The 56,596-nt window shown below is 64.5% G+C and carries 51 protein-coding genes (1 of these 51 cut by a window edge); 30 read left to right on the forward strand and 21 right to left on the reverse strand.

Features of this window, described 5'->3' with window-relative positions:
• The 5 genes from ACN5AZ_RS16220 to ACN5AZ_RS16240 all read right to left on the reverse strand — a co-directional run.
• Positions 1-811 (reverse strand): branched-chain amino acid ABC transporter permease (locus tag ACN5AZ_RS16220; RefSeq protein WP_419429950.1); only part of this gene is annotated, 811 nt, incomplete at its 3' end.
• On the reverse strand, positions 808-1,545 hold the full coding sequence (locus tag ACN5AZ_RS16225) for an ABC transporter ATP-binding protein (RefSeq protein ID WP_419429951.1): 738 nt from the start codon (positions 1,543-1,545) through the stop codon (positions 808-810). The genes ACN5AZ_RS16220 and ACN5AZ_RS16225, both read right to left, overlap by 4 nt.
• Complete coding sequence (locus tag ACN5AZ_RS16230; protein WP_419429952.1) at positions 1,542-2,309, reverse strand: ABC transporter ATP-binding protein; 768 nt, start codon at positions 2,307-2,309, stop codon at positions 1,542-1,544. The genes ACN5AZ_RS16225 and ACN5AZ_RS16230 overlap by 4 nt, the downstream gene beginning before the upstream one ends.
• Entirely contained in the window at positions 2,302-3,387 is a 1,086-nt protein-coding gene (locus ACN5AZ_RS16235) for an aldo/keto reductase (RefSeq protein ID WP_419429953.1), read from the reverse strand. Before ACN5AZ_RS16235 ends, ACN5AZ_RS16230 begins: the two co-directional genes overlap by 8 nt.
• A complete protein-coding gene (locus ACN5AZ_RS16240) occupies positions 3,384-3,755 on the reverse strand; it encodes a TIGR04076 family protein (protein ID WP_419429954.1) in 372 nt (123 codons plus the stop codon). The genes ACN5AZ_RS16235 and ACN5AZ_RS16240 overlap by 4 nt, the downstream gene beginning before the upstream one ends.
• 132 nt (positions 3,756-3,887) lie before the next feature.
• On the opposite strand from ACN5AZ_RS16240, the gene ACN5AZ_RS16245 reads away from it, so the two are divergent.
• Both ACN5AZ_RS16245 and ACN5AZ_RS16250 read left to right on the forward strand, forming a co-directional pair.
• On the forward strand, positions 3,888-4,550 hold the full coding sequence (locus ACN5AZ_RS16245) for a GntR family transcriptional regulator (RefSeq protein WP_419429955.1): 663 nt from the start codon (positions 3,888-3,890) through the stop codon (positions 4,548-4,550).
• Positions 4,547-6,022, forward strand: coding sequence for an aldo/keto reductase (locus ACN5AZ_RS16250; RefSeq protein ID WP_419429956.1), 1,476 nt, complete (start codon positions 4,547-4,549; stop codon positions 6,020-6,022). Before ACN5AZ_RS16245 ends, ACN5AZ_RS16250 begins: the two co-directional genes overlap by 4 nt.
• An 18-nt stretch (positions 6,023-6,040) precedes the next feature.
• On the opposite strand, the gene ACN5AZ_RS16255 is transcribed toward ACN5AZ_RS16250, so the two are convergent.
• Positions 6,041-6,718, reverse strand: coding sequence for an SDR family oxidoreductase (locus ACN5AZ_RS16255; protein ID WP_419429957.1), 678 nt, complete (start codon positions 6,716-6,718; stop codon positions 6,041-6,043).
• Positions 6,719-6,864: 146 nt separating this feature from the next.
• Here ACN5AZ_RS16255 and ACN5AZ_RS16260 point away from each other — a divergent pair, with 146 nt between their 5' ends.
• Genes ACN5AZ_RS16260 through ACN5AZ_RS16280 form a run of 5 tightly spaced genes read left to right on the forward strand, consistent with a single transcriptional unit; the run spans position 6,865 to position 10,679 of the window.
• Positions 6,865-7,734: an STAS domain-containing protein gene (locus tag ACN5AZ_RS16260; protein WP_419429958.1), complete on the forward strand. Its 870-nt coding sequence runs from the start codon at positions 6,865-6,867 to the stop codon at positions 7,732-7,734.
• Positions 7,735-7,750: 16 nt separating this feature from the next.
• On the forward strand, positions 7,751-8,107 hold the full coding sequence (locus ACN5AZ_RS16265) for an STAS domain-containing protein (RefSeq protein ID WP_419429959.1): 357 nt from the start codon (positions 7,751-7,753) through the stop codon (positions 8,105-8,107).
• Positions 8,104-8,511: an ATP-binding protein gene (locus ACN5AZ_RS16270; RefSeq protein ID WP_419429960.1), complete on the forward strand. Its 408-nt coding sequence runs from the start codon at positions 8,104-8,106 to the stop codon at positions 8,509-8,511. The genes ACN5AZ_RS16265 and ACN5AZ_RS16270 overlap by 4 nt, the downstream gene beginning before the upstream one ends.
• A 23-nt stretch (positions 8,512-8,534) precedes the next feature.
• Positions 8,535-9,527: an ATP-binding protein gene (locus ACN5AZ_RS16275; RefSeq protein WP_419429961.1), complete on the forward strand. Its 993-nt coding sequence runs from the start codon at positions 8,535-8,537 to the stop codon at positions 9,525-9,527.
• A gap of 24 nt (positions 9,528-9,551) precedes the next feature.
• Complete coding sequence (locus tag ACN5AZ_RS16280; protein WP_419429962.1) at positions 9,552-10,679, forward strand: sensor histidine kinase; 1,128 nt, start codon at positions 9,552-9,554, stop codon at positions 10,677-10,679.
• Between the two features lie 12 nt (positions 10,680-10,691).
• Here ACN5AZ_RS16280 and ACN5AZ_RS16285 read toward each other — a convergent pair whose 3' ends face one another.
• Positions 10,692-11,894 carry a replication initiation protein gene (locus ACN5AZ_RS16285; protein WP_419429963.1) on the reverse strand — a complete coding sequence of 401 codons (1,203 nt, stop codon included), beginning with the start codon at positions 11,892-11,894 and terminating at the stop codon, positions 10,692-10,694.
• Between the two features lie 585 nt (positions 11,895-12,479).
• On the opposite strand from ACN5AZ_RS16285, the gene ACN5AZ_RS16290 reads away from it, so the two are divergent.
• Both ACN5AZ_RS16290 and ACN5AZ_RS16295 read left to right on the forward strand, forming a co-directional pair.
• A complete protein-coding gene (locus tag ACN5AZ_RS16290) occupies positions 12,480-13,874 on the forward strand; it encodes an AAA family ATPase (protein WP_419429964.1) in 1,395 nt (464 codons plus the stop codon).
• Positions 13,874-14,950, forward strand: coding sequence for a ParB/RepB/Spo0J family partition protein (locus tag ACN5AZ_RS16295; protein ID WP_419429965.1), 1,077 nt, complete (start codon positions 13,874-13,876; stop codon positions 14,948-14,950). Before ACN5AZ_RS16290 ends, ACN5AZ_RS16295 begins: the two co-directional genes overlap by 1 nt.
• A 9-nt stretch (positions 14,951-14,959) precedes the next feature.
• Here the strand turns inward: ACN5AZ_RS16295 and ACN5AZ_RS16300 are convergent, their stop codons facing one another.
• Positions 14,960-16,201 (reverse strand): cysteine desulfurase-like protein, encoded by a 1,242-nt coding sequence (locus ACN5AZ_RS16300; protein ID WP_419429966.1) that lies wholly within the window; start codon positions 16,199-16,201, stop codon positions 14,960-14,962.
• A gap of 82 nt (positions 16,202-16,283) precedes the next feature.
• Positions 16,284-17,255, reverse strand: coding sequence for a sodium-dependent bicarbonate transport family permease (locus ACN5AZ_RS16305; RefSeq protein WP_419429967.1), 972 nt, complete (start codon positions 17,253-17,255; stop codon positions 16,284-16,286).
• Positions 17,256-17,380: 125 nt separating this feature from the next.
• Here ACN5AZ_RS16305 and ACN5AZ_RS16310 point away from each other — a divergent pair, with 125 nt between their 5' ends.
• Positions 17,381-18,277 carry a LysR substrate-binding domain-containing protein gene (locus ACN5AZ_RS16310; protein WP_419429968.1) on the forward strand — a complete coding sequence of 299 codons (897 nt, stop codon included), beginning with the start codon at positions 17,381-17,383 and terminating at the stop codon, positions 18,275-18,277.
• A gap of 4 nt (positions 18,278-18,281) precedes the next feature.
• On the opposite strand, the gene ACN5AZ_RS16315 is transcribed toward ACN5AZ_RS16310, so the two are convergent.
• The 7 genes from ACN5AZ_RS16315 to ACN5AZ_RS16345 form a co-directional block, all read right to left on the reverse strand.
• Entirely contained in the window at positions 18,282-19,079 is a 798-nt protein-coding gene (locus ACN5AZ_RS16315; RefSeq protein ID WP_419429969.1) for an inositol monophosphatase family protein, read from the reverse strand.
• A gap of 10 nt (positions 19,080-19,089) precedes the next feature.
• Positions 19,090-20,088 carry a LacI family DNA-binding transcriptional regulator gene (locus tag ACN5AZ_RS16320; protein WP_419429970.1) on the reverse strand — a complete coding sequence of 333 codons (999 nt, stop codon included), beginning with the start codon at positions 20,086-20,088 and terminating at the stop codon, positions 19,090-19,092.
• Complete coding sequence (locus tag ACN5AZ_RS16325) at positions 20,081-21,502, reverse strand: glycerophosphodiester phosphodiesterase (RefSeq protein WP_419429971.1); 1,422 nt, start codon at positions 21,500-21,502, stop codon at positions 20,081-20,083. Before ACN5AZ_RS16325 ends, ACN5AZ_RS16320 begins: the two co-directional genes overlap by 8 nt.
• Positions 21,499-22,536 (reverse strand): ABC transporter ATP-binding protein, encoded by a 1,038-nt coding sequence (locus tag ACN5AZ_RS16330; protein ID WP_419429972.1) that lies wholly within the window; start codon positions 22,534-22,536, stop codon positions 21,499-21,501. Before ACN5AZ_RS16330 ends, ACN5AZ_RS16325 begins: the two co-directional genes overlap by 4 nt.
• Positions 22,536-23,360 (reverse strand): carbohydrate ABC transporter permease, encoded by an 825-nt coding sequence (locus tag ACN5AZ_RS16335; protein WP_419429973.1) that lies wholly within the window; start codon positions 23,358-23,360, stop codon positions 22,536-22,538. The genes ACN5AZ_RS16330 and ACN5AZ_RS16335 overlap by 1 nt, the downstream gene beginning before the upstream one ends.
• A complete protein-coding gene (locus tag ACN5AZ_RS16340; protein WP_419429974.1) occupies positions 23,357-24,658 on the reverse strand; it encodes a carbohydrate ABC transporter permease in 1,302 nt (433 codons plus the stop codon). The genes ACN5AZ_RS16335 and ACN5AZ_RS16340 overlap by 4 nt, the downstream gene beginning before the upstream one ends.
• 69 nt (positions 24,659-24,727) lie before the next feature.
• Positions 24,728-26,071 (reverse strand): ABC transporter substrate-binding protein, encoded by a 1,344-nt coding sequence (locus ACN5AZ_RS16345; RefSeq protein WP_419429975.1) that lies wholly within the window; start codon positions 26,069-26,071, stop codon positions 24,728-24,730.
• 339 nt (positions 26,072-26,410) lie between these two features.
• On the opposite strand from ACN5AZ_RS16345, the gene ACN5AZ_RS16350 reads away from it, so the two are divergent.
• The 10 genes from ACN5AZ_RS16350 (at position 26,411) to ACN5AZ_RS16395 (ending at position 35,842) form a co-directional block, all read left to right on the forward strand.
• On the forward strand, positions 26,411-27,427 hold the full coding sequence (locus tag ACN5AZ_RS16350) for an ABC transporter substrate-binding protein (RefSeq protein ID WP_419429976.1): 1,017 nt from the start codon (positions 26,411-26,413) through the stop codon (positions 27,425-27,427).
• 57 nt (positions 27,428-27,484) lie between these two features.
• Complete coding sequence (locus ACN5AZ_RS16355) at positions 27,485-28,252, forward strand: ABC transporter ATP-binding protein (RefSeq protein WP_419429977.1); 768 nt, start codon at positions 27,485-27,487, stop codon at positions 28,250-28,252.
• Positions 28,245-29,063: an ABC transporter permease gene (locus tag ACN5AZ_RS16360; RefSeq protein ID WP_419429978.1), complete on the forward strand. Its 819-nt coding sequence runs from the start codon at positions 28,245-28,247 to the stop codon at positions 29,061-29,063. The genes ACN5AZ_RS16355 and ACN5AZ_RS16360 overlap by 8 nt, the downstream gene beginning before the upstream one ends.
• Positions 29,064-29,136: 73 nt before the next feature.
• A complete protein-coding gene (locus ACN5AZ_RS16365; protein WP_419429979.1) occupies positions 29,137-30,015 on the forward strand; it encodes a LysR family transcriptional regulator in 879 nt (292 codons plus the stop codon).
• A gap of 183 nt (positions 30,016-30,198) precedes the next feature.
• A complete protein-coding gene (locus ACN5AZ_RS16370) occupies positions 30,199-30,867 on the forward strand; it encodes a hypothetical protein (RefSeq protein ID WP_419429980.1) in 669 nt (222 codons plus the stop codon).
• Positions 30,868-30,938: 71 nt separating this feature from the next.
• A complete protein-coding gene (locus tag ACN5AZ_RS16375) occupies positions 30,939-31,898 on the forward strand; it encodes a TRAP transporter substrate-binding protein (protein ID WP_419429981.1) in 960 nt (319 codons plus the stop codon).
• A 98-nt stretch (positions 31,899-31,996) separates the two neighbouring features.
• Complete coding sequence (locus ACN5AZ_RS16380; protein ID WP_419429982.1) at positions 31,997-32,506, forward strand: TRAP transporter small permease; 510 nt, start codon at positions 31,997-31,999, stop codon at positions 32,504-32,506.
• Positions 32,507-32,508: 2 nt separating this feature from the next.
• Positions 32,509-33,807: a TRAP transporter large permease gene (locus ACN5AZ_RS16385; RefSeq protein WP_419429983.1), complete on the forward strand. Its 1,299-nt coding sequence runs from the start codon at positions 32,509-32,511 to the stop codon at positions 33,805-33,807.
• An 11-nt stretch (positions 33,808-33,818) separates the two neighbouring features.
• Positions 33,819-35,024, forward strand: a complete 1,206-nt coding sequence (locus ACN5AZ_RS16390; protein ID WP_419429984.1) for an amidase family protein — start codon at positions 33,819-33,821, stop codon at positions 35,022-35,024.
• A complete protein-coding gene (locus ACN5AZ_RS16395; RefSeq protein ID WP_419429985.1) occupies positions 35,021-35,842 on the forward strand; it encodes a hypothetical protein in 822 nt (273 codons plus the stop codon). Before ACN5AZ_RS16390 ends, ACN5AZ_RS16395 begins: the two co-directional genes overlap by 4 nt.
• A 30-nt stretch (positions 35,843-35,872) precedes the next feature.
• Here ACN5AZ_RS16395 and ACN5AZ_RS16400 read toward each other — a convergent pair whose 3' ends face one another.
• From ACN5AZ_RS16400 to ACN5AZ_RS16410, 3 genes are all read right to left on the reverse strand, one after another.
• Entirely contained in the window at positions 35,873-38,965 is a 3,093-nt protein-coding gene (locus tag ACN5AZ_RS16400; protein ID WP_419429986.1) for an efflux RND transporter permease subunit, read from the reverse strand.
• On the reverse strand, positions 38,955-40,094 hold the full coding sequence (locus tag ACN5AZ_RS16405; protein WP_419429987.1) for an efflux RND transporter periplasmic adaptor subunit: 1,140 nt from the start codon (positions 40,092-40,094) through the stop codon (positions 38,955-38,957). The genes ACN5AZ_RS16400 and ACN5AZ_RS16405 overlap by 11 nt, the downstream gene beginning before the upstream one ends.
• A 122-nt stretch (positions 40,095-40,216) precedes the next feature.
• Positions 40,217-41,116, reverse strand: coding sequence for a DMT family transporter (locus ACN5AZ_RS16410; protein WP_419429988.1), 900 nt, complete (start codon positions 41,114-41,116; stop codon positions 40,217-40,219).
• A 112-nt stretch (positions 41,117-41,228) separates the two neighbouring features.
• On the opposite strand from ACN5AZ_RS16410, the gene ACN5AZ_RS16415 reads away from it, so the two are divergent.
• The 10 genes from ACN5AZ_RS16415 (at position 41,229) to ACN5AZ_RS16460 (ending at position 55,048) form a co-directional block, all read left to right on the forward strand.
• A complete protein-coding gene (locus ACN5AZ_RS16415) occupies positions 41,229-41,687 on the forward strand; it encodes an Lrp/AsnC family transcriptional regulator (RefSeq protein ID WP_419429989.1) in 459 nt (152 codons plus the stop codon).
• A gap of 248 nt (positions 41,688-41,935) precedes the next feature.
• Positions 41,936-44,113 carry a FepA family TonB-dependent siderophore receptor gene (locus ACN5AZ_RS16420; protein WP_419429990.1) on the forward strand — a complete coding sequence of 726 codons (2,178 nt, stop codon included), beginning with the start codon at positions 41,936-41,938 and terminating at the stop codon, positions 44,111-44,113.
• A 68-nt stretch (positions 44,114-44,181) separates the two neighbouring features.
• Positions 44,182-45,093: an alpha/beta hydrolase gene (locus tag ACN5AZ_RS16425; RefSeq protein ID WP_419429991.1), complete on the forward strand. Its 912-nt coding sequence runs from the start codon at positions 44,182-44,184 to the stop codon at positions 45,091-45,093.
• A 138-nt stretch (positions 45,094-45,231) separates the two neighbouring features.
• The gene (locus ACN5AZ_RS16430) at positions 45,232-46,611 is read left to right on the forward strand and encodes a YncE family protein (RefSeq protein ID WP_419429992.1); all 1,380 of its coding nucleotides are present in this window, start codon (positions 45,232-45,234) and stop codon (positions 46,609-46,611) included.
• 59 nt (positions 46,612-46,670) lie between these two features.
• Positions 46,671-48,296, forward strand: a complete 1,626-nt coding sequence (locus ACN5AZ_RS16435) for a (2,3-dihydroxybenzoyl)adenylate synthase (protein WP_419429993.1) — start codon at positions 46,671-46,673, stop codon at positions 48,294-48,296.
• The gene (locus tag ACN5AZ_RS16440) at positions 48,293-48,520 is read left to right on the forward strand and encodes a phosphopantetheine-binding protein (RefSeq protein ID WP_419429994.1); all 228 of its coding nucleotides are present in this window, start codon (positions 48,293-48,295) and stop codon (positions 48,518-48,520) included. The genes ACN5AZ_RS16435 and ACN5AZ_RS16440 overlap by 4 nt, the downstream gene beginning before the upstream one ends.
• Positions 48,517-52,338 (forward strand): amino acid adenylation domain-containing protein, encoded by a 3,822-nt coding sequence (locus ACN5AZ_RS16445; RefSeq protein WP_419429995.1) that lies wholly within the window; start codon positions 48,517-48,519, stop codon positions 52,336-52,338. The genes ACN5AZ_RS16440 and ACN5AZ_RS16445 overlap by 4 nt, the downstream gene beginning before the upstream one ends.
• A gap of 167 nt (positions 52,339-52,505) precedes the next feature.
• Positions 52,506-53,618 carry an isochorismate synthase gene (locus ACN5AZ_RS16450; RefSeq protein WP_419429996.1) on the forward strand — a complete coding sequence of 371 codons (1,113 nt, stop codon included), beginning with the start codon at positions 52,506-52,508 and terminating at the stop codon, positions 53,616-53,618.
• A gap of 12 nt (positions 53,619-53,630) precedes the next feature.
• Positions 53,631-54,284 (forward strand): isochorismatase family protein, encoded by a 654-nt coding sequence (locus tag ACN5AZ_RS16455; protein ID WP_419429997.1) that lies wholly within the window; start codon positions 53,631-53,633, stop codon positions 54,282-54,284.
• On the forward strand, positions 54,281-55,048 hold the full coding sequence (locus ACN5AZ_RS16460; protein WP_419429998.1) for an SDR family oxidoreductase: 768 nt from the start codon (positions 54,281-54,283) through the stop codon (positions 55,046-55,048). The genes ACN5AZ_RS16455 and ACN5AZ_RS16460 overlap by 4 nt, the downstream gene beginning before the upstream one ends.
• 1 nt (position 55,049) lies before the next feature.
• Here ACN5AZ_RS16460 and ACN5AZ_RS16465 read toward each other — a convergent pair whose 3' ends face one another.
• Together ACN5AZ_RS16465 and ACN5AZ_RS16470 are read right to left on the reverse strand one after the other, a co-directional pair.
• The gene (locus ACN5AZ_RS16465; protein WP_419429999.1) at positions 55,050-55,850 is read right to left on the reverse strand and encodes a carbohydrate ABC transporter permease; all 801 of its coding nucleotides are present in this window, start codon (positions 55,848-55,850) and stop codon (positions 55,050-55,052) included.
• On the reverse strand, positions 55,847-56,596 hold the 3' portion of the coding sequence (locus tag ACN5AZ_RS16470) for a carbohydrate ABC transporter permease (RefSeq protein WP_419430000.1). It continues 144 nt past the right edge of the window; 750 of the gene's 894 nt are visible here — the last part of the coding sequence; its start codon lies off the right edge, out of view; its stop codon occupies positions 55,847-55,849. The genes ACN5AZ_RS16465 and ACN5AZ_RS16470 overlap by 4 nt, the downstream gene beginning before the upstream one ends.

Raw genomic sequence — 56,596 nt, forward strand, 5'->3', positions numbered from 1 at the left:
GCGCCATATTCGCCGCGATGCCCACAATGAACCCGCCCAGAAGCGCGCCGTAGATCGACCCGATGCCGCCTACAATCGTCGCCGCAAAGATCGGCAGAACCAGATCGCGCCCCACCACGGGGCTGATCTGGTTGGTCAGCCCGTAAAACACGCCGGCCAGCGCTGCCAGACCACCGCCCAACAGCCAGACCACGGTGATCATCCGCTTCAGGTTGATCCCGTTGACCTGCGCGAGCTCGGGGTTCTCTGCCACCGCGCGCAGGGCATAGCCAAAGGTCGTGCGCGACAGCATCAGATGCAGCAGCCCCATGATGCACAGGGTCACGCCCAGAACGGCCACCTGATCGGGCTTGACCAAAATCAGCGGATCACGGCTGAGCACCGTGGCAAAAACGATGTCCTGACTGAACAGCTGCGTGTTCAGACCAAACACCAGCCCGATCACGTTGCGGATCACCAGCGCCAGACCAAAGGAGGCAAAGACCATCGACAGCTCCTCGCCCTTCTCGCGCACCCGCCGAAAGATCAGCCTGTCGAACAGCACCGCGCTGACACCTGTCACCACCATCGCCGCCAGCATCGCCAGCACCAGCGATCCGGTCGCGGACAGCGGCCCGATCTTGGCCGCGCTCACCGGCAGCAACGCCTTGAAGATCTGGTCGAACACCAGCGCCACATAGGCCCCGATGGACAACAGCTCTGCATGGCTGAAGTTGGCAAACCGCAGCATGTGCATCACCATGGTCAGCCCCGTCGCCCCCAGCGACAGGATCGCCCCCACCAGAATGCCATCCAGCAAATGTTGGATCATGCCCCGGCCCTCAGTCGTTTGCCGCCCAGATAGATGTCGGCCACCACGCGGTCGCCCAGCAGATCGGCGGCCTTGCCATCCACCTGATTGCGCCCCTCGGCCAGAATGTAGCAGTGATCGGCAATCCGCAGCGCCTGCGTCACGTTCTGTTCCACCAGCACAATGGTCACCCCCTGCCGCGTCAGATCCCGCGCAAGGTCCAGCGCCTCTTGCGCGGCCTTGGGCGACAGCCCCGCCGATGGCTCGTCCATCAGGATCAGGCGCGGCGCTGTGGCAAGGGCCATGGCCACCGCCAGAAACTGACGCTGCCCGCCCGACAATGCACCCGCCTTGTCCGATTGCTTGGCCGCCAAGGCGGGGAATTGCGCCATCAGACTGTCCAGCCGCTCTGCCGCGACCGTGCGCCCCGCCCCCCGCAGCGCCAGATCAAGGTTCTGGCGCACGGTCAGGCTGCGAAAGATATTGTCGGTCTGCGGCACATAGGCGATGCCATGCTGCGCCATCTGGTCGGGGCGGATGTTGGTCAGATCGCGCCCCTCCAGCAACACCTGCCCCGCACTGATGCGCACGATGCCCGCGATGGATTTGATCAGCGTCGATTTGCCCGCGCCATTGGGGCCGATGATCACGCTCAGCCCGCCTTGGGGCACTGTCATGGACACGTCGCGCAAAATCGGCAGATCAGGCACAAAGCCCGCCGTGATCCCCCGCACCTCCAGCATCGGCTTGGTCATACCGGCGCCCCCAAGTAGGCTTCGAGAAGCTGGGGGTCGTTTTGCGCCTGCTGGGCTGTGCCTTCAAAGATCACCTGACCCTGCGCCAGCGCGATGATCGGATCGCAATGGCGCATCACAAAATCCATGTCGTGTTCGATGATGAAAAACGTCTTGCCGCGGCGGTTCAGCTCTTCAATCTTTTCGATCAGCGTGCCGGTCAGCGAAGGGTTCACCCCCGCAGCCGGTTCATCCAACAAGATCACCTCGGGATCGCCCATCAACACCCGCGCCAGTTCCACCAGCTTCATCTGGCCGCCGGAAATCTTGCCCGCCGGATGGTCCGCCAGATGGGCCAGCGTCATGAAATCCAGCACCTCCAGCGCGCGGTCGCGGATGGCGCGTTCCTGCGCCCGCACCGCGCCGCGCCGCAAGAACGACCCGAACAGCCGTTCCCCTGTCTGGGCCAGCGGGGCCAGCATCAGGTTTTCCAGAACCGTCATCCGCGCAAAGGGTTTGGGGATCTGAAAGGTATGCGCCAGCCCGCGCGCAAACAGCCGGTCCGGCGACAGCCCCGTGATCGTCTGGTCGCCCAGCGTCACCTGCCCCGCGTCGGGCCGCAACCCGCCGGTGATCGCGTGAAACAGCGTCGATTTACCCGCCCCGTTGGGACCGATCAACCCTGTGATCGTCCCGCGCTGCACGGTGATCGACACGTCATCCAGCGCGCGAAACGCGCCAAAGTCATGGGTCAGCCCATTGGTCGCCAGCGCCGCCTCAGCCATTGCTCTGGCCCAGCACTGTATCATCGGGCCGCGTGTTCAGGTTGTACTTCATGATCCGCCCGTGGCGCGAGCTGCGGTCCCCTTCCAGCCCGTAGACCGGCCCCGACGGACCGCCGGACCGCGCCTGAATGGCGGCAATCGCCGCGTGATCCTCGGCGTCGAGCGTGACGTCAAACACCTGCAACGTCTGCGGCAGATGCCGCGCATAGCGCGCGCCCACGATGCCCGCCGCCACCTGCGGCTGGTCCAGCACCCATGCCGTGGCCACCGAACTCAGCGACACGCCGTGCTTGTCCCCGATCCGTTGCAGGCAGTGCAGCAGCTCCTGAAACAGGCTCCACGGCCCGAATTCGTCGATGATCAGCCGGTATTTCACCAGACTACGGTTCTCGAAAACAAAACCGGGATCCGGCGCGCCCAGCCAGCGGTCGGTCAAAAAGCCCCCCGCCAGCGTGCCATAGCACAAAAACCGGATGTCGTGTTCGCGTGCCCATTTGCCCAACCCATGCGACGGCCGCCGGTCCAGCACCGAATACTGCACCTGCGCCGACGCAATGTCATAGCCCGCCTCGACAAAGCCCGCGATCTGCGCGCTGTCCCAGTTCGTCACCCCCAGATTGCCGATCTTGCCCTTGGCCTGACAGGTTTTGAGCACCTCCAGCGCCTCGACCGCGCGGCCCAGTTTCAGATCCCACCAGAAGAACTGCACCAGATGCAGCCGGTCGATCTGCAACCGCTTCAGCGACCGGTCAATAATGGCCTCGACCTCGTCGGGGCGCAGATCGGGCAGCCGCGCCAGATCGGGCACCAGTTTCGTGTGTACCACCACTCGGTCCGCCACCGCCGCCCCGCGCCGCGCCCGCAGATCCGCGATAAAGCTGCCGATCATCTCCTCGACGCCGGTGTAGATATCGGCGCAGTCAAAGGTGGTGATGCCCGCGTCGACAAAGGCCTCCATATCCGCAATGGCCACCTGCCGGTCCACGGCCCCGTGATCGCCCGCCAGCTGCCAGCCCCCGCGCACCACGCGCGAGATCTCGTGGCCCGCGCGCAAATCTGTCGTCTCGACCTTGGTCATGTTTCGTCCTCCGTCTGCCAGTACGGCGTGTCGCGGCTGTCGGGCAATCCGGTGGTGGCGGCATGGCTGAACCAGCGCTTGCCCGTGCGGTGAACGCGGAACCGCCCGCCACAATGGGGGTCAGGACAGGCGATCTCTGCATCGGTGGACATCCAGTCCTGCGGATCGGTCATGCGCTGTTTGGCGGGCAACAGCGGCAACAGCGCCGCCAGCGCATACATCGACACGCGCTGACCGGCCGCGAACACCAGTGTCTCCCCCTCCACAACAAAGCTTTCGCCTTCGATGTGGCGGCAGACCGGCGTGCGCCCGTCCAGCACCGTCTCCACCCGCAGATCATACAGCCAAAACCCCGGCCCTTGCGTCATCCAGCAATCCCCAATTGCAATGCCAACTGTTATCTGTGATATTTTATACAATATGAGACGCTGCAATCCGTGCTGTCAATCATGCACCTCCGCAGCGGCGCAGACTTTTGGACATCACGGAACCATCTGCCCATGACCTCGGCAAAGCTTGACCCGATCGCCCAGACCAACCTGCGTGAAAGCGCCTATCAGGCCCTGCACGCGGCCTTTACCCGTGGCGCCTTTGCCCCCGGTGATACGCTGTCGCTGCGCACGCTGGCCGCCGAGCTGGGGATTTCCATGACCCCCGTGCGCGAGGCCGTGCGCCGTCTGGTGGCCGAGGGCGCGCTGATCGACACCCGCAGCCGCAAGCTGCTGGTCCCGCCCTTTGATGCCCGCCGCATGGCCGACCTGAAATCCGCCCGTCTGGCGCTGGAGACGCTGGTGCTCGATCAGGTCATGGAACAGATCGACGCCGACGGGATCGCCGCCCTGCGCGCGGTCCTTGCCCGCCCCGCAGATCAGGGCGCGCCCGACCTAACCCGCAACTACGACTTCCACTTTACCCTCTACCGGCTGTCCGGCTCAGAGGTGCTGCTGCCCATGATCGAAGGTCTGTGGCTGCAATACGGCGCCTATCTGAACCTTGTCATCCGCGAGGACGCCGCCCGCGAGGTGGCAGAGGACGAACATCACCTTGCCATCATCGACGGGCTGGAACGGCGCGACCGTCAGGCCACGCTGGATGCGCTGACCGCCGACATCGAACGATCCTTTGCCCTGCTACAGGCCCGCCAAACGGAGCATCCCGCATGACCGACCCCGCCCTGCGCCCTGACCGCTACGATCTGGCCCCCGGTCTCAACATCAGCCGCGCGGTCACCGGCCTGTGGCAGATTGCCGACATCGAACGCACATCCGGCCCGCTGGACCCTGAAAAGGGGGCGGATGATCTGGCAGCCTATGCGCAGGCGGGCTTTGACAGCTTTGACATGGCCGACCATTATGGCACGTCCGAGCTGATCACCGGCGCGCTGCTGCGCCGCCATGCCGATCCCGCAACACGCCCGCGCGCCTTTACCAAATGGTGCCCCGCGCCCGGCCCGATGACCGCCGATGTCGTCCGCGCCGGTGTGCAGGAACGGCTGGACCGGCTGGGCGTCGACCGCGTCGATCTGCTGCAATTCCATTGGTGGAGCTTCGAGCATCCCGCCTGGCTCGACGCCCTGCACGAGATGACCCGCCTGCGCGACGAAGGGCTGATTGGCGAAATCGGCGTGACCAATTTTGACGCGGCCCACTTGGCGCTAGCACTGGCCGACGGCATCCCGCTGCGCAGCAATCAGGTGTCCTTTTCGCTGATCGACCGCCGCGCCGCAGGCCCCTTGGCGCAGCTGTGCGCCCGCACCCCTGCCCGCCTGCTGGCCTATGGCACGCTATGCGGCGGCTTCCTCAGCGACCGTTGGCTGGATCAACCAGAGCCTGTCGAGATCGCCGACTGGTCCAAGATGAAATACAAACGTTTCATCGACACGGCGGGCGGTTGGGGTCCCTTTCAGGCGATTTTGCGCGCCGCGCGCCAGATCGGTGACAAACACGGGGTCTCCATCGCCAATGTGGCGACCCGCTGGGTGCTGGAACAGACCGGCGTGGCCGCCGTCATCATCGGCGCACGACTGGGCGAGGCGATGCACGCCGCCGACAACGCGCGGCTGTTCAGCTATGCGCTCGATGACGAGGACCGCGCCCTGCTGCAAAGCGCCTTTGACCTGACCACCCCCATCCCCGGCGATTGCGGTGACGAATACCGCAAGCCGCCGTTTTTGACCGCCTCCGGCGATCTCAGCCACCACCTCGACCAGATGCCGCTGGCCCATAGCGCCCAGCCGATCCCGGGCCGCCGCGACAGCGACCGTGTGCTTAGCGGGTCGAAATGGGAAGACATTGCGGGCTATTGCCGCGCGCAGCGCGTGGGCCAGATGATCGAGGTCTCCGGCACCACCGCCACCGCAGGCCATGACCGCGTGGTGGCCGAAGGCGACGCAGGCGCACAAACGACCTTTATCCTTGATAAAATCCTCGCCGCGCTGTCCGCCCTCGGGGCCAAGCCCGAGGACGTCATCCGCACCCGTATTTATGCGACGCGCGAAGAAGACGCGCTGGCTATATCACAGGCGCACGGGCGTGTGTTTGGCACGATCAAACCTGCCAACACACTGGTCGTGGTCGACAGGCTGATCGGCGATTACTGCGTGGAGATAGAGGCCTCCGCCCTGCTGCAAAGCTGACGTCGCAGGCCCCTGCCCTCAGCTGTCTTTGGGGTAGACCTGCATATGCGGCACGCGCACATGGTCGGGCTGTTCGATGGCAAAGATAAACGCCCGCGCGATGTCCTCGGCGCGCAGGGCGTCGGGCTTTGCCTCGTCAAAGAACGCGGTGTCCACCATGCCCGGATGCAGACAGGTGACGCGGCCCCCGGCCTCGCCCAATTCCTTGCCCAGATTGTCCGCATAGCCACGGATAAACCATTTGGTCGCGGAATAGACGGAGCCCCACATGGTCTCATACCCCGCCATCGACCCGATCAGCACCATATGGCCTTTGGTCTCGCGCAGATGCGGCATGGCGAATTTCGCGGTATAGGTCACAGCCAGACAGTTGACCTCGATCATCTTCTGGAAGCTCTCGACAGACCCCGCCTCTGTCCCGCGCGCGGAGGCACCGACGCCCGCGTTGGGCACCACCACATCCAGCCGCCCGAAATGCGCCACGGCCTGTTCGAACATTCGCTCTTGCGCCTGCGGGTCGGTGACATCGGTGACCAGCGCCAGCGCCTTGTCAGCGCCCAGATCGGACACCAGCGCGTCCAGCTTGTCCTTGGACCGCGCGGCCAGTGCCACCTTGTGACCGGCCTCGACCGCTGCGCGCGCGCAGGCCTCGCCAATCCCCGACGACGCCCCTGTGATCAAAACAACTTTCGACATGGTCTTTCCTTTCGCTTTCTCGCGTTCCGCCCCCAACGCGCCGCCCCGCCAAACCGTTCAGACATAACAAATTAACCCCGTTTCATTGAAAGCACAGACCACCGGCGCTACGTCCCTCCCAACCGATCCATTTTGCGAAAGCCGTTATGCCCGTACGCCACATTCACACCATTCTCGACAACGAGCGTGATTTCCTGCTCAAAGCCTGGGGATCGACCCAGGCCGAAGAAGGCCTGATCCGCAAGGACCTGTTCTCCGAACGCGAGGCCCGCGCCCATATCGAGCTGGTCTTTGATGCCCTGTCCCAAGGCGTGGCCGTCAGCGTCAAACACGATATGCTCGACCCCGAGGCCGACTGCTGGGACGATCTGCGCGCCGTGCTGGCCAAGATCACCCGCGAGCGCACCAAACGCGGCGTCTCCACCGGCGAGATGGCAGCCTTTGTGCTGGCGCTGAAATACCCGCTGTTCGAACGCCTGCGCGCCACGGTCAACGACACCAACGGCGAGGTGCTGATCGAAGCCATCAACCAGTTCACCCGCCTGATCGACGCCGCCGCGCTGTATACCACCGAACTGTGCATCTCGGACCGCGACAAAACCATCCAGCGCCAGCAGGACGAGATGATGGAACTCGCCTCGCCCGTGGTGGAACTCTGGGACCGCATCGTCGCCGTGCCGCTGGTCGGCACGCTCGATTCCATGCGCGCCCAAGAGGTGATGGAAAACACCCTCTCGGCCATCGTCGAGAAAAAAGCCGATATCGTCATCATCGACATCACCGGCGTGGTCACCGTGGACACACAAGTCGCCCAACATCTGATCCGCACCGCCGCCGCCGTCCGCCTGATGGGGGCCGAGGCGATCATCTCCGGCATCAGCCCGCGCATCGCGCAAACCATGGTGCAGCTTGGCGTCGACACCGGAGAGGTCCGCACCCGCAGCTCCCTGCGCATGGCCCTGGCCGATGCCTTCCGCCAGCTCGACACCGACGTCGTCGCGCGCAAACCCGTCTGACAAAAGGGGCAGTCCCATGGCGCAGGCCGCAGGCCTCTTTCTCGTCGACGACATCATGCTGGTGGCCGTCGACGAAAACATCAACGACAGCGACATCGTCGCCTTGCAGGACCGGCTCTCGCAAGAGGTTTATGACAACGACGCCAAAGGCATCGTCATAGACATCAGCGCGCTGGAAATCGTCGACACCTTCGTGGGCCGCATCATCGCCCAGCTTGCCAGCATCGGCGTGCTGATGGATGCGCCCACCTATCTGGTGGGCATGCGGCCCGCCGTGGCGATGACACTGGTGGAACTGGGCATGACCCTGCCCACCGTGAAAACCGCGCGCAATCTGCAACACGCCGTAACACGGTTGCGGGCCGCGCGGTGAGCCCCCTGCCCGGCGCATTCTTTGAACGTCACGAAATCCGCACCGAATCTTGCGTGTTTCGGGCGCGTCAGGCCGTGGGCCGCGCGATGGACGGCCTGCAGGCCCGCGCCATCCGCAAAACCCGCATTGTCACCGCCGCCAGCGAGATCTTCCGCAACGGATTGATCTACGGCGGCGGCGCCATAGCTGTGATCCACACCGACCCCCGTGACGCGATGGTCTGGATCGAATGCCGCGACGAGGGTCCGGGCATTGCCGATGTGGATCAGGCTTTGGAAGACGGCTTTACCTCGGGGACAGGCCTTGGTCGGGGGCTGGGCGGGGCAAAACGCCTCTCCGACCGGTTCGAGATCACCTCGACCGCAGGTCAGGGTACGCGCATCCGCTTTGCCGCCCGCGCCTGAGATACGAAACGTGAAGGAGCATCATGCTCGAATGGCTTGAGATCACACAGCGCGCCGATGTGGCCGCCGCCCGCCAGCAATCCCGCGCCGAGGCGCTGGGGGCTGGCCTGCCAGAGGCGCGCGCCGAAGACATCGCCATCGTGGCCACCGAACTGTGCACCAACATGATCAAATACGCCGATGGCGGCCGGTTTCTGGCGCAGGTCATGCCGCAACCGGCGGGGGTGTCCGTGGCGCTGATTGCGACAGATCAGGGGCCGGGCATCCCCGACCCCACCGCCGCGCGCAAGGATCACGTCAGCGGCGGACAGGGCGCGGGCATCGGCATCGGCGCGATTGAACGGCTCTCCTCCAGCGCGGAGATGGCCACCGGACCGGCGGGCACGATCTGGGCCTGTCGCTTTGACAAGGACACCACCTGCCCGCACGGTCTGGATATTGCCGGTCTGCGGCTGGCCTACCCCAATGAATCCGTCTGCGGCGACGCCTGGGGCACGGTGGCCCATCGCAGCGGACTGCGGCTGGCGCTGGTCGATGGCATGGGCCATGGCGCAAAGGCCGCCGATGCCGGTCAGACCATGATCGACATGGCCTTGGCCCGCCCCGCAGGCACGCCAAAGGCCCGCATCCGGCAAATGGTCCACGACCTGCAACGCAGCCGTGGCGGCGTGGTCTCGATCCTTGACCTTGCGCCGGATGCACAGCGCGTGACCTACGGAAATCTTGGCAATATCAGTGGCTTACGGCTTTGTGCGGGAGAGGCAAAGCGCCTTGTCACCCGCGACGGTTTTATCGGCAGCGCCAACGGCCGCCCGATGGAAGAAGAGCATGAATTTCAGGCGGGGGATCTGTTGATCTTGCACAGCGACGGGCTGCGCAGCATCGACAGCGACCAGTTGGACCAGCTTTGCAATTACAGCGCCCTGATGGTGGCCGCACAACTGCTTGCGAGGCAGGACTTGCGCCGGAAAGACGACATTGGCATTGCCGTGGCCCGCTGGCCTGCGGCACACTAGGCGAAATATGCGGAACCCTGTCTGATGCCTTACACGATCACATCCCTGTCGCTGACGGTGTCCGATGACATCAAGATCCTGCAGCAGATCGCCAAGTCGGTGACAGAGATCATCGGCTACAAACCCTTTCACGCCACGCGGTTGACCACTTGCGCGATGGAGCTGGCGCGCAATGTCATCGAACACGGGCGCGGCGGTTACGCGCGGCTCAGCCTGCATGAACCGCGCGGCGGCAATGTGGTGCTGCGGATGAACTTTGCCGATCAGGGCGATGGCATCGACGATCCGCAGGCGGTGCTGTCGGGCCATGATGATGCCCGTTCCAGCGGCCCCGGCATGGGTCTGGGGCTGGCGGGTGTGCAACGTATGGCCGATGATTTCGAGATCGACACCGGCAGCAGCGGCACCCATGTGCGCGCCGATTTCACCGCGCCGATCGAAACCTCTGACATGGCGGATTGTGCCGAAATCGCGGGCAACCGCTGTGACGAAATCCTCATGCGCGAAAGCAATTCCGACCGCCGTATCCGGCAATTGGAAACAGAGCTTTCGGCCCGCGAACTCGCCATTAACGAAGTCCACCACCGCACCGCCAACAATCTGACGATGATCTCCTCGCTGATCCGGCTGGAACAGCGCCGCGCCACCGAGGGCGAGACATCCGATGTGCTGGCCTCCCTTGGTATCCGGGTCGAGGCGATGGCCCGCACCCACAAGCTTTTGCAAACTGGCGAGGCAGAGACCGTCGGGGCCCGCGCCTATCTGCAACAGATTTCGGCGCTGGCGGTGACGTTCAACCGGACCGATCTGACCGTGGCGGTGGATGTCGAAGGTGACGACACCCCGATCCCCGCGCGTCTCGCGCTGGATCTTGGCCTGATCACCGGCGAGCTGATAACCAACGCCTTTAAACACGCCTTCGAGGGGCGCAGCACCGGCCAGATCACCATCGGCCTGACCACCGACGGCGAGATGATCCACTACCGTTTCTGCGACGATGGCAAAGGGTTAGAGGACGGTCAACAGCCCGAACGCTCCGGCTCGCTGGGCTGGCGCATGATCCGCGCCACCGTGTCCGGCAATCTGGGCAAGCTGCATGTGGACGGCAGCAATGGCATGTGCGTCGAGATGAGCTTTCCCATCGCCTCCTGACCCCCTGCCCCGCTATTCGATATCGTCGAAAGCGCCCGGCGAAAGTTCCTCCCAAAAGGTCTGGATCGCCTCGGCATTCAGGCCCGACATCCAGCCGTGCCGGTCAAAATCATCGCGCAGATCTCCCGACAGGCGGGCCGAAAACAGGCGTTTGTCCGCGTCCCGCTGGGTTGGTTTGCGCGCCGCGGCCAATTCCTGAACACGGGCCAAACGCTTCGCGCGCAGCGTTAGCGGTTTGGCAAGCTCTCCGGGTTTCGCAGGTTTCGCGGCGAAACCTCCCTGCCCCGCCACATAGTCGTCGCGCAAGGCCGCGGTCAGATATCCTACCGGGTTCTTAACACCGCCCTGCCCCGCCACGTAATCCAGCTTGGCCCGCACGGTGTCTTCGCCATGCTCGGACACCCATTGCCGCGCCAAACGGTCCGACACCCCCAAGGCCCGCAGACGTGCGTAGACCTCGGATTTGCGCAGCCCCTCGCCATCGTCGATATCCAGAATCGCAAGCTGCGGGTTCTCGGCGATCTTAAAGCGAATGTCGGTCACAGCGCGGCCCATTTTGCGGACCTCCGGCGTGACCACGATGTTTGACGTCTTGTTTACCTCTGCGACGGCGGGTTTGATGATCTTGGCATTCAGGTTCTTGTAGACGTCGTAATACGGGCTGTCGGCCACCCCCATCAGACGGCGAAACAAATCCAGTGACCACCATCCCGTCGATCCCGTGCGCACGAAACGGTAGCAGTTCTCATACAGGGCCAGCGCATGGCCGGAGGTGAACCGGCGCTGGATATTCAGGTTGATCAGGGCAAAGACCTTGGGGTCGTGCAGCTTTTCGGCCAGCGCCGGAGAGTAGGCATATTCACAGACCCCGCCTGACAGTTTGGCATAGCTCAACAGCGCCGAGACGCCCCATTCCTGCTGCCCTTTCTCGTCCAGCATATCCCATTCGGCGACCGTCTCGGCGAGGCCGCGCAGGGATGCCTTGAGCGTGTCCATATCGTTGGAATTGTAACCAATCATCAAACACAGCGTACGCGCATCGATCTGGTGTCGGGTCTGGCTGGTGATCGTGTCATAGGCATTCAGCAGCAGCACGTTGGACAGCTTGCGCTGCAACAGCGTCAGCTTGCCCGAGACATGGATCGCCGCCACGTGTTTCTTGACCGCGCCACGGCGCAGCGAACCGCTCAGCTGGTCTCTGGGAATGTCATCCATGCTCTGCCCTATCCGCAATGCTGCGTCTGTGATGCCTCGTCCATGATCACGACAGAGTCGGCCACGGTTGCGCCTATCATCGGGGAAAAGGTATCTGCAGACAAGAGCGTGTTGGGCACCTTTGAGACGATCCCGTAGACGGGCACCTTTGGCGGGGTCGGTTCGGCCAAAGGGACCCAAATACAGGATCAGGGTCGGCAGGCCGCGAATCGGCGCCAGTCCGATTCGCGGCATATAGGGTCGAATACAGCTTAAACGCTGCGTTCTGTCGGGGTTGGGAATGAGAGGACCGAGAATCGGTGCGCTTTATCCTGCAAATGGGCACCTTTGACCCTGCGGAGAGGCACCCTTGGCCCTGCAAACGGGCACCTTATGTGGATTAAGTAATTGATATTAGATACGTAATTCTAACATAAAGATTCTTAAAAATTCAAAAGATTCTCAAACAAACATCTGCTTGTCGTTCTTTTTATGAATTTCCGAAGAGAAGAGCCACAATCCTGATTCACTCAGGCGAGCGGATGTGCCATAGTTTCCGCGATATCGCGGAAAACAGCGAACATGACGAGGCGACGCAGCACAATCATGGCACAAAAACCTGGCCCCACATCGAAACCCGATCTTCCCCCGTATTTCAACATCGATCCCGCCCGCGCGGCGGATAAGCTGGCCGATCCCATCGACACAGCCCGCTTTGCCAAGGCTGCGGCCTTTGCCATGCGCGGGCGCGATGATCTGGCAAAACGCGGCTATGCCCCCGACGGCGCGAAACGGCTACGCCGCTTTTCCACGTGGGAGATCTGCCGCTATCTGATCCCGGTCAACCCCGCCCATCTGCGGCGGGTTTTGCGGCAAAACCCTGATCTGCCGCAAGGCGAGGGCGAAGGTGGATCGAAGTGGTTTACGCTGGAAGATATCCTTGCCCTGCGGACCTTCTTTGCCGAGGAAGGCGCCAAGGACAAGGAATACCGTGCTTGGCGGCCCGAGGGCCTTCCGGCCAAGGTGGTGGCGGTTGCGAACTTCAAGGGCGGCGTCGGCAAGACATCGACCTGCGCGCATCTGGCCATGTCGGCGGCGTTGGACGGCTACAAGGTTCTGGTTGTTGATTTGGACAGTCAGGGGTCGATGACGTCGATCATGGGCGGCAAGGTCGAGGACGAATGGCAGACGGTGTTCCCCATGCTGGCGCGGGACTACGCGCAGCACCTGCAGGAAGAAAACCGGATTCGCACCGCCGAGGGGCAAAATCCTTTCCCCTTTGATGAGACACTGACCGCTGCGTTAGAGGTTTCGCCACGAAACCTCGTGCAGAAAACCCATTGGCCCAACATCGATCTGATCGGCGCGCAGCTGAACCTGTATTGGGCAGAGTTCCAAGTGCCGGTCTGGCGGATGCAGGCGCGTGGCTGGCCGCTGTGGGATGCGCTGCTGAACGCGATGCAAGAAGGGGGGATGATGGACGATTACGATATCATCCTGCTCGATACGCCGCCCGCGCTGGGGTATCTGACGATCAACGCGCTGTCAGCGGCGGATATTCTGCTGGTGCCTTTGGGCGCATCGTTTCTGGAGTTCGATTCCACGGGACGGTTTTTCGACATGATCTATTCCACCTTTGCCTCGATCGAAGAGGGGGAGAACCGCGCCCGCCGGGCCGGTGGGCTGCCGGAGATGAAGTTTGAATGGGACGCCGTGCGCGCGCTTGTCACGCGGTTCGATGCCAACCAGCAGACGGATCTGGCCAATGTCATTCAGGCCTATTTCGGGGATTTCATGACCACCTACCGGCAAGAGATGACGGCGATGGTCGGGCAGGCCGGTGAACAGGTCAGCGGAATTTACGAGACAGATTACCGCGATTTTAACCGTGACACCTATGTGCGCGGGCGCGAGACGTTTGACCGGACATGGGCCGAGGTGAAGGAAGTGATCCTTGGGACATGGTGGCGGGATGCGCAACTGGGGCAGGGGGCTGAGTAATGGCAAAGCGACGCAAGCTGGAAGCACCATCGGCAGAGGATCTCAGCAAGCTCGAAGAGGAGTTTCGCCGCGAAACCTCTAAGGGAATTATGAACGCACCGAGCGCCCCTATCGCGCAGGTCGCCGCCGAGACCGCCGCGGCGCATGACCCGCGCAGTGCCGCAGAACGCGAGGCCGCGGCCAAGGACAAATCCGACGCGGTCAAGCTGCGCGAGGCTCTGGCGCAGGGTCTGGTCATGGTGGAAATCCCGCTGTCCCAGATCAAGCGGGATGCCATTCAGCGTGACCGCGCGGTGATCGACCGCGAGGCGCTGGACGAGCTGAAGCATTCCATTTTGCACAACGGGCTGCGTCTGCCGGTGGAGGTCTTTGCCACGCCGGACGACCCCGATTTCGCCTATGGTCTGCTGTCGGGTTATCGCCGGATGATGGCGGTGCAGGAGCTGTACGAATACCTCGAGGCGGAGAAATACGCGACGATCAAGGCGGTGGTGCGCCAGCCCGATACGATGGGCGCGACCTTTGCCGCGATGATCGAGGAGAACGAGATCCGCGCCGGCTTGAGCCATTTTGAACGCGGGCGGATCGCCGTTCTGGCGGCGCAACAGGGGGTGTTTGTGAACACCGAGGAGGCGGTGAACGCGCTGTTCCCGCAGGCGTCCAAGGCGAAGCGGTCCAAGATCAGGTCCTTTGCGCTGATCTTTGAGGAGCTGGGCGATATGCTGGAGTTCCCCGATCTGCTGCGCGAAAAGGACGGGCTGCGGATGGCGGCTGCCTTGCGCGACGGGGGGGAGGCGCGGCTGCGCGCGGCCTTGGCCGAAGAGCAGGTCGAGACCGCGCAGGAAGAGGCCGCAGCCATTGCCCGCGTGCTGGACGGGTTCGAGCGCAAGTCCGACCCCAAGCGCGGCGGACGTCCCAAGAAAACGCCGCCGCCACGGCAGACCTCGGCCGGGGTGCGGTTGCAGGCGGGCGAGGACGGGCAGGGCTGGTTCATCCGCCTGAACGGGCGGCAGGTGGACCGCGAGCTGGTCGAGGCCGCGATGGTGGAGCTGGAACGGCTGCTGGGCGCGCCCTAAGCGGCGCTGTCAGCCGCGCAGGCGGTCCAGAACATCCCCGAGGGCGGCGGTCAGGCGGTCGACCTCGGCCAGCGTGTTGTAATGCACCATGGACACGCGCAGCACGCCGCCGTCATGGGTCTGGCCCATCAGCTCGGCCAACCGGCGAGAGTGGAAATCCCCGTGGCGGATGGCAATGCGGTGCTGGTCCATCTCGGCGCAGATGGCGGCTGAATTCAGGCCAGCACAGCGAAAGGCGATGGTGGGCACGCGGCGGTTGTCGGTGTTGACGGGCTGGCCGATAACCTCGCAATCGTCGCGGGTGGCCAGCCAAGCCAGCAGCCGGTCGGTCAGCCGCTGTTCTTGCGCGGCGATGGCGGCAAAGCCCTGTTCGACACCGGCGCGCCCCTTGGCACCGCCGATCTGGCAGAGGTGATCCACAACGGCGGTGGTGGAATAGGCGAGCTCGTAATTGGGGTTTCCCGGCTCCAGCTTGCCGGGCAGGGAGTCTGCGCCGTAGAAGTAGTGGTACTGTCCTTCCAGCGCATGAAGAAGGTCGTATTTCCCATATAAAACAGCTAGATGCGGGCCGTAGCACTTGTAAAGGCTGAAGACGTAGTAATCCACGTCCCATGCCTGCACATCAATGGCGCGGTGCGGGGCGTAGGCCACGCCGTCGACGCAAATCTGTGCGCCGCGCGCGTGTACAAACCGAGCGATGGCGGCGATGTCATTGATCTCTCCCAGCAGGTTAGAGACATGGTGCACACAGACCAGTCGCGTGCGGTCGGTCATGACCTGATCCAGATCGGACAGGGCCAGCCGCCCTGTGGCGGGATCGCAGGGCCAGACCTTGATCACCACGCCCATGTCCTGCAGCCGCAGCCACGGGCCAATGTTGGATTCATGATCCGCGTGGGTGACGACGATCTCGTCCCCGGCCTGCAGGGGGCCGCGCAGACCGGCGGCGAGCGTCTGCATCAGCGCGGTGGAGGAGGGGCCAAAGACAATCTCCTCGGGCCTGTTTGCATTGACCAGCGTTTGCGCCGCTTGGCGTCCGTCGCGCAGGGCCTGCGCGGCGGCTTGCGAGATCTCGTAGCTGCCGCCGATCTGCACGTCGCGGTGGGTCAGGAACTCGACGATCCGGTCCATCGCCCCTTGCAGGGTTTGCGACCCTTCGGCGTTGTCGGCAAACAGCCAGCCGTTGACCAGCGCGGGGAAGCGCCCGCGCACCGTGGCCATGTCCAGAAAGTCCTGCGTCGTGTCGGTCATGGCCGGTCCTTTGTCTTGCGGGGCTTGGGGCGCAGGGTGGACCGAAAGCGGGGGCAGGGTCCAGCCCTGCCGCATCCGGTTCTTAGGCCGCGCCCAAGCCCGCCAGCCACAGATACAGCGGCAGACCAAGGGTGATGTTGAACGGAAAGGTCACGCCCAGCGACAGGGTCAGGTAGATGCCGCTTTCCGCTTGGGGCAGGGCGATCTTCATCGCGGCGGGCACCGCAATATAGGAGGCCGAGGCCGCCAGAACCATCAGCAAAAACAGGCTGCCCGTTTGCAGGCCGATCAGCGTACCACAGCCCCATGCCAGAAGCGCGCCGACCACCGGCATCAGCAGGCCAAAGCCGAACAGACCCGCGCTGAGCATATGGCGGTTGCGCAGCAGGCTGCGTCCGGCGGACAGGCCCATATCCAGCAGGAACAGACACAGAATGCCGGTAAAGGGCGTGACCACGAAGGGGGCGATCATCTGCATCCCCTTGTCCTGTGTCAGCGCGCCGATGACAAAGGCGCCGGTCAGCAGCACGATCGAGCCGTTGGCAAAGAGTTCGCGCAGCGGCACGCCGCCGGTTTTGCCGGGTTGGCCGAACCTGTGGGCGATCCACAGGGCGGACAGGATGGCGGGGACCTCCATCGTGGCGGCGACGGCCACCATATAGCCATCCGCCGCGATGCCCGTCAGATCCAGCAGGCTGGAGGCGGCAACAAAGGTCACGATGGAGATCGAGCCATAGTGACCGGCCACGGCGGCGGCGTTCAGCGCGTCCAGCCGTGTGAGGCTGCGCAGCAGGGCGTAGGCGATAAAGGGGATGGCCAAGGACAGCACCAGCCCCGCTGCAAGGGCCGCAAACAGCGCCGCGTCGAGGCCGTGCTCTGCCAGACTGTGGCCGCCTTTGAACCCGATGGCCAGCAGCAGATACAGCGACATGAACTTGGCCGCCCCTTCGGGGATGGACAGATCGCTGCGCACCACAGCGGCCACAAGCCCGAGGACAAAGAACATGATGGTGGGCACCATGAGGTTGCCCAGAAGGCTGTCGATGATCTGCATTGATGTGTCTCCGGCGGCTGGCGTTTGGCTGCGCGCCTGTTGCCTGCTTTCGCCGGATAGTTAAAATACTATTAAATTGTTTCTTGAATAGTCTGAGGCTATGGATGCGCCCGAGTTTGCGTCAAATGGAATATATCGTTGCGGTGCACGAGCTGGGGGGCTTTGGCCTTGCAGCGCAGGCGTTGCACGTCAGCCAGCCCAGCCTGTCGAACCAGATTGCCACGGTCGAGGCGGATCTGGGCGTGCGGTTGTTTGAACGCGGGCGCGGCGGGGTGCGGACCACGGCCAAGGGGCTGGAGTTCGTCATGCGCGCCCGGCGCATCCTGTCCGATGTGGAAAACCTGCGCGCGGTGATGACCTCGGACGTGCCGTTTGGCGGGCGTCTGCGGCTGGGGGTGTTGCCCTCGATCGGGCCGTATCTGTTGCCGCAAGCGGTGCGGGCGCTGCATGCGGCGGAACCGGACCTGCGGGTGATCGTGCGCGAGGAGAACACCCAGAACCTTGACGAAGGAATCCGGCACGGGCGGTTCGATGCCATAATCTCGACGCCGGAGGATCATCCCAACACGGTGCAGCATCCGCTGTTTGTGGAACCGCTGTGGGTGGCGGTGGCGCGCGATCACCGGCTTGCGGGGGCTGCGCGGGTGAGCGGCGCGGATCTGGCGGGGCAGCGGTTGTTGACGCTGGACACCGGCCACCGGCTGGCGCGGATCGTCTACGGCATCGCCGGGGGCAGCGGGGCAATTGTGTCCGATGATTACGAAGGGACCAGTCTGGATTCCGTGGTGCTGATGGCGGCGACGGGGGCGGGGATTGGCATTCTGCCGGATCTGTTCGCGCGACGCCAAGGGGTGCACCGCAGCGAGGTGCATGTGGCGCCGCTGGTGCTGGACGACGCGTCCCGCGTGATCAGCCTGCTGGTGCCTGCGGGGCGCACAGAGCGGGCCGCGCCCCTCTTGGCCGATACGCTGCGGCAATCGGCGCGGGCGCTGGATCTGCAGGTGATCGACGCGCCCGCGTGAGGGATCAGACGGCTGTGGCGTAGCGGCGCAGCAGGGGGGCGAGGGCGTGATCCGCCCGGCCCAGTGCCAGAAACGGGGCCGGTTCGCGCAAGGTGGGCGAGAAAGCGGGTGCTTCGATCACGCCGCCTGCGGCGCGGATGATGGCAATGCCGGCGGCGGCGTCCCACAGGTTCAGCCGCTGTTCCACATAGGCATCGACCCAGCCTGCGGCCACGCCGATCAGCCCGATGGTGGCCGCCCCGGACCGGCGGTATTCGCCGCCTGCGGTGACGATCTGATCCAGCAGGTCGGCATGCTGGGCAAAGTGGGTGCGCGCGGACCAGCCGACGGCGACCAGCGCCTCGGCGGCGGCGGTGCGGGTGGAGGGGGTCAGCGGTTTGCCGTTGATCGTGGCCTTGGGCGTCTGCCCGCACAGCCCGTCCAGCGTCAGCCCCAGATCGGGGGCAAAGATCACCCCCAGATCCAAAGTGCCCGCATTGGTGCAGCCGATGGAAATGGCCCAATCGGGCAGTCCGCGCATGAAATTGGTCGTGCCGTCGATGGGATCGATGATCCAGACATGGGCCGCATCGGGATTGCCGTGGTGGCCGCCTTCCTCGCCGATGATGGCGTCATCGGGAAAGCGGGCGGTGATGCGGTCGCGGATCAGCGTTTCCACCGCAAGATCGGCGGCGGTCACGAAATCCTGCGGCCCCTTCGCGTCGACGCGCAGCCCCGTGGCATCGGCGCGCATGGTCTGGGCGAGGCGGCCCGCCTCTTGGGCGAGGTCGAGGGCAAAGCGGTGGCGGTCTTGCATGGTCATGAGGGGGCTTTCAGGTTGTGCCGCGCGGGACAGGGTCCAGCGGGGGGTGTTTCAAAAGGGCAGGCGCATCGGGGTTTTGCAGCCGGTTGCGCATCAGTTCAACGGCCATGGTGGCCTGTGTGCGGGCATCCTGTCGCACGGTGCTGAGGTCATAGGCGGCCCAGCCGGCCTGTTCGATGTCGTCAAAGCCCACCAGTGCCATGTCGCCGGGCACGGACCGGCCCAGATCCTGACGCAGCCCGTCCAGCGCGCCACAGGCGAGCAGGTCATTGGCGGCAAACAGCCCGTCACATTGGCCGAGGGCTGCGGCATGGCGGGTCATGGCGCTGCGCCCTGCGGCATAGGATTGCCCGTCGCAGGGCAGCACTGCGCAGGGCAGGTTGCGCCCGAAGGCCAGATCACGAAAGCCGTCGACCCGCCCCTTGACCGTGTAGGTGCGATCATCGGGGGACAGCACGGCAAACCGGCGCGCGCCCGCGGCATAGAGCATATCGAACACGATGGCCGCCGCCGCGCCGGTATCCAGCTGGATGCGGTCGCCTCCGTCGGGGTGGGGGTTGCGGTTGATCAGCACCACGGGCACGCGCAGCCGCTGACATTCATCAATCACCGCAGCGGGCGGCGTGTCTGAGGTCACGATCATGCCCGCCAGATTGTAATCCAGCATCGACGACAGCAAAGGGCCCAGATCCTCGGGCTGGTCGGCGGTCAGCAGCAGCGGGCGAAAGCCGTCGTCGATCAGCGCACGGGCCAGATGTTTGACCTGCCGCGCGCGAAAGGGCGTGTCCAGCCGCGAGGCCAGAATGGCCACAAGCTGGGACTGGCGCGATTTCAGGTTCCGGGCCAGCGCATTGGTGCGGTAGCCAAGCTGCCCTGCGGCGGCGAGGATCTTGGCCTTTGTGTCGTCGGCGATGCTGGCCCCGGGGGTAAAGCAGCGCGACACGGCGGAGCGGGACACGCCTGCCAGTCGGGCCACATCATGCGAGGTCGGGCGGCGGTGCTCAGCCATCGCGGCGCAGCCTGCGGGCAAGAGCAAAGGGGTGGTCCACATTCGCCAGATCGGGGGCGGCGGCGATCACCGCGTCCAGCGTGGCATCATCCCCCGCCATGGCGGCCAGCATCACCTGCGCGCCTGCCGCACGGGTGGCGGCGTAATCGCCGGTGCCCTCGGGCAGGGTGAATTCGACGATCTGGGGCGACAGGTCGGACAGGGTCTGATCCAGCGTGTCGTAATCCTGCCTGCGGGCCATGATCCGCGCCGAGGGCGCAATCGCGCGCAGCGTTTTCAGCGCGTCGCGGTCAAAGGACCAGAAGAACACGCGTTTCTGCAGCCCTGCGGCGCAGACCGCGTCCCAGACCGGGGCAGGCGGGGCGGATTTCAGCTCTAGATAGGCGTGCCCGTCGTAGCGGTGCAGCAGATCAAAAACCTGTGTCAGCGTGGGGATCTGGGTGCCGGTGAAATGCGCATCAAACCAGCGCCCCGCGTCCAGTCCCAGCAGATCGGGCAGGCGCTGCGCGGTGATCGGGCCCTGGCCGTTTGTGGTGCGCTCGAGCGTGGGATCGTGATGCACGACGATGGCCCCGCAAGCGGTCTGCTGCAAATCGCATTCGATGACGTCAAAGCCCGCCGCCAGCGCGCATTCAAAGGCTGGCAGGGTGTTTTCCGGCGCGATCTTGTTCGCGCCACGGTGACAGACCGTGCGAAACGGCAGGCCGCGCCCCGGCTGGTTGACCAGTTCGGGCCGGTCCGAGCAGATACCAACCACCGGACGCGTGCGCAGCGCGGCCATACGCGCGGGGTCTTCCTCGTGCCACAGGGCGATGCACTGGCCATTGGCGAAGGCACGGTCGAACAGCGCATCGGTCAGCGTGTCCTGCGGGCGGTCCATACGCTCCCAACACAGGTGGATCACATCGGCGCCGGCGGCATAGGCAAAGGGCTCTGCCCCCAGCGGGACCAGAACGCTGCGGGGGTAGGGGCTTTGGGCCGTGTCCAGCATCTGTGCCGCGCGCGGGTCAAAGGCCCCCAGAATGGCGCGGTCGATGCGGTGGCGGCGCAGCATTTCCAGCGTGGGCAGGGTGGCGTCGGTGTCTTTTATGTCGGCGTAGATTGCGGCGCCCAGACGGGCGGCCTCTGCCAGCACATCATCGAGCAGGGGACAGGGGCGGGCGGCTTGTGTGGTGGCGGACAGGATATCGGCGTAATCGGTGTCTTTGATCTTGCGCCCGTCGGGGAGGATCTTGTCATGAAAGGCGATGATCTGGCCGTCGCGGGTCAGGCGGATGTCCACCTCCCACATATCTGCGCCGAGGTCATGCGCCAGACGAAAGGCCCGCAGCGTGTTGTCCGGCGCATAGGCAGAGGCCCCGCGATGGGCGATGGCAAGGGGCTGTTGCGGGCGGGTCCAGTCGGGCAGCGTCACAGGCGCACCCCCGATGGGTCGAACAGGTGGACGCGGGCCATATCGACCTGCCATGCGACATGCTGGTTCAGCGTAAAGGCGTGACCGGCGGGCACGATGGCGCGCAGCCATTGGCCATCGGGCAGGGTCACGTCAATCAGATCCTCGCGCCCTTGGGGTTCGATAAAGGTGATGCGACCGCTTAAGCCGGGGCCTGCGTGCTGGGGGCCGAAATGTTCGGGGCGGATGCCCAGTGTGACCGGCCCTTGTACAGCTGCGGGGCAGGGCAGGCTGTTGGGGCCGAGGGTCAGCTGATCTGCCGCCGTGGCCTGCACAAAGCTGATGGGTGGGTTGCCCAGAAAGCCCGCCACATAGCGCGAGGCGGGGCGTTCGTACATCTCAGAGGGCGTGCTGATCTGTTCGATGCGCCCGTCTTTCATCAGGGCAATGCGGTCGCACATGGACATCGCCTCGATCTGGTCGTGGGTCACAAGGATCGCGGTGATGCCGGTTTCGCGTTGCAGCCGCCGGATTTCCGAGCGCATTTCCAGCCGCAGTTTGGCGTCGAGGTTCGCCAGCGGTTCGTCCAGCAGCAGCACGTCCGGTTTGCGCACCAGCGCACGGGCCAGCGCCACGCGCTGTTGTTGTCCGCCCGAGAGTTGCTGCGGCTTGCGGTCCAGCAGGTTGGCGATCTGCACCAGTTCGGCCATCTCGTGCACGCGGGCGCGGATCTCGGCCGTCTTGAGGCCCTGCACCTTTAGCGGGAAGCCTATGTTTTGCGCCACGCTCATATGTGGATAGAGGGCGTAGTTCTGGAACACGACGCCCACGGGGCGGTCCTGCGGGGGCAGGGTGGTCACGTCGCGGTCCCCGAAATGCAGGCGGCCTGCGTCGATGCGGTGGATGCCGCTGACGGCGAACAGCGTGGTGGATTTGCCGCAGCCCGACGGCCCGAGCAGGGCGATCATCTCGCCCGAGGCGATGTCAAGCGACATATCGTCGATCACCGTGGTGTCGCCGAACCGTTTGGTAAAGTTGTGCAATGAGATCTGCATCAGCCTTTCGTGCCTCCGCCATAGATGTTCATGAGCCGTTTCTGGAACAGCAGGTAGACGGCGATGACGGGCAATGCGTAGAACATGCCGATCGCCTTAAAGAGCCCGTAGTCAGGGCGGGTATCATCCGCGATGACCGCGTTCATGTAGGTGGCCAGCACCTGTGCATCGGCACCGGGTGCCAGCACCAGCGGCAGGATGAATTCCGACCAGCCTGCGAGGAACGAAAAGATCAGCAGCGCGGACAGTCCGGGGCCGACTTGCGGCAAGATCAGTTCGCGCCAGACGCGAAAGCGCGAGGCCCCGTCCTGCACGCCGGCCATCTCGATCTCCCACGGGACGGCGTCGTAGAAACCTTTCATGATCCAGATGCCAAAGGGCAGCTCCAGCGCGGCCTTGACCAAAATCACCCCCATCAGGCTGTCGTAGAGCCCAAGGAACTGCAGCACGATAAAGATCGCGATGATCAGGGTAATCGTGGGAAAGGCGTGCAGCATGATCAGCCCCGCCAGAAAGAACCGCCGCGCGGGAAAGTTCAGCCGCGACAGCGCATAGGCGGCGGTGATCGAAAAGGCGCAGACCAGCAGCGCGGTGGAGGCCGCGAAGACAAAGGTGTTGAAGGTCACACGCCAGATCGACGGGCGCGCGCTGTCGATCTGGGTCCACAGGAAGCGCCAGTTTTCCAGCTCCCATGCGCGGGGCAGGATGCCGCCGGGTGCCGGACGCGAGACGCTGTCGATGATCTGGAAGGCATACATGATCACCAGCGGGGCGGAGATCAGCGCCAGTGCTGTGACCAACAGTCGGTTGCCGGAATGGGTCATTGTTCAATCCTTGGCTTGGCGACAAGCGCGGAGAAGTTGAAGAACCGCAGGTAGAGCGCGGACAACAGGATGCCGATGACCACCAGCGCCAGCGCATAGGCCGCGCCCAACCCGTATTCGAGGTTCCCGCCATAGTTCGACAGGGCGGTGTGATAGGCGGCAAGCGCCCAGACCTCGGTCTGGCGGCCGGGGCCGCCGTCGGTGGCCAGTAGGATGTATTCAAACGAGGTCAGCAGCGACAGCGTCTGGTAGGAGGTGATGAACAGGATCGGCCAACGCATCTGTGGCAGCAGCACATGGCGCACCTGTTGCCAGCGGTTCGCCCCGTCCACCTGCGCGGCATACAGCTGGGTCTGCGGGATGGCGCGCAGCGCAGAGGTGAACAGGATCATCCCCAGCGACGCGCCGACACAGCCGTTGATCAGCACGATAAAGGTCCAGGCGTGGGTGGCGGTGTGGCGCATCCAGTTGATCGGCTCGACGCCAAAGGGGCGCAGTATGGCCGAGATAAACCCCTGATCCCATGTCAGCCATTGCCACATCAGCACATAAAGCACCGGCGGCAGGATGCGGGGCAGAAACCAGATGGCGCGAAAGGTCTGGGCGCTGCGGTTGGGCAGGTAGAATGTCGACAGGGCCAGAAACAGCCCCACGCTTACGTTGAATGTCAGCGTCAGCGCCACGTAGATCACCGTGTTCAGCGCATAGCGCCACGTGGCGGGCAGCTCCCACAACAGTTCAAAATTCTGGGTGGTGAAGGTCCAGCCGGTGTAGGCCGCGTCAGTCAGCGCGGCGTGATCGGTCTGGGGCACGCCCAGATCGGTGATGGCGGTCTGAAACGCGGCTTCGTTGTCGAACCGCTGGCCAAGGATCGAGACGCGGAACAGCTCGGCTGCGGTTTTGCGGTCGCGCACTTTGCGCAAGGGTTCGCGGCGCAGGTCCTTGAGCGCGCGTTCCATGGCGCGGCGGTCGTCAAAGCGCGCGCCATCATGCAGGCTGGCCAGTTCCTCGGCGCGGCTGTCCCCGAAATCGGCGGCAAAGCGTGCCAGCGTGTCGGGCTGCACCGCATAGCCCGCGCCGGTCAAAAGCGTCACGGTCTGGTCAATGACACCGGCGGCGGGCAGGCGGCGCAGATCGCTTTCGCTGATCTGGTAGTCACCGCCCAGAATGCCGGTGGAGGTGCTCATATTGGTGAAGGCAAAGACCACCGTCAGCACCACGGGCAGCAGGAAGAACATCACCGTGGCCAGCAGCGCAGGACCGATAAAGCCAAGGCCCAGAAGGGTCTGTCGGGACATGATGAGGCTCCTTTGATGCAGGGGGAGCGGCGGCCCCGGATCATGGGGCCGCCGCTGGTGTTTGCACGGTTAGCGGACGATCAGCTCGTCACCCAAGGTGGCGGTCAGCTGTGCCTCGACCTCTGCCACGGCCTCGGCCGGGGTTTGCACGCCGGTCCATGCCGCTTCGAGCCCTTTGAACATCGCCTCGGAGAAGGCGCCGTAGTTGGGGTGGTTGGGCTGGGCGTTGGCGTGGGGCAGCAGGACCTCTGTGGCCTCGGCGGCCCAGCGGTCACCGGCATAGAGATCCACACCGGCCTCTGCCTGACCGATGGCGAGATGCGAGGATTTGATTGCATGCAGCGTGTTCAGGCGCGGCTCTGACGCGATGGCCACCAGTTGGGCTGCGATCTCCTCGGCGCGGTCGTCGGCCTGATCGGTCAGCAGATAAACCAGCGGATGGGTCACGGTGTTGGCGCGGCCCGTGTCGTTGCCCGCGGGGATCAGGGTAAAGCCGATGGTGCCAAAGAAGTCGTCGTTGCCTTCCTTGCCGGTGTAGCGGCCATAGTGCCATGTGCCGCCGTGCCAGAAGGCCGCCTTGCCGCTGGCGACTTCGGAATACCACTGGTCCCAGTCGGTGCCGATGTGGTTCTTGCGGGTCACGCCCGCCGCAACCGCGTCGACAAAGAACTGGTACATCTCTTCCATGGCGGCGCGGTCAAACACCAGCTTGCCGCTGTCCGCATCCATCAGCTCGCCGCCGAAGGACTGGTAGAATTGCGCGTAATCGGGACCGTTGGAGACGCGCGGATAAAAGCCGTAGCCCTCTTCGACGAGGCCCATGTCAACCGCCTTGGTGGCGTCGGCCAGCATGTCGCGCAGGGTGTAGTCGCCGGATTTTACGCGGTCCACCATGGCGTCCATGTCGGCTTGGTCATAGCCGAGCTGGGCGAAGGTGTCTTTCCAGTAAAAGAACGGGCGGCTTTCGGCGTCCTGCGGCACACCCCATTGCACACCGTCAAAGGCGGCGATTTCCATCAGGTTGCCGTACACGTTGTTGAGCGGCCATGCGTCGAGGTCGATGTAATCCTCGACCGGCACGATGTAGCCCGCAGAGGCCCAAGGCGCGATATCAAGGTGGGAGGTCACCACGATGTTGGGCGCATTGCCTGCCTCGGCGCCCAGCGTGACCGCCTGTTTGAAGCCGTCCCAGCCGTCGAAATCGCGTTTGCCTTCGACGGTGATGTTAAGCTCTTCGCCGCGAATGGCGGCTTCGCGCGACAGAATGTCGGCGGCGATCTGGATGTTGTCGATGCGGTAATGGTCACTGTCGTTAGAGCCGCCGGCCCAAACGGTGATGGTGATGTCTTCGGCCAAAACCGGCGTGGCGGCTGTTGCAGCAATCAGCGCGAGGGCGCAAGTCGTCTGTTTCATTGCAATCCATGTCCTAAGCTGGTGGTGTGCGCAGCGAGGAGGTGCACACGTGTGCACAGGAGTGGCGGGTTTGTGTAACAGCCACACAGGCATTGCGTGTCAGTTCTGTGAAAATCGCTGCACAGCGGTGCAGGGCGGGCATGACCGCTGCAACCACGGGACTGCAAAACTGGAGGGTGGGGCGGCTTGACCCTTTTTGCGGGCACCACCTAGAAAGTCGCAGATTTCGCGTGCCTGTGGGTTTTTGGCACGGGTTTGCCCTGTGGTGTTAGGCTGCGGGCAATGCGGGGGGTGGTCATAGCGGGCCAGCCGCCGCAGGACTTTCAGGGAGGAGATACAATGACACATTTTACACGCCGCGCGACCTTGGGGCTGATCGGGGGGGCTGTGGCCTCGCCCTTTGTCGTGCGCTCTGCGCGGGCGGGGACGGCTGTGAATGTCGGCGCGCTGCGCTTTGTCAGCCATGCGCCCAGCTACATCGCCTATGAACGTGGCTATTTCACCGAGGCCGGTCTGGACGTGAGCTTTGATTTCTTCGAGGCGGCGCAGCCTATGGCGGTGGCGATTGCCTCTGGCGATACCGACTATGCGATGACGGCAATTTCCGGCGGGCTGATTTCGCTGGCCGACAAAGGCGTGGCCAAGGTGATCGGCGGTGCGCTGGCCGAGGAAAAGGGCATTTCGGGGCAAAAGATCCTTGCCTCCAATGCGGCGTTCGAGGCCGGTTTGAAAACGCCTGCCGATCTGGATGGCCGCAGCTTCGGCATGACACAGGCGGGGTCGTCGTTCCATTATATGGGATCGCAGATCGCCGCCGCCGAGGATGTGGATCTGAAGTTCAAGCCGCTGCAAAAGACCGGTGCGGTGATTGGTGCGATCAAGTCGGGCCAGATCGACGCGTGGTCCATCGTGCCGCATATCGCAAAGCCGCTGGCCGATGCCGGTGCGGTGCAGATCATTGGCGAGGTCGCCGATTACATCCCCGACTATCAGGTGACGACGGTGTTCACCTCGGCGCGCAATGCCTCCGATGCGCCGGAACAGACGCGCGCGTTTTTGTACGCACTGTCGCGGGGGGCTGCGGATTTCAACGCGGCACTGGTCGACAACACCGCCGAGGCCGAGGAGCGCGAGGAGATCATCGCCCTGCTGGCCCGCAACATCTACCCCGACCGCGAGCTTGAGGCCGCGCGCGCGCCCATCGTCAACGGGGCCATGCGGATCAACGCGGATATGGGGCTGAACGCGGCCTCTGTGGCCAACCAGCTTGATTGGTTCAAATCCGAAGGTCTGGTGAAATCCTCGGTCAGCTACGAGACGCTGGTCGACGAAAGCTATGTCGACATCCTGTCGTAACATCTTTGACTGTCAGGCCCCGATGCGGGCCTGACGGCTGCTCGGAAAGCGGACCCTATGGAACTCAGACTCGAAGGCGTTTCGCATCGCTATGGCGATGTGGAGGTCATTCGCAATATCGACCTGTCCCTGCCGCAAGGGCAGATCACCTGCATCGTGGGGCCGTCGGGCTGTGGCAAATCCACCCTGTTGCGGTTTCTGGGCGGGTTGGAGCGTCCCACCAGCGGGCAGGTTGTGCAACTGGGCGAGCCGCCCGCAGACAGTCTGAACCCGCTGACCTATGTGTTTCAGGATTTTGCCCTGCTGCCGTGGCGCAGCGTCGAGGGGAATATCTCGTTGATCCTGCGCGATCACGGGGTGCGTGGCGCACGGGCTGAGGCGATCATTGCCGATGTTCTGGCCCGCACGAAGCTGTCGGATTTCCGCAAGGCGCTGCCGAAACAATTGTCCGGCGGGATGAAGCAGCGGGTGGCCATCGCGCGGGCGCTTGCGGTCAATCCGGCGGTGCTGTTGATGGACGAGCCGCTGTCCGCGCTGGACAGCCAGACGCGCGATTTGCTGATGGATGATCTGGTGGGGCTGTGGCAGCGCGCGCCCTTTACCGCCTGTTACGTGACCCACAATCTGGCCGAGGCCGTCCGGCTGGGCCATCGCATCGTGGTTCTGTCGCGCCGTCCCGGACAAATCCGCGAGGTGGTCGAGATCGACACGCCTCTGGCCGAACGACAGGGCGACGATCCGGCGCTGGACCGTGTGCAGGCCCATCTGTGGGGTCTGATGCGGGCCGAGGCAGAGGCCGCAGATATGGAGCTGTTGGATGAGTGACGTGACCCCCTCTGTGGCGCAGGCCACCGCGCGCCCCGTGCCGTTTCGTGGGGGCGGGTTCCGCCCCGCGCAGCCGCGCTGGGTCGGGCTGGCGGTCTTTGTGCTGTTGATCGGATTTCTGGAATGGGGCACCCGCGCGGGCGTGGTGTCGCAGTTGACGATGCCCCGCCCGTCGGATGTGGCGCTGACCCTGTGGGATCTGGCCGTGTCGGGCGCGCTGTGGGTCAACCTTGGCCCGTCGCTGATGCGGTTGCTGGTGGGCGGCGTGCTGGGCGCGTCTGTGGGCATCGCGGTGGGTGTGATGATCGGGCTGTTCTCGGCGGTGCGCGCGGGGCTGGTGCCCTTGGTCGCGGCGCTGTTCCCGATCCCCAAAATCGCGCTGCTGCCGCTGTTCGTGATCTGGTTCGGCATTGACGAGGCGTCGAAATACGCGCTGATCGCTTTTGGGACGTTTACGCCCACAGTTGTTGCGACCTATGGCGCGGTGGACAATGTGGACCGGTCGTTGATCCGCATGGGGCAAAGCTTTGGCCTGCGGTGGTCGACCATTGTTTTGCGCATCGTGCTGCCCGGTGCCATGCCGGGGATCCTGTCGGGGCTGCGGGTCAGTCTGGCGATTGCCATCATCCTGCTGGTCGCGGCCGAGATGCTGGGCGCGGAACACGGGATCGGCGCCTATATCCTGCAGGCGGGGTCGCTGTATGATCTGGAACGGCTGTTCGCCGGCGTCACCATCCTGTCGGTTCTGGGGGTGATCCTGTCGGCGCTGGTGGGGCTGGTGGAACGTCGCATTCTGGCATGGCGCAGCTGACGCGCGGCGTGGGTGACTTTGCCTGCGCGCTGCGCTAGGGCTGGTCTGGATCACGCAACGTAAGGGGCCGGACGTGAACACGCGATTTCTGGAAACATTTGTTGCGGTGGCCAATCTGGGCAGCTTTCGCGCGGCGGCAGAGCATCTGAACGTCTCGCAGGCCACGGTGTCGAGCCGCATTTCCGCGCTGGAAACAGAGCTGCGGGTGGATCTGTTTGACCGTGAATTCCACGCCACCCGCATCACCGTGGCGGGGGCGCTGATCTTGGACAAGGCGCAGGACATGCTCGCGATGGAGCGGAACCTGCGCATGACCCTGACCGATCCGGCGACGGCGGTGGGGCGGGTGCGTCTGGGGCTGGTGTCTTCGGTGGTGCACACCTGGCTGTGTGACCTGATCGAGGAGGTCGCCCGCGTCTACCCCCGGCTGGAGCTGGAACTGACGGTGGAGCCCACGCCCAACATTGCCGCCGCGTTCGAGCGTGGCACGCTGGACATGCTGCTGACGACAGAGCCGCGGCATGACGAAACCTGCGTCTGTGTCGACCTGCCAGAGCTGCCGATGGGCTGGTTTGGCCCCGAAGGGATGCGCGGCGAAAAGCTGACGCTGGCGGATGTGGTGAACGGGCCGTTAATCACCTTTACCCGCAATTCACGGCCCCATGCCAACGTGCTGGCCCTGTTCGAGGAACGCGGCCTGCGCCCGTCGATCGTGCATTGCATCACCTCGATGGCGGCGATTGCGCGGCTGACACGGCGCGGGCTGGGGGTGGCGACCTTACCGCGCGCCAGCGATCTGGACGGGCCGGGGTTGGCAGAGCTGGACGTGGACGGCACGCTGCCCGGTCTGCCGCTGTATTGCCTGTGGCGGCGGTCCACCGATGCGGGCGTCTACAAGGCGATTTCCGAACTGGCCACCGACTGCGCCTTTCAGCATCAGGCCAATCTTTAGGCGGTTTGTGAACGGGTGATCGGAAAACCTGATCACCCCCTGTTAGATAAATCCGTTTTTGCTGCGGCGTACTTTGCGTCAAGGTTGGTTAACACCCATCGAACGGGCGAGACCCCACAGCGCGACCGGCAGCATCTGTTGGCGCGGTGACGGGACAGGCTTGCCCAAACATCAGGATACCCGATGACCCAGATCCGCGAGACCGAACAGGCGCAGCTTTTCGTATGGAGCGACATCGACCCCGACCACGAGGCGGATTTCAACCAGTGGTATGACCGCGAGCACATGGAAGAGCGCGTGCGCATTCCCGGCTTTACCGGCGCGCGCCGCTATCGTGCGGTGTCGGGATCGGCGCGGCGCTATCTGGCGCTGTACCGTGCCAGCGCCCTGTCCGATTTCACCTCTGCCGCCTACCAAAAGGCGTTTACAAAACAGACTCAGTGGTCTGTCACCAACTTTGGCCGCATGTCGAACACCCGCCGCCGCGTGATGCATGTGGCGCAAGAGGGTGGCTTTGGCTGGGGTGGCGCGCTGGTGCTGATCGAACTGGCGCCCGGCGTGGTCGATCCGTCGGTCATGACCACTCTCATGCAGGGGTTGATGAGCACTGAGGGCGTGCTGCGCGTCCACCACATGATCCCTGACGAGACCCTGTCGACCCCGCTGCCGTCCGAGGCCACCGAAGGCCGCGTTCTTGCGCCCTGTCTGGCGGTGGATGTGTCGTCGGAGCCGATTGCCGAGGCGACCTTGCGCTATCTGACCGAAGAGCTCGGCGGTGCGGTACGCGAGGCAGAGACCTTTCGTCTGATGTGGGCACTGGACGAACACGACTTGCCCGCTTTGGACGATTGACCTAGACCTGCCTGTCTTGCCCTTGGGGCAGGGCGGGCCAAAAAACACCACCCCAACAAGGAGATACCACTATGAAACGCTTTCTGATCGGGGCCGCTTTGGCCGCATTGACCGCAGGTGTGGCACAGGCCGAGACATGGAAAATGTCCGCTGACGCGCCCGACGGCAACTACCTGACCCAGAACATCCGCGCCTTTGCCGAAGACGTGGCGCGCCTGTCCGAGGGCGAACTGGACATCGACGTTGTGTCCAACTCTGTGCTGCTGAAGCGCGCCGAGCTCAAGCGCGGCGTCCAGCGCGGCATCGTCCCGATTGGCGAGGTGCTGATCTCTGCCCTTGGCAACGAGGACGCGGTGTATTCCGCCGATGCGGTGCCGCTGATGGCCACCACATTCGACGAGGCGCGCGCCCTGTGGGCCGCATCGCGCCCCATCTACGAAGAAAAGCTGGCCGAGGAGGGTCTGGTCCTGCTTTTCGCCGCGCCCTGGCCGCCGCAGGGGGTCTACATGAACAAAGAGGTCAGCGATGCGTCCTCTTTCGATGGTGTGAAATTCCGCGCCTACAACCCGTCGACCGCCCGTCTGGCAGAGCTGCTGGGCGCTGTGCCCGCAACCATCGCCACCTCGGAAATCAGTCAGGCGTTTTCCACCGGCGTTATCAACGGGATGATCACATCGCCCTCGACCGGTGTGGACAGCCAGGCATGGGATTTCGTGTCGCACTATTATGATGTGCAGGCCTTCCTGCCCAAGAACATGGTGATCGTGAACAAATCCGCCTACGACAGCCTGTCCCCCGAGGTGCAGGAGGCGCTGATGGAAGCGGCCAAGATCGCCGAGGACCGCGGGTTCGAGATGGCCGAGGAAGCCACCGGCGTGGCCACCGATACCATGGCGGAGAACGGCATGAACGTGCTGCCCACGCCCGAAGGTCTGGCCGCCGATTTCGAAGGGATCGCCGCCACAATGCAGGCCGAATGGCTGGAGCAGGCGGGCGAGAACGGTCAAAAGATCGTCGACGCCCTGAACTGATCGACCAAGCGGGGCCGCGTGTTTCGACATGCGGCCCCTTTGCGTAGGGGGCCTGCCCCGCTGCGCATCACGCCGCCACGCGATAGGAGCCTTCTGCCATGGTGCTGACACGCCACCTGTTCAACATTTGTGGGGCCTTGGCCGCGCTGTCCCTGCTGGGGATTGCCGCGCTGATCCTTGCCCAGATCGGGCTGCGCCTGATGGGCAGCCAGATCCCCTCTGCCGATGATTTCGCCGCTTGGGGGTTGAGCGCGTCGATCTTTCTGGGTCTGCCCGCAGCGCTTGTGCATGGCGACCATATCCGCGTGACCTCTCTGCGCCAACTTTTGCCCGCCAAGCTGGGGCATATCGCCGATATCCTCGCGTCGGGTTTTGCCACGGCGATGATGGGCTGGGTCGCTTGGGCGATCTTTGCCTATGTCGAGGAAAGCTGGGTCTACAATGATGTCAGCCAAGGCATCGTGGCGGTGCCTTTGTGGATCCCGCAATCGGGCATGCTGGTGGGATCGGTGCTGTTTGCCATCGCGCTGGCGGAACGCACGTTGCGGCTGATCCTTGGTCTGCCGGTCGAAAAAGACGACACCGAAGAACAGGGCCACGGAGAATAATCATGGATATTGCACTGCAATCCGGCGTCCTGATCGTGACGCTGCTGGTCCTGCTGGGGGCCGGTGTCTGGGTGGGCGTGGCGCTGCTGGCCTCTGCCGTTGTGATCTTTGCGATCTTTACCTCGACGCCGGTGGACGCGATCCTTGGCACCACGATGTGGGCGCATTCCGCAAGCTGGACGCTGACCGCGCTGCCGCTGTTCATCTGGATGGGAGAGATCCTGTACCGCACCCGTCTGGCCGAAGATCTGTTCTCCGGTCTGGCCCCTTGGGTCGGGCGGCTGCCTGGCGGTCTGGCGCATGTGAACGTGGTGGGCTGCGGGATCTTTGCCGCCGTGTCGGGCTCGTCTGCTGCGACCACCGCCACCGTGGGGCGCATCTCGCTGCCCGAGCTGAAATCGCGCGGCTATGCCGACCGGCTGTCTATCGGGTCGCTGGCAGGGTCGGGCACGCTGGGTCTGTTGATCCCGCCATCCATTGTGATGATCGTCTACGGTGTTGCGGCGCAGGTGTCGATCAACCGTCTGTTCATCGCAGGGGTGGTGCCGGGGCTGATGCTGATGGTGATGTTTTCCAGCTACATCGCCATCTGGTCCAAGCTCAATCCCGAAGGCGTGCCCGCTCCGGAGGATCGCATCACCCTTGGCGAGCGTCTGCGCCGTCTGCGCCTGTTGCTGCCGGTGGTGGGGCTGATCATCGGTGTGATCGGGTCGATCTATGCCGGTGTGGCCACCGCGACCGAAGCCGCCGCCATTGGCGTAGCCGGTGCGCTGATCATCGCGGCCCTTGGCGGGTCGCTGAACCTGCGCACCTTTATCGACTCGCTTTATGGGGCGACGCGGACCTCGGCGATGATCGGTCTGATCCTGCTGGGAGCGGCCTTTCTGACCTCGGCCATGAGCTTTTCCGGCCTGCCTGCGCAACTGGCCGAGATCATCTCCGGCAGCGGGCTGGGGCCTGCGGGGCTGATCGCGGTGCTGACGGTGTTCTTTGTGCTGCTGGGCTGCTTTCTGGACGGGATTTCCATCGTGGTTCTGACCACATCGGTGGTGATGCCTGCGGTGGCCGCCGTGGGGATCGATCCGGTCTGGTTCGGCATCTACCTGATTATCGTGGTCGAGATGGCCCAGATCACGCCGCCGCTTGGCTTTAACCTGTTTGTGATCCAGAACCTGACGGGCAAATCCATCTTCGAGATCACGCGGATGGTGCTGCCCTATTTCATGATCCTCGTGCTGGCAGTGGTGCTGTTGACGGCTTTCCCGCAGATCGCCACGTGGCTTGTGCAACAAACGCTGTAAGGAGGACAGCCATGACCCAGACCCCGCAAAAGCGTTTGGACGCAAGCCGCGCGCAGGCCAAAGCCCCGGATTTCACCGCCGTGTTTGACGATCCCGTCACAGGGCAGGGGGCGCTGAGCGGTCTGACGGTGGCGGTCAAGGATCTGTTCGACGTGGCAGGGCATGTGACCCGCGCCGGCACGCGAGTGCGCGCAGATGGCGCGCCCGCGCTGGCCGATGCCACGGCTGTGGCACGGTTGCGCGCCGCAGGGGCCGGTCTGGTGGGGCATGCGAATATGACGGAATACGCCTATTCCGGCCTTGGGCTGAACCCGCATTACGGCACGCCGCTGACACCGCTGCGGGCGGGGTGCATCGCGGGCGGGTCCACATCGGGCGGCGCCTCTGCCGTGGCGCGTGGCGTGGCGGATGTGGCGCTGGGGACGGACACCGGCGGATCGGCCCGCATTCCGGCGGCGTTTTGTGGCCTGTACGGGTTCAAGCCCACGGCCAGCAGCGTGCCGCGTGACGGGGCGGTGGCTCTGTCGCATTCGCTGGACAGCGTGGGCGTCATGGTGCGCGAGGCGGGCTTACTGCGTCCGGTGCTGGATGTGCTGCGCGATGCGCCTTTGGGACAGGCCGCTGTGCCGCGCCGGATTATCGTGCCGCAGAACTTTGGCCTCGACGGGGTAGATGCCGAGGTGGCGGAGGCGTTCGAGGCAGCTGTCACCGCGCTGGAGCACGCGGGCTTTGCGGTGGAACGTTTGGCGCTGGACATCTTTGATCGCTACCGCGCCTTGCCGGTGTGGCAGTTCTCGGCCGTGGAATCGCGCGCCCATCACGGCGCGGAATACGATCATCAGCGCGAGGCACTGGACCCGCGTGTGGCGTCGCGCATGGCGCGGGCCGACGGGGTCAGCGCCATTGATTTTGCCCGCACTTTGGCCGCGCGCGAGGCTTTGCGCGCCGAGGCGGCAAGGCTGTTTTCAAACGCGGTGATCGCCCTGCCCACTGTGGCCATTCTGCCGCCCGCCTTGGATGCGCTGGCCGAGGATGCGGAATATGACCGGATCAACCTTCTGGCGCTGCGCAACACGTCCTTTGGCAATGTGATCGACGGCTGTTCGGTGTCGTTGCCGCTGGCGGACTGTGCCGGTGCAGGGCTGATGCTGACTGCGGCGGGGGGCTGTGACGCGGCGCTGGTGGCCATGGCCGAGGCGCTGCAGGGCAGGCTATGAGGCCCGCGCCTATCATAGCGCTCGGGGCGCAGCGCTATCGGGTCGACCACATTCGCCACGATCTGCTGAGCGGTATTTGTGATGTGGCCATGTTGGCGGATCGCATCGTCGTGCTGCGGCGGGGCGCGCCGGAACTGGTGGTGATGGATCTGGCCGGAGAGGTTATGACCACCGCCGATCTGCCGGATTTTGTCTGGCCGCATGGTCTGCGCGCCAGTGCGGAGGGGCTGGCGGTGACGGATGTGGACGGCCATAAGGTCGTCTTTCTGTCGCCTGATCTGATCGAGACAGGCCGCCTGCATTGCGACAACAGACCAGCGCTGGGGCGTCCCTTTAACCACCCGACGGATTGTGTGCAGGGGCCTGACGGGCGCTGGTATGTCTCGGACGGCTACGGCAACGCGATGGTGCATATCTTTGACGCGGGCGGCGCGCATCTGCGCAGCTTTGGTCAGCCGGGAGAGGCACCGGGCGCGTTTTCCACCCCGCATAACGTGGCCTTTGACGCCGCCGGTCGGCTGTGCGTCGCCGACCGAGAGAACAATCGCGTGCAGCGGTTCGACCCCGAGGGCCGGTATCTCGACAGCATCACCGGTGTGTACAAGCCGATGGCTTTGGCCATGACGGGCGACGGGCTGTTGCTGGTGACCGATCAGACGCCGCGCCTGTCGGCCTATGACGCGCAGGGCACGCTGGTCGGGCGCTGCCGGACGTTTTCGATTTTCGGCCATGGTCTGGCGGTGACGGCCCAAGGCGTGATCGTGATCGCCGAGATGTCGCCCGACCGTGTCAGCCTGCTTACCCCGATCGCGGACTGAGGGGCGCCAGATCAGCGCCCCCCTTCGCCGTCAGGCGGTTTGCGCGGCGGAGACTTCGGTCTCCAGCCGCTTGGCCGCAGCCCCCGGTGCCGCCCCCCAGCCTGCGATCAGACGGTAGAACACCGGCGTCAGGAACAGGGTAAACACCGTGGCAAAGCCCAGCCCGCCGACAATCACCCAGCCCACAGCAATGCGCGCCTCTGCCCCCGCGCCAGAGGTCAAGATCAACGGCAGGCCGCCAAAGATCGTCGACACCATGGTCATCATCACAGGCCGGATGCGCAGACGCATGGCATTGCGGATGGCGCTGTCGATGTTCTGGCCTTCCTCGCGCAGTTGGTTGGCAAATTCGACGATCAGGATGCCGTTCTTGGCCATCACACCGATCAGCATCACCAGACCGATCTGGCTGTAGTAGTTCAGCGACCCGCCCGACAGGGAAATGGCCAGAACGGCGGCTGCCAGACCAAAGGGCACGGTCAGCATGATCACCACCGCGCTGGTCACGCTTTCAAACTGGGCGGCGAGGACCAGAAAGACCACAATCATCGCCACGCCGAACACCATATACATGGAGCTGGTGCTTTCGCTCAGGGTTGCGGCCTCGCCGGTGAAGGTCACGCCCATGCCATCGGGCAGGATTTCGTCGGCCAGCGTGGTGGCGCGGTCCATGGCGGTGGACAGATCGACCCCGTCGCCAAGGTTGGCCTGCACGGACACCGACAAGGCACCGCCCTGACGTTCGATCTGTGCGGGGCTGACGGCCATTTCCAGCGTGGCAAGGGCGGACATGGGCACATAGCTGCCATCGTCAAGCCGGATGGAGATCGATTCGATATCCGACGGGTCGTCAATCGGCGGGCCACCGGGCACAAGGTTCACGTCTACCTCTGTGTCGTCCTGATAGACGCTGATGGCGGTTTCCCCCTGCACCATCGCGCTGAGCAGGCTGGTGACCTCGGCGCTGGTCAGCCCCATGTCGGCGGCGGCGGATTTGTCGATTGTGACCTGAAGCTGCGCATCCACCGCATCGTTGGACAGCTGCGGGTTGGCAAAGGTGTCGTCCTGCGCCATCGCCGCCACAAGGGATTCCGCCGCCGCCGTGATGGCATCGACATTGGTGCCGGTCACAGCCAGCGTCAGCCCGCTGCCGCCGCCACGGATGTTCAGGCTGTTGGTGGTGCGGGCGCTGACCTGCACGCCGGGCACCCGCGACAGCTTGCCGCTGATGTCGGAGACCAGAGAATCCTGCGTGAAATCACGGTCCTGCCAGTCGGGCAGGCGCACGATGATAAAGGCATTGGTGCCCCCGCCGACGCCGATGATGCTTTGCACCGTCTCGATCCGCCCGTCTTCGCGGTAAGGCGTCAGGATATCCTCGACCAGTGCGACCTGTTCATCGAGATAGCTTGCCGTGGTGTCAGAAGCCCCGCGCGCCTGCACCAGAAAGAAGCCGCGATCCTCGCTTGGGGTGACGGTGGAGGGCAGGGTGGTGGCCGCGCCCACGGCAATCATGACAAAGCCACCGGCCACCGCCAGAACCAGCAGCGGGGTGCGGATGGCAAAGTCGATCACATGGTCAAAGCCGCGCGACAGCGCATTGGGGGCGGTGATTGTCGGGGCTGCCGCCTGTCCGCGACCGGGGTCCAGCAACGCGCTGAGCACCGGCGCCAGCGTCAGCGCGGTAAAGGACGACAGCGTCACCGCAAAGGCCAGCACAAAGCCGAATTCGGAAAACACGCCGCCCGCCTGCCCGGGCAGGAAAGAAATCGGGATAAACACCGCAGCCAGCGTGGCGGTGGTGGAAATCACGGCAAAGAAGACCTCGTTCGTGCCGGCGGCTGCGGCGGCAAAGGGGCCCATCCCCTCCTTGCGTTTGCGCACGATGTTCTCGATCACAACGATGGCATCATCCACCACCATGCCCGTGGCCAGAACCAGCGCCAACAGGCTGATGGTGTTGACCGAAAACCCCGTCAGCCAGATCGCGGCCAGCGTCCCGATCAGCGCCACGGGAATCGTCACAGCCGGGATAAAGGTCGCACGGGCCGAGCGCAGAAAGGCAAAGATCACCACCACCACAATGCCGGTGGCCAGCAGGATCGAGGTAAAGACCTCGGAAATCGACCCTTCGATAAAGATCCCGTCGTCCGAGGTGACAAGCAGTTCGACCCCCTCCGGCATCTGGCGGCGCAGCTCTGCCACGGCGGTGCCCACCTCGCGCGAGATGTCGAGCGTGTTGCCGATGGACTGGCGGGTGATGTCCAGCCCGATGGCGGTCTGGCCATTCACGCGGGCAAAGACGTCACTGTCCTCGGGCAGCAGTTGCACAAGGGCGATGTCGGCCACCTGCGTCGTGTCGTTGACCTGAATTTCCTTAATCATGTCGACGGTGACATTCTCGTTCGCCACGCTCAGCGCAAGGGTCTGGGTCTGCGATTCCAGCTCGCCCAGCGGGGTGTCATCGCGCAGGATTTCCAGCGCATCGGCCACGTCGAACACATCCAGACCACGGCTGAGCATCGACGGCACGTTCAGCGTGACGCGGAATTCGTTGGGGCGGCTGCCGCGGACCGTCACTTCGGCGATGCCGTCGATGGTGGACAGGCGTTCATAGACCACATCCTCGGCCAGCCGTGTCAGCTCATCGAGCGAGGCATCTCCCAACAGCGCCAGACGGATGATCGCGTCGGAGTTGCTGTCGCTTTTGCTGACGGTGGGGTCATCCACATCATCGGGCAGCTGGCGCAGCGTGTCGGACACGATCTCGCGGGCCTCATTGGCGGCCACATCCACGTCCGTATCATCGGATAGATCAATCGTGATGCGGCTTTGCCCGCTGGAGGAGGTCGATTCCATATAGGACAGGCCTTCGAGCGCGCTGAGCGCGTCCTCCAGCACTTGGGTGATCTCCTTGTCGACCGTGGCGGGCACCGCGCCATCGTAATCGGTGCGCACAGACAGGACCGGCTGGTCCACGTCGGGCATTTCGCGCACGTCTACGGCTGTAAGCGCGGCGATGCCTGCGATGATGACCAGCAGGTTCAGAACGATGCCAAAGATCGGGCGCGCGACAAAGGTTTGGGCGAAACCCGATTTGCGCAGGGCGGATTCAATTGCCATTCTGACCACCACGCGGCTGGCTGGCGTCGACGACGGTGGCGCCCTCGCGCAGCTTGGCCGCGCCTTCGGTCACCACCATGGCACCCAAATCGACATCGGTGTCGATCCACAGCGTATTGCCGTCACGGTAGCGGATCGTGGCGGGGTGGCGGCTGACCTTGCCCTCGGTGGCAATCCAGATGCCCGCGCCGCTGCGGTCCCATGTCAGGGCGGTGGCGGGCACGGTGGGCATCGGGTCATAGTCCTGGCTCAGCCGCACGGCAAAGGTCATGCCGGGCAGCAGCAGTCCTTCGGAGTTGTCGATCTCGGCGCGGACGGTGGCGCTGCGGGTGACATCATCAAGGTTGGCATCGAATTCGGTGATCTCTCCGGTGAATGTCCGACCGGCATAGGTTGGCGTGCCGATGGTCACGCTGCGCCCCACCTCGAGAAAGGCGATGGAGCGTTCGGGCACCTCGAATTCGGCCACGATGCTGCTGGTGTCGACCACGGTGGCAATCGTCTCGCCCGATTGAAGGTAGTCGCCCACGGTCAGATCGGTCAGGCCGATGCGTCCGGCGATGGGCGCGCGGATGATGCGTTCGTCCACGGCGTCCTGTGCCAGACCGACGTTGGCCTCGGCCAGACGCAGGGCGACCTCGGCCTCTTGGATGGTGGCCCCTGCGACGGTCTGGCGGCCCAGCGTGTCATACCTGTCAAAGGTCGCCTGCGCCTGATCGCGTTCAGCCAGCCCGATCTCCAGCTCCAGCTGTTCGACGGTATCGTCAAGCTGCGCAATCACATCGCCTGCCTTCACCATGGGCTGGCTGGCGGGGCGGGTGTCCACCACCTGCCCGCTGACGCTGCTGATCACCGCGACGCTGCGCAGGGATTTGGCGCTGCCGACGGTGCGTAGCGTGGCGGTGTAGCTTTGCGCCTCAAGCGGGGCGAGCACGACAGTTGTCGCGCCACCGCCCCCACGTCGCCCGCCCGGACCGGGGCGCCCACCGCCTGCGGCCGGTGCCGCCTTGGCGCTGCTGTCCTCAGCCCCGCCCAGATAAGGCGCGACAATGGCAGGCAGGCCAAAGGTATAACTGTAGGCCCCGCATAAAATGGCGAGTGAAATGGTAAAAATCAGAATATTCCGCATACGGGCGTCCCTTGGCTGACAAAGCGCGAGCTATGGCTTCTTTACGCAGTGTCAGGGGATTCCCGTCGCAGAATTTGTTCTTTTTCATGCGGAATTGATACACATCCGCGTGATCGCCGGAATTAGCCGCAGTTAAAGGCCGCCACCCCTGCGCCAATCAGCACGATGCCCGCCAATGTCACAAGGCTTAGCGGCTCGGACAGCAGGGGGATGGCCATGAGCGCCGCCAGCGCAGGTGCTGCGGCCCCCATGGTGGCACAGCGTTCTGCCCCCAGCCGCATGATCGCAAATCCGTAGGTGACACTGGCAATGACGCCCACGCCCAAGCCCTGCACCAGCACAAAGGGGAGCGCCTGTATCAGGCTGTACTGCCCCCAGTTTGTGGGCACCGTGCCGGTTGCGACGAGCCCCAGCATCAGCGCGCTCGACGGCAGGGCAATCACCAGCGCGCAGCCCACAGGGTCCAGCCCGGACACCCGCATGGCGATGGTATAGGCGGCCCAGAACAGGCTGGCACACAGCAGGGCCGCCGCCCCTTGCCACGGCAGCGCCTGCCCTTGGGCCACGATCAACAAAAGCGCGCCGCCGGTGATCACACAAAGCGCCAGCATGCCGCGCCGCGACGGGCTTGTGCCGGTCAGAAGCCGCATCAGGATGGCAACGCCGACCGGTGCCATGCCCGCAATCAGCGCCGCCACATGCGCCGCAGAGGTCAGCGCCCCGCCGGTCACCGCCAGCGCAAAGAAGGGGATGCCCGCGCCCACAGCGATCACCGCACAGCAGCGCCAACCGGCGCGTCGGATCATCTTCAGGCGCGCGGGCAGGAACGGCAGGAACACCAGACCGGGCACCAACGCGCGGGCCAGTGCCACATCGCCAAAGGCCAGCGGGCTGGCGGCGGTGGCGCGGGTGGTCAACGCGAAGGCTGCCCAGATCAGCACCGTCAGCGCCATGGCAGCTATGCCGATGAGGCGCGCGCCATCGGCGGGCCGGGAGAGGGGGATGTTGGTGTCTGCCTGCATGTCTGTGCCCTTGAGTTCTGTCGGGGCAATATGCGCCAAAGCGCCTGCGGACGGATTGCGTAATAGATCAAGCGGAGGGTATATTTTAGCAGAATATGCCAAAAGGTGCGCCATGGACGACAAAGACCGCCAAATCATCCGCGAGCTGCAGCGGGACGGGCGGCTGACCAACCAGCAACTGTCAGAGCGGGTGAACCTGTCGCCCTCTCCATGCTTGCGGCGAGTGCGCAATCTGGAAAAGGCCGGGGTGATCCGGGGCTACACCGCCCTTGTGGACGAGGCGGAAATGGGCCTGTCGATGACCGCCTTTGTGCGCATCACGCTGGAACGCCATACCGAGGAAGTGTCGCGCAATTTCGAAGAAAGCGTGCGCCATATCGAGGAAATTCAGGACTGTTACGTCATGGCGGGCGGGGCGGATTACCTGCTGCGCGTGCTGGTCGCGGACCTGCAGGCCTACGAGCGCTTCGTGCGGCAAAAACTGCATCGCATTACGTCGATCGCGTCGATTGACACGGGTTTTGCCTATGGGGTGGTCAAGCGCGCGACGGTGTTCCCGCGCGACCAGTAAGCGCAGATTTTATTTCCCGACAAAAAGAATTGGTCTTGCGATTCGGCAATGCGCATCTTATGCGAGCGACATAAATGTGCAGATCGCATGCAGTTTTCGCTCGTGAAAAATGCAGCGACGGACACCAAAAGCCAGCCAACGCCAGCTTTGCCAAATCATACAAAGGGACAGACATGGCAAATGCGGGGAAAAGGCTCGCCAACGGGACGGCGTTGGCATTGGCGTGGACACTTGGGGCTGCGCCGGCAATGGCACAGGAGGGCACCGATCTTGGCGTGCTGGTCCTGACCGCCGAGGAACAGATCAAACAGGCGCTCGGGGTGTCGACGATCACCGCCGAGGATCTGGAAAAACAGCCCGTCGTCAATGACATCGCCGAAGCCATCCGCAAGATGCCCGGCGTGAACCTGAGCGGCACCTCGCCGTCCGGGCAGCGCGGCAACCAGCGTCAGGTCGATATTCGCGGCATGGGGCCGGAAAACGTGCTGATCCTGATCGACGGCAAGCCCGTGCTGTCGCGCACGGCGGTCAAACAGGGCCGGTCGGGTGAACGTGACACGCGGGGCGACACCAACTGGGTGCCCGCCGAGATGGTCGAAAGCATCGAGGTCATCCGTGGCCCGGCGGCGGCGCGCTACGGCTCTGGCGCGGCGGGTGGTGTGGTCAACATCATCACCAAAGCGCCCGAAGACGACCTGCTGCAACTGTCGATGAAATTCGATTCCCCCGAAAGCGATCTGGAAGGGGCAACGCAGCGCTACAACCTGCTGTGGGCCAAACGCCTGAACGAGGATTTCGCCCTGCGCTTCTCGGGCAGCTACAACAAGACCGAAGCCGATGATCCGGACGTCAACGAGGCGACGGCCGAATGTACCACGGACAGCACCACCGGCGAGGAGACCTGCGGAACCGTCGCAGCAGGGTCCGAAGGTGTGATCAATCAGGATGCTGAACTGCGCCTGACATGGCAGCCGAACACCACAGACACGTTCGATCTTGATCTGGGGTATTCGCGGCAGGGCAACCTGTATGCGGGCGATGTTCTGTTGGGCGGGCAGCTTGGGGCCAGCGGCAACGAGCTGATCAACAACCTTGCCGATGATGGTGAAGAAACCAATTCGATGACCCGCAATACGGTCGCGCTGACCCATCGCGGGGATTACGGCTGGGGCGGCATCATGAGCTATCTGCAGTACGAACACACCTCCAACCGTCGCCTGACCGAAGGCGCAGCGGGCGGTGGCGAAGGCCGCATCAACGCAGACGATACCTTTGACGAGGCGGTGCTGGAAGCGGTCGCGGGCAAGACCGAGGTCTATCTTGACCATGCGTTTGGCCAGCGCCCGTCAAGCCTGACGCTTGGCGCCGAAGTGCGGTGGGAGCGTCTGGATCTGGAGGATTACAGCTCTTTCAGCACGATTACTTCGGACGACGGGTCGTATGATTCCGAAAGCGGCGATCCCGTCACCGAGCAGTTGAATGTCGGCCTTTATGTCGAGGACAACATCCAATGGACCGACCGACTGACGCTGACCCCGTCGGCGCGTCTGGATTGGGGTGACAGCTTTGGCTGGAACGCTTCGGGGGGCCTGAACGCGTCTTATGCGCTCAGTGACGCATGGACGATCAAGGGCGGCGTGGCGCGGGCGTTCAAATCGCCGACGCTGTACCAGACATCGGACACCTATGTGTATGTGACCAACGGCAACGGCTGTCCCTATCCCAACTACCGCGATGGACCCTGCTACGTTCTGGGCAATGACGATCTTGATCCAGAAACCTCGATCAACTCGGAAATCGGTGTGGCCTACAACGGGCTGAACGGCATCAATGCGACGCTGACTTACTTCCACAACGATTACCGCGACAAGATCCAGGCTGGCACGCAACAGATCGGGTCCGCAGTGGTCGACGGTGACGACGTGCGCATCTACGAATGGATGAATGTCTCTGAATCGCGGGTCGAAGGGCTGGAGGGCAGCTTTTCCGCGCCGCTGCGCGACAACCTGACCTTCCGCGCGAATGGCACCTATATGATCGCGTCCGAGCAAGAGCTGGAGCTGGATGGCGGGTCCAACGTCACTGTGCCGCTGTCGCTGGTCCCCAAATACACGATCAACGCATCGTTGGAATGGCAGGCCACGGATCGGCTGTCGATCATCCCGTCGCTGACCCATTACGGCAAGATCGAGGCCACGGAATACAGCGCCACGACCGGCTATGCCGTGGATGATGCCGATCTGGAGGACCGCGACTCCTACACGCTGTACAACCTGTCGATGTCCTATGAGTTCGACAACGGTCTGGATCTCAGCGCGGGTGTGACCAACCTGTTCGACAAGGACATCCTGCGGTCGGGCGATGGGGCCAACACCTATAACGAACCCGGTCGGGCCTATTACGTCGGTCTGACCAAGACGTTCTGATCCTGTGCGCCTCCCGCAGCGATGTTGCGGGGGCGCTGACACCCCATCACGACACAAAAGGCGCGGAGATGATCCGAATTGCAATCGCAGCCCTGTTTTTCCAGACCCTTGCGGTGGTGGCGCAGCCAGCGTCCGACCCTTTGGGGCCATCGGTGATCGACACCGGCTCTGATATTGTCATGACGCATGACTTTACCCTGCCGTCGCCGGATGCGGGGCCGGATTACCGCGTGGGTGTGCTGGTGCCGCGCGGGCCCGCGCCTGAGGCGGGCTTTCCTGTGGTTTACATGCTGGACGGTCAGGCGGTGCTGGAGCTTTTGGATGACGGCACGCTTGCCGGTTTGCCGGACACAAGCCCCGCCGTGATTGTCACGCTGGGCTATGACACCGACGCGCGTTTCGCCACGCTGGCGCGGACCCGCGATTACACCCCCCCGGCCGAGGATGGCCAGCCCGTGGTTGATCCGCGCGACAGGCCCGCGGGCGAGGCGGCGGCGTTCTTGCAGCGGTTGCGCGCTGACGTGCTGCCCCGTGTGGCGCAGATCGCGCCGGTTGATGCGGGGCGCAGCACGCTGTGGGGACATTCCTATGGCGGGTTGTTTGTGCTGTATGCGGCGATGCAGGCGGACAGCCCCTTTGCCCAGCATGTCTCGGCCAGCCCTTCGCTGTGGTGGGACTACGCCAAGTTTATGGCAAGGCTGGAGCGTGCCGCGCCCGATTTCCCCAATCGCCCGCTGGCCCTGCATCAGGGGGCAGAGGAACGCGCCCGCGCCAGCCGTCCGACCAATCCCAACGCGCAAAAGCTGGTGCAGATGCGGGCGGCGCTGTCTGAGACCGCGTTCGAGGATCTCGCCGCCAGTTTGGCGGGGGCCGGTGTGCCGGTGCGTGAAACGGTCTTTCCGGGGCTCAGCCATGGCGAAAGCTTTGGGGCCTCGGCCCTGCACACGCTCAACGCGGTGTTTGCGGGGCGCGCGCCCTAGGCGGCGCAGCTTTTGCGGGGTGGTCCGACCCTGCCCGCTGTGATGTGCAGCGCGACATCAGCCACGGCCCCAACGGGCCGCAGCCAAGGGCAAACAGATGATCGGGGCCATGTCCCCATTGCTTGAAAGAGGCTGAACATGACGAAGATGACACAGACGGGATGGCGGCTTGGCGTGGCGCTGGGTGCGCTGCTGGTGGCCACGGCGGCCAGCGCCGACCCCTTTGCCGCCACAGGCACGTTTGACGGGCGCATCGGGGCCTCCGGTCCGAACCGTGGCCCCATCGTGGCAGGTGGCGAGGCGGTGATTGCCGCCCGTGGTCTGGCTGCGGGTCAGCAGATTACCCTGCGCCAAGGGGGCGAGGCGCTGGAAGGCGCGCCCTTCACCGCGTCCGAGGACGGCACATTGGAAACGCGGATTGCCATTCCCGCCAGCGCCGCCCCGGGCGTTTATCCGGTGGTGGTCGAGGCGGCAGGCGATGCGCCTTTTGCCACAATCATGGATCTCAAAGTTTCCAAACAGGTCGAGCCGATGGGTCAGGACGCGTATGATTTTCAGGCGGTCGAGATCGTCCAGAACCCCTATCAGGTTGCCGTGGGCAAGGAGGCTATCTTTGTCACCGGGGCGGTGGGCCGTCCGCCGGTCAAAGTGTCCGAGCTGGCCAAGCTGGACCCCGCCACGCTGGAAATCGTCGCCCGCGTGACCCCGCCAGAGGCCCCGCAGAACGACACAGGCCGTGGCGGCGGTGTCTTTGCCGTCTACGGTGTCGGTCTGGCCGAGGACGCCGGTCAGGTCTGGGTGACCAACACCCGCCAGAACAGCGTGGCGGTCTATTCCGCTGACGATCTGTCGCTGATCAAACAGTTCCCCGTGGACACCGTGGGCCATCCGCGCGATGCGGTCTATGCCAACGGCAAGGTCTATGTGACCGCGACCTTCGAGCCGAAGGTGCATGTCTTTGACACCGAAACGCTTGAAGAGGTGGCCGTGATCGAGCTGGCCTCCAAACGGCGGGGCGAGGCCTTTGCCACCGCCAGCCTGTCGCTGGCACCCGAGGCGGGCAAGCTGTTCGTGTCCTCGCTGCGCTCCGAGGAAGTGGCGGTGATCGACATGGTCAGCGATACCCAGACGGGTGGTTTCGTGATCGACGGCTCTGACAACACCATCGGGCTGGCCGCGACAGCGGATGGCGCGCGGGTCTTTACCGTGGCGCAGGGCAATGACGCGGTGACCATCCTTGACGGCAATTCAGGCGAGGTGATCCGTCAGGTCAACATCGGGGCAAACCCGCTGAACGCGGTGGTCGAGCCGACCACGGGCAATGTCTATGTCGCGCTGCGCAACGGCAATGCGGTGGTGGTGATGTCGCCCGAGGGCGAGGTTCTGGCCAATCTGCCGGTGGGGTCCTTGCCGAACCATTTGGCAGCCGACGGTCAGGGGCAGGTCTATGTGGTCAACAAATCCGCCGGTCAGGATGACCCGTCGGCCAACCGTCTGACCCGCATCACCGCGAAATAAACCGATATGGACCCGCGCGGGACACAACTGCGCGCGGGTCTTGACTGCCGAGGACACCCATGACCCGACCGCAACAGATCTGGCCTGCCGCGTTTGCAGACCGCTACAAGGCGCGCGGATATTGGCGGGGCGAGACCTTCGCCGCCATGCTGCGCGACAGGGCGCAGGCCCACCCCGACCGCGAAGCCATCATCGGCGGGGATATCCGTTGGAGCTATGGTGAGTTGAACGCCCGCGCCCACCGCTTTGGCGCGGGGTTGCTGGCGCTTGGGCTGCGCCCCGGCGATCGGGTGCTGATCCAGATGGGCAATGTGCCCGCCTTTTTCGAAGCTGTGTTCGGCGCCTTTGCCGCAGGGCTTTTGCCGGTCTACGCGCTGCCCGCCCATCGCCGCACAGAGGTGGCGCATCTGGCACAGCAGGCGCAGGCCCGCGCCATCATCACCCAAGACCGGATCGACCGTTTCGATCACGGGGCCATGGCGCTGGCGGTGCAGGCGGATCTGCCCGATCTGGCCCATGTTATCGTGCAAGGTGCGGCCCCCGATGGTGCGATTGCCATGGCGGAAGTTGTGGGCGACCCCGCCGCATTGCCCGCCGATCCCGACCCGCAATCGGTGGCCTTTTGCCAGATTTCCGGCGGCTCCACCGGTTTGCCGAAACTGATCCCGCGCACCCATGACGATTACATCTACAGCCTGCGCTGCAGCAACGCGGTCTGCAATGTCACGGCGGACACGGTGTTTATGGCGACCCTGCCGGTGGCGCATAACTTTACCATGTCCTCGCCGGGCTGTTTTGGCGCGCTGTATGCGGGGGGGCGGGTTGTTTTATGTCCCGCGCCGATGCCGCATGTGGCCTTTCCGTTGATCCGGCAGGAGGGGGTGACCCTCACCGGATTGGTGCCGCCGCTGGCGTTGCTTTGGCTGGAGGCAGCGGAACAGAGCCCGCCGGATCTGCCCAGCTTGCAGACCCTGCAAGTGGGGGGCGCCAAGTTTCTGGCCGAGAGCGCGCGCCGCGTCGGTCCCGTGCTGGGGGTGCGGCTGCAACAGGTCTTTGGCATGGCCGAAGGTCTGGTCAACTACACCCGCCTCGATGATCCCGACGATCTGGTGTGTGGCACGCAAGGACGTCCCATGTCCCCCGATGACGAGCTGCGCGTGGTCGATGACGCGGGTCAGCCTGTGCCGGACGGCACGCCCGGGCATCTGGAAACCCGTGGCCCCTATACCATCCGCGCCTATCACGGGGATGCGCAGGCCAATGCCCGCAGTTTCACGCAGGACGGGTTCTACCGCACCGGCGATATCGTGGTGCGCCTGCCGTCGGGCCATCTGGTGGTGCAGGGGCGCGCCAGTGACCAGATCAACCGCAGTGGCGAGAAGATCTCCGCCGAGGAGGTGGAGGATCTGTTGATCGGCCATCCGGATGTCTTTGACGCGGTGGTGGTGTCGGTGCCCGACAAACATCTGGGAGAGCGGGCCTGCGCCTTTATCCAGCCACGCGGCACTGCACCGACCGTTGCATCGGTGCGCAAATACCTGCGCGGGCGCGAGGTCGCGGCCTTCAAGATCCCCGATGACATCCGCTTTGTGGACGCATTTGCCACCACGGCGGTGGGCAAGATCAGCCGCCGCCAATTGCGCGATGCCCTGCGCGCGGACCTGATGCAAGAGGACAGATCATGACCCTGACACTGGACAAGATGCGCGCCGATCTGGCGGAGGCTTTGGACATGACCCCCGCAGAGGTGCCGATGGACGAACACCTTGGCGATCTGGGGTTGGACAGCATCGCGCTGATGCGGATCTTGCTGAAGTGGGAGGCGCTTCGACCCGATCTGCCGCAGGCGGAGATGTATGAATGCGAGACGCTGCAAGACTTTGCCGAAGCGGCAGGGGTGGCGTCGTGACAGGCTGGAAGCCGCTGACACAGGCGCAGGCGGGGATCTGGTACGCGCAGGCCCGCGCGCCCGCTGACCCCAGTCTTGTGACGGGGCAGGCGTTGCACATCCATGGCCCGCTGGACCATCGCGCGCTCGCCCGTGCAATCGCCACGCTTGGGGCGGAGGCAGAGGCGCTTACGCTGGTGTTCCGCGACACGGCGGACGGGCCGCAGCAACGCATCACGGGGCAGGATTTGGCCCTGAGCGTGGTAGATATGGCGGGGGCGTCCGACGCAGAGATCGCGCACGCCTTGGCCGCAGATGCCCGCCGCGCGATGGATCTGGAACAGGGGCCGGTGGCGGAATTTGCCCTGTGGTGCCTGTCGCCCGCCCATCACATCCTTGTCGAGCGGGTGCATCACATCGCCGCCGACGGGCATGCCATGGCGCAGCTTACGCAGCGGATTGCGGCGCTGTACAATGGCGCGACGGACCAGCCCCTGGCCCCGTTTGAACGCAGCCTGATGGACGAGGCACGCTTTGTCGGATCGGCGGGTCAGGCACGGCAGGCAGACCACTGGCACGCGCGGCTGCGTGACCTGCCGCAGGTCGAACCGATGGCGCGATCCGGTGCGGCAGACGGCACAGGCCACTGGTTCCACCGCGCCGAGGCCACCTTGCCCGCACAAACCGCCCAAGAACTGGCCGCACTGGCACAGCAAACCGGCACCCATTGGAGCGATGTGCTGACCGCGCTGACCGGCGCCTATGTGGGGCGGCATCTGCCGTCTGTGGCCATGGGCGAGGCGTCGGATGTGGTGCTGGGCATTCCGTTGCAAAACCGCATGGGGCGGGTGGCGCGCGTGGTGTCGACGCAGGTGAATGTCCTGCCTTTGCATCTGCAGATCGACGAGGACAGGCCCCTGACCGATTGGCTGACACAGGTGGGCGGGCAACTGGCCGAGATGCGGGGCCATGCGCGTTACCGTGGCGAGGCGCTGGCCCGCGAGACCGGGCGCATCGGGGCCGGGCGCAGATTGTGGGGGCCGCTGGTCAATATCCTGCCTTTTGATGCCTGCCCGCAGATCAACGGCTGCGACACGCGGTTGCAGATCCTCGGGGCGGGATCGGTGGAGGATGTGACCTTTTGCTATCGTGGCGATCCCGAACGCGGTCTGCTGCTACAGGTGGACGGCAATGACGCGCTGTATACGCAGGCGGAAACGGACCGGCATGTGGCGCGGTTGCGTGAATTCCTGACGCGGGCCGTGATGTCTGACCGGCTGGCGGGGGTTGCCACGTTGACCGCGGCCGAGGCTGATCGCGCGCAGGCAGGCAATCCGCATCCGGTGTCTGAGACAACCTTGGCGGCCCTGATCGAACGCCAGATGCAGGCCAGCCCTACGGCTGTGGCGCTGCAATTCGGGGACCAGACGCTCAGCTATGCCGAGCTGGACGCGCGCAGCGCGCGGCTGGCACGGGGACTGGTGGGGCGCGGCATATCCACCGGCGCCCGCGTGGCAGTGGCGTTGCCGCGATCCATCGATCTGCTGGTGGCGCTGGTGGGCGTTCTGCGCGCGGGCGCGGCCTATGTCCCGTTGGATCCTGATGACGGGTCAGACCGTCGGGCAGCGATGCTGGACCGTGCGGCGCCTGCGCTGATCCTTGCGGGCGCGGGCTTTGGGCCAGCATCGGTTCCGGTGATGCAGGTGGCGGATCTGGACGGGGAGGCGCCCTTGCCGGATATCACCCCCGACGATGCCGCTTACACGCTGTTTACCTCCGGCTCGACCGGACAGCCCAAAGGCGTTGTGATTGACCACCGCGCCATTGTGAACCGGCTGTTGTGGATGCGCGAGGCCTATGGCTTTGGCCCGCAGGACCGGATTTTGCAAAAGACGCCCGCCACCTTTGATGTGTCGGTCTGGGAGTTCTTCTTGCCGCTGATGTCAGGCGCGCGGCTGGTCATCGCACCGCCTCAGGCGCACCGCGATCCGGTCTGGCTGGCGCGGATCGTGCGCGAGACAGGCATCACGGCGATGCATTTTGTCCCCTCCATGCTGGAGCTGTTTCTGGCCGCACCGGACAGCGACGGGTTGTCCATCCCACGTGTCTTTGCCAGCGGAGAGGCGCTGCCGCAGCGGTTGGCGGATCTGTTCTATGCCCGCATCGACGGTGTGTTGCACAACCTCTATGGCCCGACCGAGGCGGCGGTTGATGTGACCGCGTGGCAGGCGGTGGCGGGGGCAAAGGGCAGCAGCGTGCCCATCGGCAGCCCCGTGTGGAACACCGGCTGCACGGTGCTGGACGCGCGCGGGCGTCTTGCCCCCGAGGATCTGCCCGCGCGGCTGTATCTGTCTGGGCGGCAACTGGCGCGCGGCTATCTGGGCCAGCCTGTTCTGACAGCAGAGCGGTTCCCCGTGGACCCGCTGGGGCAGGCAGGTCGGGTCTATGACACCGGCGATCTGGTCACCCGCGATGCCTGCGGGGTGCTGCGCTTTGTCGGGCGGGCGGACGGGCAGGTCAAAATTCGCGGCGTGCGGATTGAGCTGGCCGAGATCGAGGCCGCCTGTCTGGCCGACGGTCTGGCGCAGCAGGCCGTGGTTTTGATGCAAAAGGATGCGACCGGCGCGGCGCAACTGGTGGCCTATCTGGTGACGGACACGCCCGAGCATGACATTCGCGCAGCATTGGCGCAGCGGCTGCCGGCCTCTATGCAGCCCGCGCATATCCTGCGGCTGGATGCGCTGCCGCTGACCCCCAGCGGCAAACTGGATCGCAAGGCGCTGCCCGTGCCGGAGCAGACCGCGCAGACCGGCCAGACCCCGCCAGAGGGGGCGACGGAGCAGGCGCTGGCCGAGCTGTACCGCGCGGTTCTGGGACTGGACGCCCCCATGGCGGAGACGGATTTCTTTCTCGCCGGGGGGGACAGTCTGGGGGCGGTGCGCCTTGGGCTGGCCATCGAACGCCGCTTTGGCCGCAACCCCGGGATCGGCGCAATCCTGCAACGACCGGTGCTGCGCGATCTGGCCCGTTGGCTGGACCAATCGGGGCAGGCCGCGCCCGATCTGGGGCTGGGGCCGGTGTTGCATCTGAACCGCGCCGAGGGGGTGCCGCTGTTTGTGGTGCATCCGGCAGGGGGGCTTGGCTGGTGTTATCGCAGTCTGGCGCAGGCCATGGACCGGCCGGTGGTCGCGCTGCAATCGCCGCTTCTGGACCCGCAGGCCGCACAGCCCGACAGCCTGTCCGCACTGGCACGGCACTACGTCGACCAGATTGAGGCGCTGCACCCCGAGGGGGGCTTTGCCTTGCTGGGCTGGTCGCTGGGGGGGATCATCGCCCATGCCATGACCGCCGAGGCGGAACATAGGGGGCACCATGTCACGGGGCTGACATTGCTGGACAGCTACCCGTCCGCGGTCTGGCGGGCGGAGCCTGAACCGGACGAGACCGCCGCGCTGACCGCTTTGCTGGCGATTGCGGGGATCGATCCGCTGGATCACCCGCAGCTGACCACGCGGCCCGCCATCATGGGATTTCTGGCGCAACAGGGGCACCCGCTGGGCCTGCTGCCTGAGGCGGTGCAGGAAGGTGTCGTGCGCTCGGTGCAATCGACCAACGCGCTGGTGCGTGGTCATCTCGAACGCGCGATCACCACGTCCTTGGTGCATGTCACGGCGCTGCAGGATCAGATCGGCAGCCCGCGCAGCGCGGCCTTGTGGAAGCCGTTCACCAGCGCGGTGCACCCCATCACGCTGGACTGTCGCCACCATGATCTGATCCAGCCGGACATCCTGCGCCACTACCTGCCGCATATCGCGGGGCACAGTGTTCAAACGGCCTAGGCCCACGGGGCCTCGAGCCAGAAACGAGACGACGAAGTTGCGCTGTGCGGCTTTGACCGACTGAATTTGTCGGAATATGCCTGTCACAACGGTCACCCACCTCCCAAGGAAGGCAGCCGCGCATCCAACCCGCCCCGTCATAGGGGCCATTCAACCGGAGCGTACCCTTGGGACATTTGACCACAGACCTGTTCGACCCCGCGGAAAGCTGCCTTGGCCAGACCTTGCGGCTGGGCGCGCATACCGCCCGGATCAATGCCACCCAGACGGGGCGGCTGGCGGATGTCGCAGTGCGACCGCAGGGCGGTGCGAAGGGGCTGCGCTTTGGGGTCTTTCCCTTTGATCGCGGTGCGGCGGGCTGGCTGTATGACACCACGCCCGCGGATGTGGTGCCGCAGGCGCATACCCGACAGGCGGTGACAGCGGGCCATACCCTGCAACGCTTGCCCGATCCGCAGGTCTACGGGCAGGCAGTGGCCCGTGCCGTCGCACGCCTGTCCGATGGGTCTGACCCGCTGCAAAAGGTCGTTCTGGCGCGCGCGCTGGATTACAGCACCGACGGGCGGATCGATCCGCATGCGGTGGCGGACAGGCTGGGGCAGGACAGCCACGTGACCAGCTACGCGCTGCCCCTGCCGCGCGCCGCAGCGACGCCGCTGTGGCTGGTGGGCGCGACGCCAGAGGTGCTGCTGGACAAGCGGGGCGGGCAAGTGGTTTCGCACCCTCTGGCCGGATCGGCGCGGCGCAGTGCCGATCCGCAGACCGACCGTGCCGTGGCCGATGCGCTTCTGCAATCGGCCAAGGATCTGGCCGAGCATAAATACGTCGTCGACTACATCCATGACATTCTCAGCCCCTATTGCGCGCAACTGGACACCCCCGCGCGACCCGATGTCTGTTGCACCGCCAGCATGTGGCATCTGGGCACCATGATCCGTGGGACGCTGCGCGACCCCGACACCCCCTGTCTGGAACTGTTGTCCAATCTTCATCCCACGCCCGCCGTGGCAGGCACCCCGTTGCCCGAGGCGCTGGACGTGATCGCGGACGCCGAACCCGAGCCGCGCGGCTTTTACGCGGGCACGCTGGGCTGGCTGGACGGGCAAGGGGACGGCACGTGGTATGTGACGCTGCGCTGCGCGATCCTCGATGACCGGCGGGCGCGGCTCTATGCCGGGGCGGGGATCGTTGCCGACAGCACGCCGGAGGCGGAAATCGCGGAAACCCGCGCCAAATTCACGGCCATGCGCGCGGCGCTTGGCATCGACACGACGCTTTGAAAGACATCTGACATGGCCTTGCCCAAAATTCCCGACTACGCCCTGCCCAAAGACCTGCCAGAGCCGCGCGCGCCCTTTGTGCTGGAACGCAACCGCGCTGCGGTGTTGGTGCATGACATGCAACGCTATTTCTGTGCCGCCTATGGCGACAGCCCGTGGACGCGTGACGGCAGCCCGCTGGGACAGGCCAGCGCTGCGATCGCGCGGCTTGTCGCCGCTGCGCGAGCCGCACATGTTCCGGTGTTCTACACCGCGCAAAAGGGCAACCAGTTCCGCCCCGATCGCGGGTTGCAGGCGGATCTGTGGGGACCGGGGATGCAGGCCATTCCCGATCATGAAGAGATCATTCCACCGCTCACCCCCGCCGACGGGGATATTGTGCTGACGAAACACCGCTACAGCGCCTTCCAGCGGTCGAACCTTGAGACGCTGCTGCGGGCGCGGGGGCGCGATCAGCTGCTGATCACCGGAATCTACGCGCATATCGGCTGTCTCGCGACCGCGACGGAGGCATTTCAGCGCGATATAGAGCCGTTTTTCGTCTCCGATGCCTTGGCGGATTTCTCAGAGGCGCAGCACCGTATGGCGGTGGATTGGGTGGCCAGCTGCTCTGGCGTGCCGCTGTTGGCGCAGGATGCGCTGAGCGTGCTGGAGGCGGGCGCATGAGGCTGACGGGGTTTGAAGGGCAGACCGCCTTTGTGACCGGCGCTGCGGGCGGGATCGGTCTGGCGGTGGTGCGCGCGCTGACGCAGGCGGGCGCGCAGGTGGTGGCCACCGATGTGCCGGATGCGATTGCACAGGCGCCGCAGATGGATGGGGTGACGTGGACGGCTCTTGATGTGCAGGATGCCGATGCCGTGACCGCCTGCGTTGACCGGACGATCCGCGATCACGGCCCCATCGGATTGTGTGTCTATGCCGCCGGAATTCTGGCCGAAGGCGCGCTGCTTGAGACCTCAGCCGAGGCATGGCGGCGCGTGCTGGCGGTCAACCTTGACGGGGCGTTTCATGTCACCACCGCTTTGGGGCGGCATATGGCGCAGGGGGGCCAAGGGGCCATTGTTGTGATCGGATCGAACGCGGCGGGCATTCCGCGCGTGAATATGGGCAGCTATCCGGCCAGCAAGGCGGCGCTGCACATGATGGTGCGCTGTCTGGGGCTGGAGCTTGCCCCGCAAGGCGTGCGCTGCAACATTGTGGCCCCGGGATCAACGCTGACGACGATGCAGACCCGCATGTGGGCCGATGACAGCGGCGCGGCCCGTGTCATCGAGGGCAATCTGGCACTGCACAAGACCGGCATCCCGCTGGGCAAGATCGCCACGCCAGAGGACATCGCCGCCAGCGTGATGTTCATGCTGTCCGATCAAGCGGGCCATGTCACGATGGCCGATCTGTATGTCGATGGCGGGGCGACCCTGCGCGCCTAGATCATTTGACCCCGGCGGTCAGGAAGGCCTGCACAAACCTGCGCTGGAACAGGACAAAGCCAATCAGCAGCGGCGCAACCATCATCAGCGTCGACGCCGAGATGACAGAGATATCGACCCCGTTTTCCGGCGCCGCAAACAGCGACAACCCCACGGTCAGCGGGCGCGTTTCAGGCGAGTTGGTGACGATCAGCGGCCATAGGAAGTTGTTCCAATGGGTCGAGACGGACACCAGCGCATAGGCCAGATAAGTGGGGCGCGCGGCGGGGACATAGACTCGCCACAGCACCGCCAATGTGCCGCAGCCTTCGACGCGGGCGGCCTCTTCCAGATCGCGGGGCACGGATTTGAACGCCTGCCGCATCAGGAAAATCCCGAAGGCCGATGCCATATAGGGCGCGCCGATCCCCCACAGGCTGTCGAGCAGGCTAAGGGTGGCGGCCACGCGGTAATTCTCGACGATCAGCACCTCGGGAAGGATGAAAAGCTGCAGCAGGACCAGAACAAAGACCGTGTCCCGCCCGCGAAACCGTGTTTGGGCAAAGGCATAGCCCGCCAGCGTGCACAGCACGAACTGCCCCACAAGGATCAGCGTCACCAGCGCGAATGTATTCGCGAAATACCGCAGCCACGGCGCCCCGGCCCAGGCTGTGCGGAAATTGTCCAACGTCAGCGGGGCATCGGCGCGAAACTGGATGGCGTCGGACACATTGTGCACCGCAGCCCAGACCGCCACCAGCAGCGGGGCAATCCAGATCACAGCCAGCGCAAGGGCCAGCAGGCTTTCGACATATCGCATCATCGGTAATGTGTCCGGCGGTCAAGAAAAAGGAACTGCACCCCCGCCAGCAGACCCAAAGCCAGCAGAACCAAGGTGGTCATCGCCGCCGCAGAAGGCCGGTCGAAATAGGCGAATGCGTTTTCCCAGATGTAGTACAGGATCAGCTTCGAGCTGTCCGAAGGCCCGCCCTTTGTCAGGATGAACAGATGGTCGATCAGCTTCACCGAATTGATCATCGCATTGACCAGAATGAACAGCGTTGTCGGCATCAACAGCGGCAGCACGACGCGGCGCAGATAGGTGCGGCGGGGCGTGCCTTCGATATCGGCGGCCTCTTTCAGATCGGGCGGAATGGTTTGCAGCGCCGCGAGGTAGAAGATCATGAAAAACCCCGCCTCTTTCCAGATCGTCACGATGCAGATGGCCCAGAGCGCCGTGTCGGGCTGGCCCAGCCAGTTGATCTGCGGCGCGCCGAACAGTGCCCCGATCTGGTTCAGGATGCCAAAGCTGGGGGTGTAGAAGAACAGCCACAGATTGCCCGCCGCGATCATCGGCAGCACGGTCGGCGTGAAATAGGCCGTGCGCAGAAAGCCTCGCGCGGACAGTTTGGAATTCGCCCAAAGCGCCATGGTCAGCGCAATGGCGATAGAGGCGGGGATCGTCACACCGGCATACAGCAGGTTGTTCCAGACCACCTTCCAGAAGGTCGGGTCGTCAAACAAAAAGCGGTAGTTGTCCAGACCTGCGAACTCTGGCGGGCGTCGGCG

The sequence above is a fragment of the Sagittula sp. SSi028 genome (assembly GCF_048553715.1).
Lineage (GTDB): Bacteria > Pseudomonadota > Alphaproteobacteria > Rhodobacterales > Rhodobacteraceae > Sagittula.

Excerpts from the sequence above, each read along its gene's own strand:
- ACN5AZ_RS16370 (WP_419429980.1), top strand. The coding sequence starts at position 30,199 with ATGACCCAGATCCGCGAGACCGAACAGGCGCAGCTTTTCGTATGGAGC.
- ACN5AZ_RS16405 (WP_419429987.1), bottom strand. The coding sequence starts at position 40,094 with ATGCGGAATATTCTGATTTTTACCATTTCACTCGCCATTTTATGCGGG.
- ACN5AZ_RS16320 (WP_419429970.1), bottom strand. The coding sequence starts at position 20,088 with ATGGCTGAGCACCGCCGCCCGACCTCGCATGATGTGGCCCGACTGGCA.
- ACN5AZ_RS16440 (WP_419429994.1), top strand. The coding sequence starts at position 48,293 with ATGACCCTGACACTGGACAAGATGCGCGCCGATCTGGCGGAGGCTTTG.
- ACN5AZ_RS16305 (WP_419429967.1), bottom strand. The coding sequence starts at position 17,255 with ATGCAGATCATCGACAGCCTTCTGGGCAACCTCATGGTGCCCACCATC.
- ACN5AZ_RS16460 (WP_419429998.1), top strand. The coding sequence starts at position 54,281 with ATGAGGCTGACGGGGTTTGAAGGGCAGACCGCCTTTGTGACCGGCGCT.
- ACN5AZ_RS16360 (WP_419429978.1), top strand. The coding sequence starts at position 28,245 with ATGAGTGACGTGACCCCCTCTGTGGCGCAGGCCACCGCGCGCCCCGTG.
- ACN5AZ_RS16255 (WP_419429957.1), bottom strand. The coding sequence starts at position 6,718 with ATGTCGAAAGTTGTTTTGATCACAGGGGCGTCGTCGGGGATTGGCGAG.
- ACN5AZ_RS16225 (WP_419429951.1), bottom strand. The coding sequence starts at position 1,545 with ATGACCAAGCCGATGCTGGAGGTGCGGGGGATCACGGCGGGCTTTGTG.
- ACN5AZ_RS16375 (WP_419429981.1), top strand. The coding sequence starts at position 30,939 with ATGAAACGCTTTCTGATCGGGGCCGCTTTGGCCGCATTGACCGCAGGT.
- ACN5AZ_RS16435 (WP_419429993.1), top strand. The coding sequence starts at position 46,671 with ATGACCCGACCGCAACAGATCTGGCCTGCCGCGTTTGCAGACCGCTAC.
- ACN5AZ_RS16310 (WP_419429968.1), top strand. The coding sequence starts at position 17,381 with ATGGAATATATCGTTGCGGTGCACGAGCTGGGGGGCTTTGGCCTTGCA.
- ACN5AZ_RS16235 (WP_419429953.1), bottom strand. The coding sequence starts at position 3,387 with ATGACCAAGGTCGAGACGACAGATTTGCGCGCGGGCCACGAGATCTCG.
- ACN5AZ_RS16455 (WP_419429997.1), top strand. The coding sequence starts at position 53,631 with ATGGCCTTGCCCAAAATTCCCGACTACGCCCTGCCCAAAGACCTGCCA.
- ACN5AZ_RS16420 (WP_419429990.1), top strand. The coding sequence starts at position 41,936 with ATGGCACAGGAGGGCACCGATCTTGGCGTGCTGGTCCTGACCGCCGAG.
- ACN5AZ_RS16240 (WP_419429954.1), bottom strand. The coding sequence starts at position 3,755 with ATGACGCAAGGGCCGGGGTTTTGGCTGTATGATCTGCGGGTGGAGACG.
- ACN5AZ_RS16425 (WP_419429991.1), top strand. The coding sequence starts at position 44,182 with ATGATCCGAATTGCAATCGCAGCCCTGTTTTTCCAGACCCTTGCGGTG.
- ACN5AZ_RS16275 (WP_419429961.1), top strand. The coding sequence starts at position 8,535 with ATGCTCGAATGGCTTGAGATCACACAGCGCGCCGATGTGGCCGCCGCC.
- ACN5AZ_RS16345 (WP_419429975.1), bottom strand. The coding sequence starts at position 26,071 with ATGAAACAGACGACTTGCGCCCTCGCGCTGATTGCTGCAACAGCCGCC.
- ACN5AZ_RS16415 (WP_419429989.1), top strand. The coding sequence starts at position 41,229 with ATGGACGACAAAGACCGCCAAATCATCCGCGAGCTGCAGCGGGACGGG.
- ACN5AZ_RS16385 (WP_419429983.1), top strand. The coding sequence starts at position 32,509 with ATGGATATTGCACTGCAATCCGGCGTCCTGATCGTGACGCTGCTGGTC.
- ACN5AZ_RS16330 (WP_419429972.1), bottom strand. The coding sequence starts at position 22,536 with ATGCAGATCTCATTGCACAACTTTACCAAACGGTTCGGCGACACCACG.
- ACN5AZ_RS16245 (WP_419429955.1), top strand. The coding sequence starts at position 3,888 with ATGACCTCGGCAAAGCTTGACCCGATCGCCCAGACCAACCTGCGTGAA.
- ACN5AZ_RS16300 (WP_419429966.1), bottom strand. The coding sequence starts at position 16,201 with ATGACCGACACGACGCAGGACTTTCTGGACATGGCCACGGTGCGCGGG.
- ACN5AZ_RS16335 (WP_419429973.1), bottom strand. The coding sequence starts at position 23,360 with ATGACCCATTCCGGCAACCGACTGTTGGTCACAGCACTGGCGCTGATC.
- ACN5AZ_RS16400 (WP_419429986.1), bottom strand. The coding sequence starts at position 38,965 with ATGGCAATTGAATCCGCCCTGCGCAAATCGGGTTTCGCCCAAACCTTT.
- ACN5AZ_RS16395 (WP_419429985.1), top strand. The coding sequence starts at position 35,021 with ATGAGGCCCGCGCCTATCATAGCGCTCGGGGCGCAGCGCTATCGGGTC.
- ACN5AZ_RS16355 (WP_419429977.1), top strand. The coding sequence starts at position 27,485 with ATGGAACTCAGACTCGAAGGCGTTTCGCATCGCTATGGCGATGTGGAG.
- ACN5AZ_RS16315 (WP_419429969.1), bottom strand. The coding sequence starts at position 19,079 with ATGACCATGCAAGACCGCCACCGCTTTGCCCTCGACCTCGCCCAAGAG.
- ACN5AZ_RS16250 (WP_419429956.1), top strand. The coding sequence starts at position 4,547 with ATGACCGACCCCGCCCTGCGCCCTGACCGCTACGATCTGGCCCCCGGT.
- ACN5AZ_RS16410 (WP_419429988.1), bottom strand. The coding sequence starts at position 41,116 with ATGCAGGCAGACACCAACATCCCCCTCTCCCGGCCCGCCGATGGCGCG.
- ACN5AZ_RS16285 (WP_419429963.1), bottom strand. The coding sequence starts at position 11,894 with ATGGATGACATTCCCAGAGACCAGCTGAGCGGTTCGCTGCGCCGTGGC.
- ACN5AZ_RS16260 (WP_419429958.1), top strand. The coding sequence starts at position 6,865 with ATGCCCGTACGCCACATTCACACCATTCTCGACAACGAGCGTGATTTC.
- ACN5AZ_RS16295 (WP_419429965.1), top strand. The coding sequence starts at position 13,874 with ATGGCAAAGCGACGCAAGCTGGAAGCACCATCGGCAGAGGATCTCAGC.
- ACN5AZ_RS16350 (WP_419429976.1), top strand. The coding sequence starts at position 26,411 with ATGACACATTTTACACGCCGCGCGACCTTGGGGCTGATCGGGGGGGCT.
- ACN5AZ_RS16430 (WP_419429992.1), top strand. The coding sequence starts at position 45,232 with ATGACGAAGATGACACAGACGGGATGGCGGCTTGGCGTGGCGCTGGGT.
- ACN5AZ_RS16230 (WP_419429952.1), bottom strand. The coding sequence starts at position 2,309 with ATGGCTGAGGCGGCGCTGGCGACCAATGGGCTGACCCATGACTTTGGC.
- ACN5AZ_RS16280 (WP_419429962.1), top strand. The coding sequence starts at position 9,552 with ATGCCTTACACGATCACATCCCTGTCGCTGACGGTGTCCGATGACATC.
- ACN5AZ_RS16340 (WP_419429974.1), bottom strand. The coding sequence starts at position 24,658 with ATGTCCCGACAGACCCTTCTGGGCCTTGGCTTTATCGGTCCTGCGCTG.
- ACN5AZ_RS16465 (WP_419429999.1), bottom strand. The coding sequence starts at position 55,850 with ATGATGCGATATGTCGAAAGCCTGCTGGCCCTTGCGCTGGCTGTGATC.
- ACN5AZ_RS16265 (WP_419429959.1), top strand. The coding sequence starts at position 7,751 with ATGGCGCAGGCCGCAGGCCTCTTTCTCGTCGACGACATCATGCTGGTG.
- ACN5AZ_RS16380 (WP_419429982.1), top strand. The coding sequence starts at position 31,997 with ATGGTGCTGACACGCCACCTGTTCAACATTTGTGGGGCCTTGGCCGCG.
- ACN5AZ_RS16390 (WP_419429984.1), top strand. The coding sequence starts at position 33,819 with ATGACCCAGACCCCGCAAAAGCGTTTGGACGCAAGCCGCGCGCAGGCC.
- ACN5AZ_RS16290 (WP_419429964.1), top strand. The coding sequence starts at position 12,480 with ATGGCACAAAAACCTGGCCCCACATCGAAACCCGATCTTCCCCCGTAT.